At 65.4% G+C, this 57,465-nt stretch carries 47 protein-coding genes and 1 other RNA gene (1 of these 48 cut by a window edge); 11 read left to right on the forward strand and 37 right to left on the reverse strand.

Annotated elements, in window-relative coordinates; genetic code table 11:
• A protein-coding gene (locus tag JQ627_RS32020; protein WP_212488345.1) for a hypothetical protein crosses the window boundary here: on the reverse strand, positions 1-1,050 show its 5' portion. 213 nt of this gene lie to the left of the window's left edge; the window shows 1,050 of its 1,263 coding nt (coding positions 1-1,050); its start codon is at positions 1,048-1,050; the stop codon falls past the left edge of the window.
• Positions 1,051-1,192: 142 nt separating this feature from the next.
• Here JQ627_RS32020 and JQ627_RS32025 point away from each other — a divergent pair, with 142 nt between their 5' ends.
• On the forward strand, positions 1,193-2,176 hold the full coding sequence (locus JQ627_RS32025; RefSeq protein WP_212488346.1) for a glycerophosphodiester phosphodiesterase: 984 nt from the start codon (positions 1,193-1,195) through the stop codon (positions 2,174-2,176).
• Between the two features lie 75 nt (positions 2,177-2,251).
• Here the strand turns inward: JQ627_RS32025 and JQ627_RS32030 are convergent, their stop codons facing one another.
• Positions 2,252-4,531, reverse strand: a complete 2,280-nt coding sequence (locus JQ627_RS32030; RefSeq protein ID WP_212488347.1) for a spermidine synthase — start codon at positions 4,529-4,531, stop codon at positions 2,252-2,254.
• Between the two features lie 232 nt (positions 4,532-4,763).
• Here JQ627_RS32030 and JQ627_RS32035 point away from each other — a divergent pair, with 232 nt between their 5' ends.
• Positions 4,764-6,374, forward strand: coding sequence for an NAD(P)/FAD-dependent oxidoreductase (locus tag JQ627_RS32035; RefSeq protein WP_212488348.1), 1,611 nt, complete (start codon positions 4,764-4,766; stop codon positions 6,372-6,374).
• Between the two features lie 296 nt (positions 6,375-6,670).
• Here JQ627_RS32035 and JQ627_RS32040 read toward each other — a convergent pair whose 3' ends face one another.
• Positions 6,671-6,826 (reverse strand): Flp family type IVb pilin, encoded by a 156-nt coding sequence (locus tag JQ627_RS32040; protein WP_409363829.1) that lies wholly within the window; start codon positions 6,824-6,826, stop codon positions 6,671-6,673.
• A 162-nt stretch (positions 6,827-6,988) separates the two neighbouring features.
• On the opposite strand from JQ627_RS32040, the gene JQ627_RS32045 reads away from it, so the two are divergent.
• On the forward strand, positions 6,989-7,876 hold the full coding sequence (locus tag JQ627_RS32045; protein WP_212488350.1) for a 50S ribosomal protein L11 methyltransferase: 888 nt from the start codon (positions 6,989-6,991) through the stop codon (positions 7,874-7,876).
• 117 nt (positions 7,877-7,993) lie between these two features.
• Here JQ627_RS32045 and JQ627_RS39270 read toward each other — a convergent pair whose 3' ends face one another.
• Complete coding sequence (locus JQ627_RS39270) at positions 7,994-8,173, reverse strand: hypothetical protein (protein WP_249143565.1); 180 nt, start codon at positions 8,171-8,173, stop codon at positions 7,994-7,996.
• A 188-nt stretch (positions 8,174-8,361) separates the two neighbouring features.
• Here JQ627_RS39270 and JQ627_RS32055 point away from each other — a divergent pair, with 188 nt between their 5' ends.
• Together JQ627_RS32055 and JQ627_RS32060 are read left to right on the forward strand one after the other, a co-directional pair.
• Positions 8,362-10,191 carry an aminopeptidase P family protein gene (locus JQ627_RS32055; RefSeq protein WP_212488352.1) on the forward strand — a complete coding sequence of 610 codons (1,830 nt, stop codon included), beginning with the start codon at positions 8,362-8,364 and terminating at the stop codon, positions 10,189-10,191.
• A 336-nt stretch (positions 10,192-10,527) separates the two neighbouring features.
• Entirely contained in the window at positions 10,528-11,808 is a 1,281-nt protein-coding gene (locus JQ627_RS32060) for a multidrug effflux MFS transporter (protein WP_212488353.1), read from the forward strand.
• Between the two features lie 120 nt (positions 11,809-11,928).
• On the opposite strand, the gene ligA is transcribed toward JQ627_RS32060, so the two are convergent.
• From ligA to rsmH, 19 genes are all read right to left on the reverse strand, one after another.
• Positions 11,929-14,082, reverse strand: coding sequence for an NAD-dependent DNA ligase LigA (gene ligA / locus JQ627_RS32065; RefSeq protein ID WP_212488354.1), 2,154 nt, complete (start codon positions 14,080-14,082; stop codon positions 11,929-11,931).
• 158 nt (positions 14,083-14,240) lie between these two features.
• Entirely contained in the window at positions 14,241-15,914 is a 1,674-nt protein-coding gene (gene recN / locus JQ627_RS32070; protein ID WP_212488355.1) for a DNA repair protein RecN, read from the reverse strand.
• 13 nt (positions 15,915-15,927) lie between these two features.
• Positions 15,928-16,818, reverse strand: a complete 891-nt coding sequence (locus tag JQ627_RS32075; protein WP_212488356.1) for an outer membrane protein assembly factor BamD — start codon at positions 16,816-16,818, stop codon at positions 15,928-15,930.
• Between the two features lie 262 nt (positions 16,819-17,080).
• Positions 17,081-18,043, reverse strand: a complete 963-nt coding sequence (gene lpxC, locus JQ627_RS32080) for a UDP-3-O-acyl-N-acetylglucosamine deacetylase (protein WP_212488357.1) — start codon at positions 18,041-18,043, stop codon at positions 17,081-17,083.
• A 363-nt stretch (positions 18,044-18,406) separates the two neighbouring features.
• A complete protein-coding gene (gene ftsZ / locus JQ627_RS32085; RefSeq protein ID WP_212488358.1) occupies positions 18,407-20,209 on the reverse strand; it encodes a cell division protein FtsZ in 1,803 nt (600 codons plus the stop codon).
• An 87-nt stretch (positions 20,210-20,296) separates the two neighbouring features.
• Complete coding sequence (gene ftsA, locus JQ627_RS32090; RefSeq protein WP_212488359.1) at positions 20,297-21,619, reverse strand: cell division protein FtsA; 1,323 nt, start codon at positions 21,617-21,619, stop codon at positions 20,297-20,299.
• Positions 21,616-22,644, reverse strand: a complete 1,029-nt coding sequence (locus JQ627_RS32095) for a cell division protein FtsQ/DivIB (protein ID WP_212488360.1) — start codon at positions 22,642-22,644, stop codon at positions 21,616-21,618. The genes ftsA and JQ627_RS32095 overlap by 4 nt, the downstream gene beginning before the upstream one ends.
• Before the next feature lie 351 nt (positions 22,645-22,995).
• Entirely contained in the window at positions 22,996-23,982 is a 987-nt protein-coding gene (locus JQ627_RS32100) for a D-alanine--D-alanine ligase (protein WP_212488361.1), read from the reverse strand.
• A 22-nt stretch (positions 23,983-24,004) separates the two neighbouring features.
• Positions 24,005-24,925, reverse strand: coding sequence for a UDP-N-acetylmuramate dehydrogenase (gene murB, locus JQ627_RS32105; protein WP_212488362.1), 921 nt, complete (start codon positions 24,923-24,925; stop codon positions 24,005-24,007).
• Between the two features lie 5 nt (positions 24,926-24,930).
• Complete coding sequence (gene murC, locus JQ627_RS32110) at positions 24,931-26,334, reverse strand: UDP-N-acetylmuramate--L-alanine ligase (protein ID WP_212488363.1); 1,404 nt, start codon at positions 26,332-26,334, stop codon at positions 24,931-24,933.
• Between the two features lie 201 nt (positions 26,335-26,535).
• Complete coding sequence (gene murG, locus JQ627_RS32115) at positions 26,536-27,636, reverse strand: undecaprenyldiphospho-muramoylpentapeptide beta-N-acetylglucosaminyltransferase (RefSeq protein ID WP_249143566.1); 1,101 nt, start codon at positions 27,634-27,636, stop codon at positions 26,536-26,538.
• A gap of 114 nt (positions 27,637-27,750) precedes the next feature.
• Positions 27,751-28,902, reverse strand: coding sequence for a putative lipid II flippase FtsW (gene ftsW / locus JQ627_RS32120; protein WP_212488364.1), 1,152 nt, complete (start codon positions 28,900-28,902; stop codon positions 27,751-27,753).
• A gap of 237 nt (positions 28,903-29,139) precedes the next feature.
• On the reverse strand, positions 29,140-30,540 hold the full coding sequence (murD, locus tag JQ627_RS32125; protein ID WP_212488365.1) for a UDP-N-acetylmuramoyl-L-alanine--D-glutamate ligase: 1,401 nt from the start codon (positions 30,538-30,540) through the stop codon (positions 29,140-29,142).
• A 10-nt stretch (positions 30,541-30,550) separates the two neighbouring features.
• Positions 30,551-31,654: a phospho-N-acetylmuramoyl-pentapeptide-transferase gene (mraY, locus tag JQ627_RS32130; protein WP_212488366.1), complete on the reverse strand. Its 1,104-nt coding sequence runs from the start codon at positions 31,652-31,654 to the stop codon at positions 30,551-30,553.
• A gap of 153 nt (positions 31,655-31,807) precedes the next feature.
• Positions 31,808-33,187, reverse strand: coding sequence for a UDP-N-acetylmuramoyl-tripeptide--D-alanyl-D-alanine ligase (gene murF, locus JQ627_RS32135; protein WP_212488367.1), 1,380 nt, complete (start codon positions 33,185-33,187; stop codon positions 31,808-31,810).
• Positions 33,184-34,641, reverse strand: coding sequence for a UDP-N-acetylmuramoyl-L-alanyl-D-glutamate--2,6-diaminopimelate ligase (locus JQ627_RS32140; protein WP_212488368.1), 1,458 nt, complete (start codon positions 34,639-34,641; stop codon positions 33,184-33,186). The genes murF and JQ627_RS32140 overlap by 4 nt, the downstream gene beginning before the upstream one ends.
• Positions 34,642-34,725: 84 nt before the next feature.
• On the reverse strand, positions 34,726-36,474 hold the full coding sequence (locus JQ627_RS32145) for a penicillin-binding protein 2 (protein ID WP_212488369.1): 1,749 nt from the start codon (positions 36,472-36,474) through the stop codon (positions 34,726-34,728).
• Complete coding sequence (locus tag JQ627_RS32150; protein ID WP_212488370.1) at positions 36,471-36,863, reverse strand: hypothetical protein; 393 nt, start codon at positions 36,861-36,863, stop codon at positions 36,471-36,473. The genes JQ627_RS32145 and JQ627_RS32150 overlap by 4 nt, the downstream gene beginning before the upstream one ends.
• Positions 36,864-36,866: 3 nt before the next feature.
• Positions 36,867-37,856, reverse strand: a complete 990-nt coding sequence (rsmH, locus tag JQ627_RS32155; RefSeq protein WP_212488371.1) for a 16S rRNA (cytosine(1402)-N(4))-methyltransferase RsmH — start codon at positions 37,854-37,856, stop codon at positions 36,867-36,869.
• A gap of 430 nt (positions 37,857-38,286) precedes the next feature.
• On the opposite strand from rsmH, the gene JQ627_RS32160 reads away from it, so the two are divergent.
• Complete coding sequence (locus tag JQ627_RS32160) at positions 38,287-39,150, forward strand: N-acetylmuramoyl-L-alanine amidase (RefSeq protein WP_212488372.1); 864 nt, start codon at positions 38,287-38,289, stop codon at positions 39,148-39,150.
• 118 nt (positions 39,151-39,268) lie between these two features.
• On the opposite strand, the gene JQ627_RS32165 is transcribed toward JQ627_RS32160, so the two are convergent.
• Positions 39,269-40,501 (reverse strand): RNA polymerase sigma factor, encoded by a 1,233-nt coding sequence (locus JQ627_RS32165; protein WP_212488373.1) that lies wholly within the window; start codon positions 40,499-40,501, stop codon positions 39,269-39,271.
• Positions 40,502-40,523: 22 nt separating this feature from the next.
• Positions 40,524-40,877 (reverse strand): YciI family protein, encoded by a 354-nt coding sequence (locus JQ627_RS32170; protein ID WP_212488374.1) that lies wholly within the window; start codon positions 40,875-40,877, stop codon positions 40,524-40,526.
• A 150-nt stretch (positions 40,878-41,027) separates the two neighbouring features.
• Here JQ627_RS32170 and rnpB point away from each other — a divergent pair.
• An RNA gene (gene rnpB / locus JQ627_RS32175) (RNase P RNA component class A) lies at positions 41,028-41,458 on the forward strand.
• Positions 41,459-41,640: 182 nt separating this feature from the next.
• Here rnpB and JQ627_RS32180 read toward each other — a convergent pair.
• Positions 41,641-42,354: an alpha/beta fold hydrolase gene (locus tag JQ627_RS32180; protein WP_212488375.1), complete on the reverse strand. Its 714-nt coding sequence runs from the start codon at positions 42,352-42,354 to the stop codon at positions 41,641-41,643.
• Positions 42,355-42,423: 69 nt separating this feature from the next.
• On the reverse strand, positions 42,424-42,852 hold the full coding sequence (locus JQ627_RS32185; protein ID WP_212488376.1) for a DUF983 domain-containing protein: 429 nt from the start codon (positions 42,850-42,852) through the stop codon (positions 42,424-42,426).
• Between the two features lie 79 nt (positions 42,853-42,931).
• Between JQ627_RS32185 and JQ627_RS32190 the strand changes: the two genes are divergently transcribed.
• Positions 42,932-44,302, forward strand: a complete 1,371-nt coding sequence (locus JQ627_RS32190) for a PLP-dependent aminotransferase family protein (protein ID WP_212488377.1) — start codon at positions 42,932-42,934, stop codon at positions 44,300-44,302.
• A gap of 1 nt (position 44,303) precedes the next feature.
• Here the strand turns inward: JQ627_RS32190 and JQ627_RS32195 are convergent, their stop codons facing one another.
• Positions 44,304-44,570: a hypothetical protein gene (locus JQ627_RS32195; RefSeq protein ID WP_212488378.1), complete on the reverse strand. Its 267-nt coding sequence runs from the start codon at positions 44,568-44,570 to the stop codon at positions 44,304-44,306.
• Between the two features lie 230 nt (positions 44,571-44,800).
• Between JQ627_RS32195 and JQ627_RS32200 the strand changes: the two genes are divergently transcribed.
• Positions 44,801-45,544 carry a sulfite exporter TauE/SafE family protein gene (locus JQ627_RS32200; protein ID WP_212488379.1) on the forward strand — a complete coding sequence of 248 codons (744 nt, stop codon included), beginning with the start codon at positions 44,801-44,803 and terminating at the stop codon, positions 45,542-45,544.
• Here the strand turns inward: JQ627_RS32200 and JQ627_RS32205 are convergent.
• The 5 genes from JQ627_RS32205 to JQ627_RS32225 form a co-directional block, all read right to left on the reverse strand.
• Positions 45,541-46,818 carry an O-antigen ligase gene (locus JQ627_RS32205; RefSeq protein ID WP_212488380.1) on the reverse strand — a complete coding sequence of 426 codons (1,278 nt, stop codon included), beginning with the start codon at positions 46,816-46,818 and terminating at the stop codon, positions 45,541-45,543. The two genes, JQ627_RS32200 and JQ627_RS32205, sit on opposite strands and share 4 nt — an antisense overlap.
• Positions 46,819-46,910: 92 nt before the next feature.
• A complete protein-coding gene (locus JQ627_RS32210; protein WP_212488381.1) occupies positions 46,911-48,317 on the reverse strand; it encodes an MATE family efflux transporter in 1,407 nt (468 codons plus the stop codon).
• A 57-nt stretch (positions 48,318-48,374) separates the two neighbouring features.
• The gene (locus tag JQ627_RS32215) at positions 48,375-50,174 is read right to left on the reverse strand and encodes an ABC transporter ATP-binding protein (protein WP_212488382.1); all 1,800 of its coding nucleotides are present in this window, start codon (positions 50,172-50,174) and stop codon (positions 48,375-48,377) included.
• A gap of 421 nt (positions 50,175-50,595) precedes the next feature.
• The gene (locus JQ627_RS32220; protein WP_212488383.1) at positions 50,596-52,179 is read right to left on the reverse strand and encodes a DHA2 family efflux MFS transporter permease subunit; all 1,584 of its coding nucleotides are present in this window, start codon (positions 52,177-52,179) and stop codon (positions 50,596-50,598) included.
• Between the two features lie 29 nt (positions 52,180-52,208).
• Positions 52,209-53,531, reverse strand: a complete 1,323-nt coding sequence (locus tag JQ627_RS32225; protein WP_212488384.1) for an HlyD family secretion protein — start codon at positions 53,529-53,531, stop codon at positions 52,209-52,211.
• Between the two features lie 198 nt (positions 53,532-53,729).
• Here JQ627_RS32225 and JQ627_RS32230 point away from each other — a divergent pair, with 198 nt between their 5' ends.
• Positions 53,730-54,365, forward strand: coding sequence for a TetR/AcrR family transcriptional regulator (locus tag JQ627_RS32230; protein WP_212488385.1), 636 nt, complete (start codon positions 53,730-53,732; stop codon positions 54,363-54,365).
• A 55-nt stretch (positions 54,366-54,420) separates the two neighbouring features.
• On the forward strand, positions 54,421-54,762 hold the full coding sequence (locus JQ627_RS32235; RefSeq protein ID WP_212488386.1) for a DUF6665 family protein: 342 nt from the start codon (positions 54,421-54,423) through the stop codon (positions 54,760-54,762).
• Between the two features lie 18 nt (positions 54,763-54,780).
• Here the strand turns inward: JQ627_RS32235 and JQ627_RS32240 are convergent, their stop codons facing one another.
• The 4 genes from JQ627_RS32240 to JQ627_RS32255 form a co-directional block, all read right to left on the reverse strand.
• Entirely contained in the window at positions 54,781-55,368 is a 588-nt protein-coding gene (locus tag JQ627_RS32240; protein WP_212488387.1) for a histidine phosphatase family protein, read from the reverse strand.
• A gap of 1 nt (position 55,369) precedes the next feature.
• Positions 55,370-56,575, reverse strand: a complete 1,206-nt coding sequence (locus tag JQ627_RS32245) for an extensin family protein (protein ID WP_212488388.1) — start codon at positions 56,573-56,575, stop codon at positions 55,370-55,372.
• Positions 56,576-56,916: 341 nt separating this feature from the next.
• Complete coding sequence (locus JQ627_RS32250) at positions 56,917-57,054, reverse strand: hypothetical protein (RefSeq protein WP_212488389.1); 138 nt, start codon at positions 57,052-57,054, stop codon at positions 56,917-56,919.
• Between the two features lie 12 nt (positions 57,055-57,066).
• A complete protein-coding gene (locus JQ627_RS32255; protein ID WP_212488390.1) occupies positions 57,067-57,249 on the reverse strand; it encodes a hypothetical protein in 183 nt (60 codons plus the stop codon).
• Between the last annotated feature and the right edge of the window lie 216 nt (positions 57,250-57,465).

Consider the following 57,465-nt stretch of genomic DNA (forward strand, 5'->3'; position numbering starts at 1 on the left):
ACGTTTGGCCTCGACTTTTGTGAAAGTCTCGTCGGTCAGCGCGACGGCGGACTTGCTCAGCACGAGATAACGCTCTTGCTCGGGCCGATCGGTGCGGGCGCCTTCCGCGAAGGCATAGCAGGCGTTCGACGAACCGAAATGGATCCACGCCAGCGTGTCCTTCGGTGCCGGCGCTCCGTGCTTCAAGAACAGCTCCATGCCGCCATGGCCGATCTCATGGCCGGCGGTGGCGATGAAAACAAGATGCGCCGGCCATTTCTCGGCAGCGACGGTGCGCGCCAGCGCGAGAAAGCTGGCGATGCCCGGGCCGCGCTCGCAGACGCATGAGTACCAGCCGGTCATCGGCGTGGAGACGACGATGACCGGCCCACGGCCGGCCCCGATCTCGGCGATGACGTTGCGGCCGACAACATCGCGCTCGTAATGGCCCTTGACGTCGAAGGTCACAGGCGCGCCTGAGGCAAGCGCGCGCTCGAACACCGCTCGCGACGCCGTGCCGACCACGATCACCGGCACCGGCCAGGGCGCATCCTCCTGCGTGACGTTATAGGCGAAGCGGTCGTCGGCGGGATTTCCGATCATGAGCAAGATGGCAGCCGGCTTCCTTGCCGCGGCTTCCGTGATCGCCGCACGATGAGTCGGCCCCAGATAGGCGCCGCGATCGAACGGCAGGTCGAGCAGAAGGATCTTGCCGGTGGCATCGCCATCGCGCGCGAGCGGCGCGGCGAGATGGAAGCTGGCCTTGTCCTCCGGCGGCCACCAGAATGGCGTCGCCTCGACAGAGATGCCGGCGGCTTCAGCGCTGGCCCGCTCGACGACATATTGCCGCCCGAGCACGACGGGCTGGAAGCTGATTTCGAAACCCGCCTGTTTCATCTCGCCGGCGATCCAGTCGGCCGTCGCCCGATCGCCCGCAGAGCCGAAGCGGTGCAGGCCGAAGGACGCATAGCGCGCCACATCTTCATAGAGGCTCGCACCCGAAAGCACATCCTTGGCTAGCGCCTGTCCGACCATGAGAACCGCCATCGTTGCGATGAAGATAAGCCGCATAGGAATGGCTCCCTGAACCGTTGTTTTTTGAGGACCAGTTTCCGCCTTCCCCGGCCGCCGTCAAGCACCTGTCGACCACGAAGCTGGACGAACCGGGCGAAGATTTCATAAGCTCCTCCTCTCACCCGGGCTGCGAACCTTGATGCCGTCACGTGCCACAACAATCCTGATCGTGCTCTCGGTTCTCACTGCGGGACAAGCCATGGCCTTTGATCTCGAAGCGCATCGCGGCGGCCGCGCGCTGTTGCCGGAAAACACCCTGCCGGCCTTCGCCAACGCGCTATCGATGGGCGTGGATACGCTGGAGCTCGACGTCGGCATCACCGCCGATGGCGAGGTCGTCGTGTCGCATGAGCGCCGGCTCAATCCCGACCTCGCGCGGGATGCGAGTGGCGCCTATGTCGCGCCGCCCGGCACGCCGTTCGTGATGCTGCGGTTGGCCGAGGTCAGGACCTATGACGTCGGTGAGATCCGCCCCGACAGCTCTTACGCGAAGCAATTCCCCGACCAGCGGGCCGTGCCGGGGACGCGCATTCCCACCCTGAGCGAGCTGTTCGCGCTGGTGCGCAAGTCCGGCAATACGCGCGCGCGCTTCAATATCGAGACCAAGATCGATCCGAACCATCCCGATGAATCACGCGACCCGCAAGGTTTCGTCACGAAGCTGCTGGGACTGATCGAGACCGAGGGATTTTCCGACCGCGTCATGATCCAGTCGTTCGACTGGCGGACCCTGCTGCTCGTCCAGCAGCAGGCGCCCAACATTCCGACGGTGTACCTGACGCTCCAGCGCGGCTCGGGCCAGACGGTGTCGTTGGACAAGGCGACGAACTGGACGGCGGGTTTCAGCCCGGCCGATCACGGTGGCTCGCTGCCGCGGACGATCAAGGCTGCGGGCGGCGCGGTCTGGTCGCCCTATTTCGGCGACGTCACCGCGGCGCTGATCACTGAAGCCCATACACTCGGACTGCGCGTCGTGGTCTGGACGGTCAACAAGCCTGAAGACATGACGCGCATGATCGAGCTCGGCGTCGACGGCATCATCTCGGACCGGCCGGACCTGCTGCGGCAGGTCGCGGGCGAGAAGGGAATTGCATTGCCGGCGGGAACGCCGGTGGCGCCGTGAAGTATCCGCCGTCACGGCCGGGCTTGTCCCGGGGATGACGACCTCTCGTAAATGCGCGCCTTACCTTTGGCGTCCCTACTCCCCATCCCGCAGGCGCCGATACAGCGCGCCCAAAATATTCGAATAGTCGTCGGTCCACACCCGCACCCTGTCGTCGGCTTCGGTCTGCTCCCATGACTTGGAGGAGCCGAGCCGGCCGACGTCGGCCTCCTCGCGCGCGGAGATGACGACGTCGGTCGAGAAGATGTAGTCACCGTCGCGCCCGGAATCCTCGTTGAAGACCCAGCTCTTCAGATCATTGGCGTCGGCGATGCCGACCACGACGGTTTCGAGATCGAGGTGGCGGTTGGAGACGTGCATCACCACGGCGCCGTGCGGAGCGAGCTTGTCCTTGTAGATATTCATCGCCTCTTCGGTGGCGAGATGAATCGGGATCGCATCCGACGAATAGGCGTCGACGATGATGAGATCGTAAGCGCCGTCGGGCTCTTTCGCGAAGGTGAGGCGAGCATCGCCGATCACCGGCTTCAGGCCCGGCATGCAGCTCGATATGTAGCGAAAGTTCTTCGGATCGCTTGCCGCGTCGACCATGGACTGGTCGATCTCGAAGAAGGTCCAGCTTTCGCCGGGCACGGCGGCGCAGGCGAGCGTGCCCGATCCGACGCCGATTGCAGCGACCTTCAGCGGCGCGCCCTTGCGCTCGCGGATCGCAGTGACGGCCTGACCGATACCGCCGTCCTTGTGGTAGTAGGTGATCGGCTCGGGCCGGCCGGCGACCGGTGTGCCGTCATTGTTGCGGAAGCGCTCGGCGCCATGAATGGTGGTGCCGTGCATCAGCACATGGAAATAGCCGCCCGGCGTCACTACGATCTTGTGCACGCCGAAGAAGCTGCGCACCGTCGTGACACGGCCTTCGTCCGCGGGATAGACGCGGATCAGCGCCAGCGCGAGGGCCACGGTCGCAAAAATCTTCCAGCGGCCGGCGTTGAGCGCGAGCGCCAGAAATGCCGCGAGCACGCCGACGGCGCCCGCGACCCAGACGCGGTGATCCTCGAACCAGGTCGAGAGATCGCCGGTCATGTAAGACGGCGCGACGAGCACCACCGCGAGCGCGGCGAGTGCCAGCCAGTACCATTTCACGATACTCGCCAGCCGCTCGTTCGCCGGCGGCCGGCATAGCGCGGCAAGCGCGATCAGGATCGGATATTCGGCGATCCAGGAGAAGGTGAATGGAGCGACAAGGCCGGCAAAGAGGCCGCCGATCATGCCGCCGAACGACAGCGCGACATAGAAGCCGGTGAGATATTTGGCGGCCGGGCGTGTCCGCGCCAGCTCACCATGGCAGGCCATGGCGATGACGAAGAAGCACAATTGGTGGCCGCCGAGCGTCAGCAGCAGATTCTGTTCGCCGCCGAAGGCCAGCAAGACAACAACGCCCGCGATCGCGACCGGCTGGAGCATCAGCATCCATTTGTGTGGCAACAGCGGCCGCGACTGGAACACCACCACCCAGGTGAGCAGGTACAGCGACAGCGGCAGCACCCAGAGCAACGGCGCCGCCGCGACGTCGGTCGAGATGTGCGCAGTGACGGCGATCAGCAGGCCTGAGGGCACCGCGGCGAGGAAGATCCAGCGCAGCCGCGTCACCAGGCCCGGCGCGGGCGCATTCACGTCCTCGGTTTGCGCGTCCGCCACGGCAAGCTTCGGTGAGCGCAGCAGCAGCACGCCGCAGGCGGCAATCAGGAGGATCAGGAGGCCATAGCCAAGGGTCCAGAACCGGTTCTGCGTGTGCAGCGTGAACATCGGCTCCAGCAGGAACGGATAGGACAACAGCGCGAGGAAGCTGCCGATGTTGGAGGATGCATAGAGGAAATAGGGATCGTGTCCGGCAGGATGGCCGGTGCGGACGAACCAGGCCTGGAGCAGCGGATTGTTGGCGGCGAGCGCGAAGAACGGCAGGCCGATCGAGACCACGAACAGGCCGAGCAGCCAGAACGCATAGCCCGACGCCGGTGGCTCGCCATAGGCGGTGGCGATGCCGAGCGGCAGCGTGGCGAAGGCCAGCGCCAGCAGCACGAGATGCACCACCACGGGAACGATGCGGCTCCTGATCTGCATCAACAGATGCGCATAGGCATAGCCCGCCAGCAGCAGCGACTGGAAGAACACCATCGCCACCGACCACACCGCCGGCGAGCCGCCGAGCCGCGGCAGCACCATCTTGGTGAACAGCGGCTGCACCGAGAACAGCAAGAGCGCACTGACGAAGATCGCGGCAGTATAGACCGTCAGCAGCAGCCGGTTGCGCGACGAGGAGGGCTGCTCCGTGGCGGCGGGTTGCACGATCGAATCCATGGAAGCTCCAGCAAAAGCGTTTTCCAGCGAAGTGGGCACCGGTTCGCGCGGGGAAAACGCGTCGGATAACTCCTCCGGCGGGCGCCGGACGCGCGCAATGGAGCACAAGGCGCCTGAACGGGCAATAAAGGGTCTCGTGATGTCGCAGCGAGAAATGCCTGATATACAGATGTCATTCCGGGTCCGGTCGCTCGGATCATCTTGCAATGACCGTGGAACATCTTGATCCTTCATGAGCGAAACCGACGTCGTCATCATCGGCGCTGGCCATAACGGCCTCACCTGTGCGGCCTATCTCGCGATGGCGGGCCTGCGCGTGCGCGTGGTCGAGCGCCGCAAGGTGGTAGGCGGGGCCGCCGTGACGGAGGAGTTTCATCCGGGCTTCCGCAATTCCGTCGCGGCCTACACGGTCAGCCTGCTTAATCCGCAGGTGATCCGCGACCTGGGTCTCGCCGAGCAGGGCCTGCGAATCGTCGAACGCCGCGCGCAAAATTTCCTGCCGGCGCCCGACGGCAGCTATCTCCTCACCGGCGAGGGACGGACGAAAGCGTCAGTCGCGCGGCTCAGCGCGCATGATGCGGAGGCGCTCGACGGTTTTTCGCGCGAGCTGGAAGAGATCGCCGACGTGCTGAGGCAGTTCGTGCTGCGGGCGCCGCCGAACCTGCTCGACGGCTTTGGCACGAACGCGATCCGCGAGGCCGTGAACGCATTGCAGAGCGCGAACATCCTGCGTGGGTTGACGCTGGAGCAAAGCCGCAGCCTGCTCGATCTCTTCACCCGCTCGGCCGGCGAGATGCTGGATGAACGTTTCGAGCACGATCTGGTCAAGGCGTTGTTCGGCTTCGATGCCATCGTCGGCAATTACGCCAGTCCGTACGCGGCGGGCTCGGCCTATGTGATGCTGCATCACGCCTTCGGCGAGGTGAATGGCAAGAAGGGGGTCTGGGGCCACGCCATCGGCGGCATGGGCGCGATCACGCAGGCGATGGCGCGCGCCGCGCAGGGCCGCGGCGTCACGATCGACACGGATGCGGGTGTGCGCGAAATCATCGTCGAGCGCGACCGCGCGGCGGGCGTGGTGCTGGAGAACGGCGAGACGATCCGCGCCAAATATGTCGCGGCCAACGTCAATCCAAAGCTGCTCTATACGCGGCTGATCGCGGCCGACGCCCTGCCCCCGGACTTCCTCGCGCGCATCCGGCACTGGAAGAACGGCTCCGGCACCTTCCGCATGAATGTGGCACTGGACCGCCTGCCCTCCTTCACGGCTCTGCCGGGCGACGGCGATCACCTCACCTCCGGCATCATCCTGGCGCCAAGCCTCGGCTACATGGACCGCGCGTATCTCGACGCGCGCGCGGAGGGCTGGAGCAGGTCACCCGTCGTCGAAATGCTGATCCCCTCCACGCTCGACGACACGCTCGCTCCGGAAGGAAAACACGTCGCGAGCCTGTTCTGCCAGCACGTCGCGCCCGAACTGCCTGACGGAAAGTCCTGGGATGACCATCGCGAGGAGGTCGCCGATCTCATGATCGCGAAGGTGGACAAATACGCGCCGGGCTTTGCAGCAAGCGTGCTCGGCCGCCAGATCCTCTCCCCGCTCGATCTCGAACGGCAGTTCGGCCTGTTAGGCGGCGACATCTTCCACGGCGCGCTGACGCTGAACCAGCTGTTCTCGGCGCGGCCGATGCTGGGCCATGCCGATTATCGCGGGCCCCTGAAGGGCCTCTATCATTGCGGCTCCGGCGCCCACCCCGGCGGCGGCGTCACCGGCGCCCCCGGCCACAACGCCGCGCAGGTGATCCTGAGGGATCACCGCTCGCTGTTCGGAAGCCGTGGATAGGTCTGTGGATGAGCGGTGGACAGGCTGTTGGCAAGCTGTTGGCAAGGCTGTGCGAAAGCAGTGGGTAGCCCGCGCGTCGGGCCCGGCGAGACGCGTACAAGGCGGTGGAAAAGCCGTGGATGAGTGGCGGGATAAGGCCGTGGACAACGTCCGGGAAACGAGCGGATGGCCTGTGGGCATCCCGGCGCCCGCCAAAACGAACCTCGCCCGCCAGGGGGCAATTCCCCCTAGCGGGCGGAGATCAGGAAACAGCCTCTGAAGAAAAACAGCCCCCGCTGGGAAATGGGAAGCAGAAATTACTTCAATGAGGTGCTAATCGAACCGAACTTCTCGTTCAAGCTGGTGCCCAAGCTGTTCACCACCGTGATGATCGCCAGCGCGATGCCGGCTGCGATCAGACCGTATTCGATCGCGGTTGCACCGGACTCGTCCGACCAGAACTTCGAAACCATGCGCTTCAAGATTCGCCTCCATTCAATTCCAGGATGTGTTGGCTGGATCCAACATCCGAAAATCTACGGGGCACAACCTGCGGTCAGGTTAACTCAAGACCTGCAAGTTATACGAAAAATTGGGAACAAAAGTCCCCAAAATTGAACTGACGGAACCCTAGGATGCAGCTTTCTCCCACTCATCGCGCCAGCTTTTCGATCGGCACCGAGGCCGCAGCCAAGCGCGTCGTCGACGTGCTCACAGAGGTCTTTTTCGAGGGCGATGCGGCGGTCGCCGCCTTCGAGCAGCCGGACGGACAGTGGGACGTCACGCTCCATTTCGCCGAGCCGCCCGATCAGGCATTGCTGCGCGAACTCATTGCAAATTCAGCAGGAAACGACATCGCCGAAACGCTCATCTTCGACATTGTCGAGGCCAAGGACTGGGTCAAGGCGAGCCTCGAAGATCTCGTCCCGGTGCCGGCCGGGCGCTTCGTCGTGCACGGCAGTCACGACCGCGACCGCGTCGCGCCGAACAAGCTTGCCATCGAGATTGAGGCAGCGCTCGCCTTCGGCACCGGCCACCACGGCACCACCCGCGGCTGTTTACTGTTGCTTGACCACGTCCTGAAGAGTTCCCTGCCGACGAACCTGCTCGACCTCGGCACCGGCACCGGCGTGTTGGCTATCGCGGCGGCGAAAGCGCTGCATCGCGCGGTGCTCGCCTCCGACATCGACCCGCCCTCGGTGCGGGTGGCGGCCGAGAACGCGACGCTGAACGAAGTCGGCAACCAGGTCCGGGTGATCCGCGCCACCGGATTTGCCGCACCGGATTTTACCAGATGCGGCCCGTTCGACCTGGTCCTGGCCAACATCCTTGCCAACCCGTTAAGGCAACTGGCCGGCCCGATGGCGCGGCACCTGGCACCCGGCGCCCGCGTCATCCTCTCGGGCCTCTTGACCCACCAGGCCCCCGCCGTGATCGCCGCCTACCGCGCGCGCGGCCTCGTGCCGCTGCGGCATCTGCGGATCGAGGGGTGGAGCAGCTTGTTGCTGCGGAAGGTGGGGTGAGCGAGGCGCCGTAGGGTGGGCAAGGCGAAGCGTGCCCACCTTTGTCCGCGAACTCGGGAAGATGGTGGGCGCGACGCTGCGCGCCTTTGCCCACCCTACGGCATTATCGATGCCGCGCTACTCCGCCGGCTTCTCGTCCCGACGCATCGCGCGCTCGCCCCGCAAGGCACGTCTCGCGCGGCGCTCGGCGAAACGGTCGATCATCTGGCTGATGAGGCCGCGCGGCTTCTTGGGTGTCGTTGCGGCCGGCGCGCGGCGGGCCGGCGGCGAAATCTTCTCAAACGAGAACGCTGGCATCGTGTGTCCCCTCGCCGTTGAGATGAACCACCTGCTCGAATTTCCCTGTTATCCGGACGAAGCGCAACTGCTGCATCCTGTACTCCACTCAATTCGAATGGAACTATTTCAAGCACACTCCATGCCAGATGCGACGCAAATGCGTCTACATTGCGGACTGATCTCCATGATCCTAGACTGAGCCCATCATGTTCGAAGCGCACTACCAGACATTCGAAGAGCCCGAGGCCGGCGTCGCACTGACGGCGCGCCTTGCCGCGCTTCGTGAAGAACTCGCCCGCCGCAAGCTGACCGGCTTCGTCATTCCGCGTGCCGACCAGCAGCAGAACGAATATGTGCCCCCCTCGGAAGAGCGGCTGGCCTGGCTGACCGGCTTTACCGGTTCGGCGGGATTGGCGGTGGTGCTGACGCATGAGGCCGCGATCTTCGTCGACGGCCGCTACACGATCCAGGCGGCCAAGCAGGTCGATGCGAAGGCCTGGGCGGTGGAATCGCTGATCGATCCGCCGCCGGAAAGCTGGGTGTCGACGCACCTGAAAGCCGGCGACCGCCTCGGATTTGATCCGTGGCTGCACACTTCTTCAGCAGCCGAGCGCCTCGCCGCCGCATGCGCCAAGGCCGGCGCCGAGCTGGTCGCCGTCGACAGCAATCCGGTCGATGCGATCTGGCAGGACCGGCCGCAGCCGCCGCTCGCCCCCGTGGCCGTGCATAGCCTGCAAAATGCCGGCGTCGCCGAGGCCGAGAAGATCACGCAAATCAAGAGCGAGATCGCCAAGCTCGGCGTCGACGCGCTGGTGCTCTCCGACAGCCACGCGGTGGCTTGGACCTTCAACATCCGCGGCGCCGACGTCGCCCATACGCCGTTGCCGCTGTCCTATGCGCTGGTGCCGAAGGACGGCCGGCCGACCATCTTCATTGACCACCGCAAGCTATCGAACCTGACGCGCGATCATCTCGAGCAGTCCGCCGACGTGCGCGAGCCCGATGCGATGGCGCCGACGCTGATGGCACTCGCCAAGAGCGGCGCGACGATCGCACTCGACAATGCCACCGCGGCCGACGCGCTCAGCCGGCTGATCGCAAGCGCCGGCGGCAAGCCGGTGCGCGGCAGCGATCCGATTGCGCTGCTGAAAGCGGTCAAGAACGCGACCGAGATCAAGGGCACACAGACGGCGCACCGCCGCGATGCCGTGGCGCTGGCGCGCTTCCTCGCCTTCGTCGACCGCGAGGCACCAAGCGGCAAGCTTACCGAGATCGACGCGGTCGAGGCGCTGGAGACGTTCCGCCGCGACACCGGTGCACTGAAGGACGTGTCGTTCCCGACCATATCAGGCACCGGCCCGAACGGCGCCATCGTGCACTACCGCGTCACCCGCAAGAGCAACCGGCGCATCGCGCCGGGCGATCTGCTGCTGATCGATTCCGGTGCGCAATATGAGGACGGCACCACCGACGTCACCCGCACCATGGCCGTGGGCGAGCCGACCGGCGAGATGCGCGACCGCTTCACCCGCGTGCTGCGCGGCCACATCGCGATCGCGCGCGCGGTGTTTCCCGACGGCACCACCGGCGCGCAGCTCGACACGCTGGCGCGGCAATATCTCTGGGCCGCCGGCATCGATTTCGAGCACGGCACCGGCCACGGCGTCGGCAGCTATCTCAGTGTGCACGAAGGACCGGCGCGGATCTCGAAGCTCGGCACCACGCCGCTGAAGCGCGGCATGATCCTCTCCAACGAGCCGGGCTATTACAAGACCGACGGTTTCGGCATCCGCATCGAGAACCTCGAGCTGGTGGTCGCCGCCGACATCAAGGACGCGGAGAAATCGATGAACGCGTTCGAGACGCTGACGCTCGCGCCGATCGACCGCCGGCTGATCGATGTCGCGATGCTGGGCAAGGACGAGCTCGACTGGCTCAATGCCTACCACGCGCGCGTCCGCGCCGAGGTGCGGCCGGCGCTGGACGAGGCGACGAAGGTCTGGCTCGATCAGGCGACGGCGGAGTTGAAGTCGTAACCGCGCGCCGGAGATGCATGGCGCTACGCGATTTGCGCAACGCTCTCACCTCACACTCGCTGTCATGCCCCGCGAAGGCGGGGCATCCAGTACGCCGCAGCCTCTCGATTCAATCACTACGGCCTCTGGAATACTGGATTCCCCGCCTTCGCGGGGAATGACACCGAAGATGTGGCACGACCGCACAACATCTCAGCACACGCGCCCCGTAAGATAACGGTCTCCACACGCTGTTATCACAACCGTCCCGAAATCCGAATAGCCGCATTCCGAAACGCCGATATCCGTCTTGCGCGAGCACGCTACAGTCGATTCGACTTCGAAAGACGGACGACTATGCACGGCATGATCAGCAGGCCGCCGGAGGCGCCGACGAAAAACATCGCGACCTCGCGCGTGGTGCTGCTGCTGCTGGTCGTCATGACCGGGATCGCGCCGATCTCGCTCTACATCCTGGTTCCGGCGCTGCCCGTGCTGGCGACGACGTTCGGCCGCGACATCTCGATCGCCCAGATGACGGTGTCGTTGTACATGGTCGGCATCGCACTGTCGCAGCTCATCATGGGACCGCTGTCGGACAAGTTCGGCCGGCGTCCGGTGCTGCTTGGCGGCCTCGCGCTGATGGTCGCGGCGAGCATCGCCTGCATCTTCGCCGAAACCCTGCCGCAACTGATCGCAGCGCGCTTCTTCCAGGCGCTCGGCGGCGCATCCGGCATGGTGGTGAGCCGCGCCATCATCCGCGATGTCTACGAGCGCGACCGCGTCGCCTCCATGATCAGCCTCGTCGTCGCAGCGCTCATGATCGGGCAGATGGTCTCACCGCTTACCGGCGGCCTGATCGAGACCGCATTCGGCTGGCGGGCGATCTTCTACGCCGTCACGATCGGCGCGATCGCGGTCGCAATCGGCATCGCGATCGCGCTGCCCGAGACCCGCCGCGATCGCGCGGTCGGCAGCGGCGGCTTTCGCAGCGACGTCGGCACCCTGATCAAGAGCCGCGCCTTCATCGGCTATGTGATGTGCCAGGTGCTGGCGTCCCAGATTATCTTCACCTTCGCCGGCGGCGGCCCCTACATCGTCGTCACGCAGATGGGCCGGACCAGCGCCGAATATGGCGCCTGGTTCGCTACGACCGGCTTCGCATATCTCGTCGGCAATCTGCTCTGCGTGCGCTTCGCGCCGCGACACTCGCTGGAAAAGCTGATCTGGTTCGGGCTCGGCCTGCAACTCTGCGGCAGCCTGTTGAACCTGCTCTGGAGTTTTACGGGCTGGAACGAAGCACCCGCATGGCTGTTCGGCACACAGATGATCGTGATGGTCGGCAATGCCTTCGTGATGGCGAACTCCGCCGCCGGCGCCATCAGCATCCGCCCTGAGGCCGCGGGCACCGCGTCAGGCGCGATGGGCTTCCTCCAGCAGGGCATCGGCGCGCTGATGTCGCAGTTCGGCGCCTATCTCGGCGGCCACTCCGCCACCACGCTGCCGCTGACCTCCGCGGTCCTCGTGATCTCGCTGCTCTGCGCCTGCACGATGATCTTCGTCGTCCCCCGCCGCGAGCTGGTGGTGAGCGAGACGCTCATCGAGCAGGCGGAGGAGGAAGAGACGGGGATGATGTGAGAGGGGCGCAGGGCGTGCCCCCACCGTCATTGCGAGCGAAGCGAAGCAATCCAGACTGTCTCCGTGGAAAGATTCTGGATTGCTTCGTCGCTCCGCTCCTCGCAATGACAGGGAGAGACCTCACTCCCCGATCAGCGTCAGCCACTCGTCCTCGGTCAACACCTTGACGCCGTGCTTGTTGGCTTCCGCGAGCTTGGAGCCTGCGCCGGGACCGGCGACCACGAGATCGGTCTTCTTCGACACCGAACCCGACACCTTCGCCCCCAGACGCTCCGCGGTGGCCTTGGCCTCGTCGCGCGTCATCTTCTCCAGCGATCCCGTGAACACCACCGTCTTGCCGGCGACGGCGGAATTGCTCTTCGGCTTCTCGGCGTCGACGATCTCGACTTCCTTGGTCAGCCGCTCGACGATGCCGCGATTGTGGCTCTCGCCGAAATAGTCGGCGATGCTTTTGATCACGGTGTCGCCGATCTGGTCCAGCGCGTCCATCTCGGCCATCGCCTCCTCGTCGCCCTTGGCGACCTTGAGACAGGCGTCGTGGAACGCATCCCACGAACCATAGCCGCGGGCGAGCGCCAGCGCCGTGGTCTCGCCGACATGACGCATGCCGAGCGCATAGACGAAGCGCTCCAGCGCGATTCTGCGCCGGCTCTCGATGGCGCCGAACAGGTTGCGCACCGAGGTTGCGCCGTAGCCCTCGATCTCCTCGAGCTTCAGCTTCGCATTGCGCTTCTCCAGCGTGAAGATGTCGGCGGGCTCCTTCACCCATTCCTCGTCGAAGAAATACTGGAGCTGCTTCTCTCCCAGGCCGTCGATGTCGAAGGCGCGCCGCGACACGAACAGCTTGAGGTGCTCGATCTTCTGATAGGGACAGGCGAACTCGCCGGTGCAGCGCGCGCGCGATCCCTCTTCGCCGGCCGCCGTCTCCTCGCGCGTGACGTCGGTGTGCAACGGGCACGGGCACTTCTTCGGGAAATGGAATTCCTTGGCCGTCTTTGGCCGCTTGTCGAGAACGACGTCGACCACCTGCGGGATGACGTCGCCGGCACGCTGGATCACGACGGTGTCGCCGATCCTGATGTCGCGCCCCTCGCGCAGCACCTCACCCTTGTTGCCGATGCCCTTGATGTAGTCCTCGTTGTGCAGGGTGACGTTCTGCACGATCACGCCGCCGACGCCGACCGGTTCGAGCTTGCCGACCGGCGTGAACGAGCCGGTGCGGCCGACCTGGATCTCGATATCGCGCAGCACCGTCATGGCGCGCTCGGCCGGGAATTTGTGCGCGATGCCCCAGCGCGGCGTGCGTGAGACGAAGCCGAGCCGTTCCTGCCAGTCGATGCGGTCGACCTTGTAGACGACGCCGTCGATATCGTAGTCGAGTTCGGCGCGTTCTTCCTCGATGCTCTGATGGAATGCGATCAGCTCTTCGACCGAGTGGCACAGCTTGGTCAGCGGATTGGTCTTGAAACCGCAGCGCTCGAACCAGCCGATCATGCCGCTCTGCGTGCCCTCAGGCATCGCGCTCATCTCGCCCCAGGCATAGGCGAAGAAGCCGAGCGGCCGCGAAGCGGTGATGGTCGGATCCTTCTGGCGGAGCGAGCCTGCAGCCGAATTGCGCGGATTGGCGAACGGCGCCTCGCCGGCCTCGACCTGCTTCTTGTTGAGTGTCAGGAAGGCCCTCTTGGTCATGTAGACCTCGCCGCGCACCTCGCAGATGTCGGGCACGCTGCGGCCTTTGAGCTTCTGCGGCACGTCTTCGAGCGTACGGATGTTGGCGGTGACGTCCTCGCCTTCAGCGCCGTCACCGCGGGTCGCCGCAGTGACGAGCTCGCCGCCCTCGTAGCGCAGCGACATCGAAAGACCGTCGATCTTCGGCTCGGCCGAGAAATCGACCTTGCCGTCATCGAGCTTCAGGAAGCGCACGATGCGGCCGACGAAGTCGCGGACGTCCTCTTCGGCAAACGCGTTGTCGAGCGACAGCATCGGAACGGAATGCCGAACTTTCTTGAAACGCCCCGACGGTGCGGCGCCGACTTTCTGGGACGGCGACTCCGCGCTGACGAAATCCGGAAAGCGCTTTTCGATCGCGTTGAAGCGCTGGCGCAGCGCGTCGTACTCGGCGTCGGTCGCGGTGGGCGCGTCCTCCTGATAGTAGCGCCTGTCATGCTCTTCGAGTTCGAGCGCGAGCCGCATGTGCTCGACCTTGGCCTGCGCCTTGGTGAGGTCGGCGACGTCGCGAAGCGGCCTTGCTTTGGATTTTGCTGCTCTTGCCATGGTGCTTGGATACGATGGAGCGGGCGGGAGGGTAAAGGCGGGTTGAGGTCGTGTCCCCGGATGCTGCGCAGCGCTTCTTCAGCGATGTGCTGCTGATCCGGGGCCATCTGGCAACAGTCTGGGTCCCGGCTCGCGCTACCGCGTCCGGGACACGAAGGTTAAGCCGTCGCCGCCTTGAGCAGCCGTTCGGCAGCCGCTCTCGCCTCGGCGGTGATCTCGGCGCCGGCGAGCATGCGGGCGATCTCCTCGCGGCGGTGGTCGGCGGCCAGCGCATTGACGCGGGTGGCGACGCGCTTGCCCTTGTCGAGGGCGTCCTTGGAGATCAAGAGATGCTGGTCGGCACGGGCGGCGACCTGCGGGGCGTGGGTCACGGCCATCACCTGCACCTTGCCGGCGAGCCGCGCGAGCCGCCCACCGATGGCGTCCGCGACCGCACCGCCGACCCCGGTGTCGATTTCGTCGAACACCAGCGTCGGCGCCGAGCCGCGGTCGGACAGCACGACCTTGAGCGCCAGCAGGAATCGCGAGAGCTCGCCGCCGGAGGCGACCTTCATCATCGGACCCGGCTTGGTGCCGGGATTGGTCTGCACCCAGAACTCGACGCGGTCGAAACCTTGCGGGCCCGGCGCGGCCTCATCTGTCTCGACCTGCGTCATGAACTTGGCGCGTTCGAGCTTGAGCGGCGCGAGCTCGGCGTTGACCGCCTTGTTGAGCTTGTCCGCCGACTTCTGCCGCGCCATCGACAATTTCTTGGCGGCAGCGGCGTAGCGCGCGTCAGCCTCGATCGCGGCCTGCTCCAGCTTCTTCAAGCGCGAGGCGCCGGCATCGATCAGCACGACGTCGGCGGCATATTGGGCGGCGAGCGCCGCAAGCTGGTCGACCGGCGTCGAATATTTGCGCGAGGCGGCGCGCAGGGCGAACAGCCGCTCCTCGATGCGCTCGAGCTCGGCCGGGTCGAAGTCGGTCGCGGCGAGCGCGGCCAGGAGATGCTGGTCGGCTTCCTCCAGCGCGTTGATCGCGATGTCGATCGCCTTCACGGCAGGCTCGACCAGCGCCGGCGAATTGACGCCGCGGCGCTCCAGCCGTCGGACAGCGGCCGACAGGGTTGCGACCGGTGAATGATTGCCGCCGACGGCTTCCTGCGCCTCCCGCAAATCGGACGCGATCTTCTCGCCCTGCATCATGGTGGTGCGGCGATTGGCGAGCGAGGTCTCCTCGCCCTCCTTGGGGGCGAGCTGCTTGAGCTCGTCGGAGGCGTGGCGCAGATAGTCGGCCTCGCGCGCGGCGCGCTCCATGCCGGCGCGGTGCTCTTCCAGCGCCGTGTTGGCGGTGCGGCGCGCGTCCCAGAGCACTTCAACGGCCGCGACGTCCTTCTCCAGGCCGGCGAAGGCATCGAGCAGGCGGCGGTGGGTGGCGGCATCGACCAGCGCGCGTTCGTCATGCTGGCCGTGGATCTCGACCAGCGCGGCGCCGACCGCTTTCAGCGTCTGCACGCTGATCGACTGGTCGTTGATGAAGGCGCGGGTGCGGCCGTCGGCCAGTTGCACCCGGCGGAGAATCATCTCGCCGGTATCGTCCAGGCCGTTCTCGGCCAGGATCTTCGTCGCGGGGTGACTTTTGGGGATATCGAAGACGGCGGTAACCTGCCCCTGCTCCGCGCCATGGCGCACGAGGCCGGCGTCGCCGCGGCCGCCGAGCGCCAGTGCAAAGGCATCGAGCAGGATGGATTTGCCCGCACCGGTCTCGCCGGTCAAAACCGCAAGCCCGGTGGCGAATTCGATATCGAGCCGTTCGATCAGGACGATGTCACGGATCGACAGACGCGCCAGCATGGAACCAGATTTCCTAGCCGAGACCCATTTTCTTGAAGGTCCGGCTGATCCAGGACCCCTGATTCTCGCTCGGTTCGAGACCGCCCGATTTTACAAGATTATAGGCGTCCTTGTACCAGCGGCTATCAGGAAAATTGTGCCCGAGCACAGCCGCCGCCGTTTGCGCCTCGCCGACGATGCCGATCGCCATATAGGCCTCGGTGAGCCGGAACAGCGCCTCCTCGACATGGCGGGTGGTCTGGTACTGCGTGACGACGGCCTTGTAGCGGTTGATCGCCGCCGTGTAGTCGCGCTTCTGCATGTAGTAGCGGCCGACATTCATTTCCTTGCCAGCGAGCTGGTCGCGCGCGCCCTCGATCTTGGCCTTGGCCGAGGTCGCATATTCCGAGTTCGGATATTTGCGGTTCACCTCTTCCAGCGCGGCGATCGCCTTCTCGGTGCGGGCCTGGTCGCGGCTGATGTCCGGAATCTGGTCGTAATGGGAGGCGGCGATCAGGTATTGCGCATAGGCCGCGTCCGGGCTGCCGGGATGCAGCGTGACGTAGCGGGTCGCTGCGCCGATGCAGCCGTCATAGTCGCCGCCCTGGTAGGAGGCATAGGCCGACATCAGCAGCGATTTGCGGGCCCAGTCGGAATAAGGATGCTGACGGTCGACCTCTTCGAACTTCTTGTTCGCCCCCTTCAAGTCCTTCTTCTCGTTCATGAGGTACAGGCCCTCATTATAGATCTTGTCGGCGGGCTCCTCGACGAAGGTGTCGTCCTTGGCGGTGAACTTGTCCCAGAGCGCGCCGGTGCCGCAGCCAGCCAGCGGCAGCGCGAGCACAATGAAGGTGGCGGCGTGAAGCAGTCCGCGGACTCCAGACGAGACCGAGAGATATCCGCGCGTCATACGCTGTGCCGACATGAGTTTAAGCCCTGACGCCCTGTGATGCGGTGTCCGCCAGCCCATGAACCCCGTCATGAGCGCGAAATGTAGCCGTGGTGCCTGCCATGCGACCACGCCGGTGTAACAAAAAAAGACCTTGAACCAACCGGATAGGCAGGCATTTCGCCCGGATTAAGGCGAACGCGCCGCAATCCTAGTCGATCATCGTTACCAGGAGTTTCCCGGGAAAAGCCGCCGTTAAACACCGGCGGCAACAGAACGCCAGTGGCGACAGGTCTCTTCAGGACACGTCCGGCCCGTAGGCCGCGGCGACCCGACCGCCGACGATGCCGCGACCGACTTCGCCCATGGGACGCGTGGTACGGCGGACCGCCTCGCCCTCGACCACCCGCCAGGCGGTACGGTCGGCGAGCAGCGCGGTCAGGACAGCGTGGTTGAGCTTGTGACCGCCACGCACCGAGCGGTAGACGCCAAGCAGCGGCAGGCCTGCCAGCGCGAGGTCGCCGATCACGTCCAGCACCTTGTGGCGGGCGCATTCGTCGGCGTAGCGCAGGCCCTCGGTGTTGAGCAGCCGCTCGTCGTCGAACACGACGGTATTGTCGAAGGAGGCGCCGAGTGCGTAACCCGCGCTCCAGAGCCGGGCGACGTCGCACATCAGGCCGAAAGTCCGGGCACGGCCGACTTCGCGGCGGAAGCGCTCCGGGTTCAGGTCGAAGCCGTAGCTCTGCTGGCCGATGACGGGATTGGTGAAGTCGATCTCGACCTCGGCGCGGAACCCGTTGGCGTAGGGCCGGATCTCGCCGAAGGAGTCACCGATCTTGACCGAGACCGGCTTCAAAACCTGAATGAAGCGGCGCTGCGCCGGCTGGCTGACGATACCGGCCTGGTCGATCGCCGCAATGAAGGCTGCGGCGCTGCCGTCCATGATCGGCACTTCCGGACCGTCGATCTCGATGGTGGCGTTGTCGACGCCCATGCCCCGCAGCGCGGCAAGCACGTGCTCGGCGGTGGAAACCAACGGGCCATTGCGATCGCCCAGCACGGTGGCGAAATCGGTCGCGATCACCTGGTCGGCGATCGCCTGTACTTCACGGTCACTTCCCTCGAGCCCGGTACGGACAAAAACAAAACCTGCGTCGACGGGCGCAGGCCCAAGCGTGAGAGTGACGGGAAGACCGGAATGAACGCCCACGCCTGCCACAGAGGCTTGCGCACGAAGCGTTGTTTGCCGGCTAAATTTCATCAGGAACCGCCCCACTACAACCCACTGCGACTTATACGAGACCTGCTTGGCCGGCCAGTGCCGACGGTTGCGAATCTCCGTATCCCCAAGTCACGGCAAACCATAGTCACTGCCTCAAACAGCGCCAACTCACGCTTTTTTACCGATTGTTACCCCAAACCTGCCGTATTCGCGCCAAGGCTTAACCAAATTGCGCCGGTGTTCGGGACCGTTATCGGCAGTTTTACTGAACCATCGAATACGTAATTAATGATTTAAAATCAGTCGTTTGGTCGCGCAATCCGGGTATGCACGGGACTAAAGAAAAGGTCCCGGCAAGCTTCCCGCCGGGACCTTTTTTCGTCAGCCTTATTGTAACAATCCTCAGGTCGCCTGCCGCCTCAGGAAGGCCGGGATATCAAGATGGTCGTCACCCTGTGGCGCCGGCGCAACAGGCGCCGGGCGGCCATGCATGTCCAAGCCCTGAGGTGCGGGACGGCGAGCATATTCCGATACCGGTTCGCTCGACGCGATTTGCTGTGCCACGGTCTTCTGGGGCCGGCGATCGGGCAGCGGCGGCATCGCGGGACCGGCGTTGCGGGCTGCGACCGGCGCCTCACTCTCCTCGTCGCGGCGGCCGAGGCCGACATTGGCGAGACGCTGGAGCAGCGACAGGCGGGTCTTTTGCGGGGTCTCTTCCTCAACCTCGCCGCGGGCCTGGCGAAGCTCGGCCTGGGCCGGCATCGGCAGTTCGTCGATCCGCGGCATCCGCGGTGCACGGACCGGCCCACGTTCCGCCTGCGGCGGGATGAAGGTTTCCGGTGTCATCGGCTCCTGCATCGCGACCGGGGCCATGTCAGGCTCCGGGAACAAGGTCGGCTTCTGCGCGATCGGGCGCACCGTAACGTCGCCATAGGTCTGCATCGGCGCGGGCGCCTGCGGGACCTCGGCGACGGCAGCCGCGATGGCGGCAAGCGCGGCGCGCTCGACATTCGGACGCGGCGCGATCGGCGCGGCAGCAACCGGAGCTGCGGCCGGCATCTGGGCTTCCAGCTTCTGGGCGCGCTCGGCCATGCGCTGATTGTCGGCACGCAGACGCGCGGTCAGATCGGCGAGACGGCTCTCGGCAGCCGCGGCCGGAGCAGCGGGAGCCTGCTGATTCTGCTGCGGCGCCGCGTTCGCGACCGGAGCGGAGGTTGCCTGGCTGTTGCGGGCGATCGCGGCCTGCTCGATGCCGGTGGCGACGACCGAGACGCGGATCAGGCCATCGAGCGCTTCGTCGAAGGTCGCGCCGACGATGATGTTGGCGTCCTGATCGACTTCCTCGCGGATACGGGTCGCGGCTTCGTCAACCTCGAACAGAGTGAGGTCCTTGCCGCCGGTGATCGAGATGAGGAGGCCCTTGGCGCCCTTCATCGAGCTATCGTCGATCAGCGGGTTGGCGATCGCGGCTTCAGCGGCGGTCAGCGCGCGCTTGTCACCGGACGCTTCACCCGTGCCCATCATCGCCTTGCCCATCTCGCGCATGACGGCGCGAACGTCGGCGAAGTCGAGATTGATCAGGCCTTCCTTGACCATCAGGTCGGTGATGCAGGCAACGCCGGAATAGAGCACCTGGTCGGCCATCGCGAAGGCGTCGGCGAAGGTGGTCTTCTCGTTGGCGACCCGGAACAGGTTCTGGTTCGGGATGATCAGGAGCGTGTCCACGACCTTGTGAAGCTCGTTGATGCCGGCCTCGGCGGTGCGCATGCGGCGGCCGCCCTCGAAGTGGAACGGCTTGGTCACGACGCCGACGGTGAGGATGCCCATGTCGCGCGCGGTCTTGGCGATGACGGGAGCAGCACCGGTGCCGGTGCCGCCGCCCATGCCGGCGGTGACGAACACCATGTTGGCGCCCGAGAGATGGTCGCGCAGCTCGTCGATCACCTCTTCCGCCGCCGCCGCGCCGACGTTCGGCTGCGAACCCGCGCCGAGGCCCTGCGTGACCGCCGTGCCCATCTGCACGATGCGCTGCGCTTTCGACATCGTCAGCGCCTGCGCGTCGGTGTTGGCGACCACGAAGTCGACGCCCTGGAGGCCCGCCGTGATCATGTTGTTGACGGCGTTGCCACCGGCGCCACCGACGCCGAACACGGTGATCCGGGGCTTCAGTTCGTGAATATCAGGAACATTGATGCTGATGGTCATGTTTGCCTCTCGATCACGCGCGCGTGGGTTCGCCCCGGCCGGCGGCCGCGGGAGTTGGTGAAATGCGAAGGTTGCGGAACCGGTTCATCAGAAGCCCTCGCGTAGCCATCGTCCGACCTTTCCAAAATAACCGCCCGTCCCTGTCTTGACCTGCTGCCGCGTATGCCGCGGTTCGACATGTTCGTGGTGAACATATTGCGGGTAGACGAGGAGCCCTGCAGGCACCGCGAACGCGGCGTTCTTCGCCTCGCTGGGCAGCCGGCCGAAACCGAGCGGACGTCCGACCCGCACGGGCCGGCCGAAAATCTGTGTGCCGAGTTCGACGAGGCCGGTGAGCTGCGAGGCGCCGCCGGAGAGCACGACGCGGCCGTTGGGCTCTGAGGCGAAGGGCGAATCCTTCAGCTTGTCCCGAACCATTTCGAAGACTTCCTCGGCACGGTGCTTGACGATGTTGGCGATGGTGGCGCGGGAGACGATCTGCGGCAGATCCTGCTCGTCACCGGCTGTCGGTACAGACATCAGCTCACGCGAGTCCGATCCGCCGGTGATGACGGTGCCATATAACGTCTTGATTCGCTCGGCATCGGCAATGGTCGCGGAGAGTCCGCGCGCGAGATCCATCGTGATGTGTTGCCCGCCGACCGCAAAGCCCGCCGCATGCACGAAGCGGCCGCCGGAATAGACCGCGATGGTGGTGGTGCCCGCGCCCATCTCGACGACGGCGGCGCCGAGATCGGCCTCGTCGTCGGTCAGCACCGACAGGCCGGCCACATACGGGCTTGCCGCCATGGCTTCGACATTGATGTGGCAGCGCTCCACCGCCAGCATCAGGTTGCGGGCAACGGTGGCCTCGCAGGTGACGACGTTCATGTCGACGCCGAACTGATGCGCGACCATGCCGCGCGGATCGCGGATGCCCTTGACGCCGTCGAGCGTGTAGCCGACCGGCAGCGCGTGCAGCACGGTGCGGCCCTCGCCGGTGGCGTGGCGCATGCCGGTCGAGGTGACGCGGCTGACATCGGCCGGCGTCACGGCGCCGCCGCGGATGTCGGCGGCAGCTTCGACCAGCTGGCCGGAAAGCCGGCCGCCGGAGACCGACAGCAAAACGGACTCGACCCGCACCTTGGCCATTTTCTCCGCCAGCCCGACGGCCTGGCGCACCGCCTGCTCGCATTCGGCAAGATCGACCACCGCGCCGGCCTTCATGCCGCGCGACTGGATCTGGCTGTAACCGATCAATTCCACCGCATGGGTGCGGCCGCGCAAGGCGTCGCTCGGCGCCGACGGCTTCAGCCGCGCGATCATGCAGGCGATCTTGCTGGTGCCGATGTCGAGGCAGGCGACGAGGCCGCCGCGCTTGTGCGGCATCGGGCGCGTCTTCGGGGTCTGGGTGCGATCAAAGCCGGTCATGCGGCGTCCCCGGCCTTCTTTTTCTTCTTGTCCTTGAACAGGTCCTCGCGCGCCTTGGCGGCGTCGTCGGACAGCTGCACCACCAGGCGATCGGGCAGGCGCATGTCGACGGCGACGATGTCGCGGGAGAACAGCTTGTCCTCCTTGTCGAGCCTGGACAGCATCGCAAGCGCGTTGCCGACGTCCTGCTCGGGCAGACGGATGTCGAGGCCGTCCTTGAGCCTCAGGTTCCAGCGCCGCTCGCCGACATAGATCGCGGCCTTGGTCACCGAATTGATCTGCGGATAGCGCGCCAGCAGCGCCAGGAAATCGCGCGCCTGGGTGTCGGCGCCCTTGCCGACCACGAGCGGCAGCGACAGGAACCGGCGCGAGACGTAAGGCTCGAGCACGGCGCCGTCATCGGCGATGACGGAGAGCCGGCCGGCCTCCTGCCACAGCGCAAACGCCTGGCGCTCGGTGATGTCGATCATGAGCCGGCCCGGATAGAGCTTCAGCACGGTCGCATCCGCGATCCAGGGATTGGCCTTGAGCTTGTCGCGCACGACGTCGGCGTCGAGGAACAGCAGCGAGGAGCGGCCGCTGACCCCGCCGACCGCGAGGATCTCGTCCTGGCTGAGCTGCTTGCGGCCGTTGATCACGACGGAGGTGATGCGGAAGCCGGCGGAATTGGCCAGCGCGTTGCGGGCATCGCTGACCGCGGTGATGAAATCCTGGAGATGGCCGCCCCTGACGATGCCGAAGCCGCAGCTTCCGACCAGCAGCAGAACGGTCATGGTGATCCCGACCCGGCGCGGCATATAGCGCTCGACCAGCGCGACCACGCGCGGCGGCGGCTCACGCTCGACGACGGGCTTGGCTTTGGTCTTGGACCTGATCTTGTTCTGGGCGACAGCGCGCTTCTGGTCGCGCTTGTCCTGCACCCACTCGCGCAGAAGCACGACCGCTCCGACAGCGGCCGCCTTCAGGTCAGCTTGGGGCCTCAGCGATCTCAGAAACGACCGGGTGAGGCTTCCTGCACCATCCATTGCACGAGCTCGTCAACAGTTAGCCCGCGACATCGCGCGGGTCCTGGCGAACATGACGTCTCGGACTTGCCGGGCCGGGTGCTGGTCTTCAGAAGAAGAAAACCTCTCCCCTTCAAAGCGTTCGCTGGAGGTGACATCACCCGCAACAGCCCACGCGCCGGCAGCCAAAGCGTCATATGCGCCGCCAGCGTTAACCTTCGGACGTCCTGGTAAACAAAAGGTAAACTTCGTTAACGCCGGATGCGTTTTGCCCAGGCTTGTGAGGCATTTGTGCCGCGATACCCGGCATTTTACCGGTTTTGGGTTCCAAAACCGGCCATTTCGCCCGCTCGGCCGTTAACCAGTCCTAATTTATTTTCTTACGCCCCGCCCGGCGAGCTCGACCAGGCCACGCAGGAAGTCGACGAATTCGATGCCTTCGGCTTTCAGCGCCTTGGGGTAGAGCGAGGACTTGGTCAACCCGGGCAGCGTGTTGGTCTCGAGATAGACCAGACCCCTGTCGGAGACGATGAAGTCCGAGCGGGAATAGCCGGTGCAGGACATCGCGCGATGCGCCAGCATCGCCTGCTCCTTCAGCGCGGCTGTGATCTCGGGCGGAAAACGGCCGGGGCAGATCTCCTGGGTCGACTTCAGGAGATACTTTGCGGCGTAGTCGAAATTGCCCTCGCCCGGAATGATCTCGATCGGCGGCAGCGAGATGATCGAGCCGTCGGTGCGCTCCAGCACGCCGCAGGTTGCCTCGACGCCTGCGATGTAGGGCTCGATCACATAGTCTTCGTGCTCCGCCGCATTGCGGACGGCGACGAGATCCTGCCGGGCGTTGACGAAGATCAGGCCATAGCTCGAGCCGTCGCGCGCGGGCTTTGCGATCAGCCGGCCGTATTCGGCGAAGGCCTCGTCGATCTTGTCCAGCGCAACGTTGGCCGGCGGCGTCACGCCGCCGAGCGCGGCGAAATGCTTGGCCGCGATCTTGTCGAAGGCGAGATGCGAGGAGGCCGAGCCCGATCCGGTGAAGGGCACGCCGCGCGCCTCGCACATCACCTGCAATTCGCCGTTCTCCGCGCGCCCACCATGCAGGCCGAGCACCAGCACGCGACCTTCCGCCTTGGCCTGATCGAGCGCCTGCCCCAGCGGAATCCCGCGCGTTCCGGGCTTGAACTCGTCCTCGAACGGACGGGCGTGTTCGAGCAGTTGCTTCGACTGCACGACATGCACCTTGTCCTCGACGTCCCACCACCAGAGATCGGCCTCGGGCAGCGCCTGATGCAGCGCCTGGGCCGAGGCGACCGAAACCAGACGCTCCCGGTTGGAGCCGCCGAAGAGGATGGTGATGCGCATGTTCTCTCGTCGCCTGTCCAGGTTAGCCGGGAATTCCGATCCGCTTGATTTCCCAGTGCAGCTCAATTCCGGAGTTTGCCTTCACCCGTTCGCGCACGGTCTCGCCCAACGTCTCGATGTCGTGCGCGGTGGCATCGCCCGTGTTGATCAGGAAATTGCAATGCATCTCCGAGACCTGAGCGCCGCCGACGCGCAGGCCGCGGCAGCCGGCAGCGTCGACCAGCTTCCAGGCGGAATGGCCGGGCGGATTCTTGAAGGTCGAGCCGCCGGTCTTTTCGCGGATCGGCTGCGCGGTCTCGCGATGGGTCTGCACCTCCGCCATGCGCGCGCGAATCGTATCAGTATCCCTGATCTCGCCGCGAAAGCGCGCGGAGGTGAAGATGATGGAGGGATCGACGCCGCTGTTGCGGTAGACGAACTTCATGTCGGCGTTCGAGAACACGTGCTTCGTGCCGTCGCGCCCGACGCCTCGCGCCTCGATCAGCACGTCCTTGGTCTCACCGCCATTGGCTCCCGCATTCATGCGCAGCGCACCGCCGATGGTGCCGGGAATGCCGAAGTAGAATTCGAGCCCGCCGACATTGGCGGAGGCCGCCACCTCCGCGACGCGCTTGTCGAGCGCGGCAGTTCCAGCGGTGACGACATCCCCGCTCGCGCTCGCCTCGCCAAAGGCGCGCGGCGCCAGCCGGATCACCACGCCCGCGATGCCACCGTCGCGCACGATCAGGTTGGAGCCGACGCCAACGACATAGACGAGAATGTCGGACGCGAGATGAGCGAGGAAGTAAGCGAGATCGTCCTCGTCCGCCGGCGTGAACAGCACCTGCGCGGGGCCGCCGACGCGAAACCAGGTCAGCTCGGCCAGCGGCTGGTTGGCCAGCATCCGGCCGCGCAGCTCCGGCATCGCGGCTTTGAGGTCAGGTGTGATGTCGGGAAAACCCACCGCCCTCACCCCAGCGCCTTCAACTCATCCGGCAGTGCATACGCCCATTGCGTGATGTTGCCTGCGCCAAGGCACACGACGAGATCGCCTGACTTCGCCAATCCCTTGACGATACCCGCAAGCTCCGGCGCGCCCGGCAGGCCGATCACCTCGCGATGACCGTGCGCACGCAGGCCCGCGACGAAATGATCGCGGTCGACGCCTTCGATCGGTGCCTCGCCGGCGGCATAGACATCGGCGACGATCACCGCATCCGCATCGTTGAAGCAGGTGCAGAATTCCTCGAACAGCGATTGCAGGCGGGTGTAGCGATGCGGCTGCACCACGGCGACGATCTTGCCGTTGGTGGATTCCCGCGCCGCCTTCAGCACTGCCGCGATCTCGACGGGGTGATGACCGTAATCGTCGATCACCGTGACGCCGTTCCATTCGCCTGTCTTGGTGAAGCGGCGCTTGACGCCGCCGAAGCCGGCAATGGCCTTGCGGATCGCCTCGTCCGACACGCCGAGCTCGCGCGCGACCGCAATCGCGGCCGTCGCGTTGGAGGCATTGTGGCGGCCCGGCATCGGCAACATGAGATCGGCGATCTCGTGCACGGCGCCGGTCTTGCGATCGCGGAACGCGACCTTGAACTTGGAGCCACCGCCCATCGGGGTGAGATCGACGAGCCGCACATCGGCCTGCGGATTCTCGCCATAGGTGATGATGCGGCGATCCTCGATCCTGCCGACGAGGCTCTGCACGACGGGATGGTCGATGCACATCACGGCGAAGCCGTAGAACGGCAGGTTCTCGACGAAATGCCGGAACGCGTCCTGCACCGCCTCGAAGGTCTTGAAGTGATCGAGATGCTCGGGATCGACATTGGTGACGATCGCGACATCTGTCGGCAGCTTCAGGAATGTGCCATCGCTCTCGTCCGCTTCGACCACCATCCAGTCGCCGGCGCCAAGGCGGGCATTGGAGCCATAGGCATTGATGATGCCGCCGTTGATCACGGTGGGATCGAGGCCGCCGGCATCGAGCAGCGTTGCGACCATCGTGGTCGTCGTAGTCTTGCCATGGGTGCCGGCGATCGCGACGCAGCTCTTCAGCCGCATCAGCTCGGCCAGCATCTCGGCGCGGCGCACCACGGGAATGCGGCGTTCGCGCGCCGCCATCAGTTCCGGATTGTCGCGCTTGATCGCGGTGGACACGACGACGACCGCAGCGCCGTCGACATTCTCGGCCTTGTGGCCGACCGAGACCTTCGCACCCTTCTTGCGCAAACGGTCGAGATTGTAATTGTCGGAGGCGTCTGAGCCCTGCACGGCATAGCCGAGATTGACCAGCACCTCCGCGATGCCGCTCATGCCGATCCCGCCGATCCCGACGAAGTGGATGGGTCCGATCTCGCGCGGCAGTCTCATGCTCTATCCCGTCGTTCCGTCGTCATGCCCGGACTTTCCCGGTCATCCACGAATCCCAAGCTACTTCATGCAAGACGTGGATGCGCAGGCAATCGGTATACCGAGTGCCGTCTCTTTTTAAAGGACCAAGTCGGATAAATCCGACTTGGGTGGACAAGCCCGGCCATGACGGCAAAAATACGAAAATCGGTCCGTTTAGGCTCAGATTCCCGCGATTTTGACCACCAGATCGGCGAGGCGCTCGGCAGCGTCGAGCCGCCCCGCTCCCCTCGCCGCCGCAGCCATCGCGGCAAGTCGTGCCGGTTCGGCCGCGAAACCCGAGATCTCGGACGCCAGCCGGTCCGAGGTGAATTCGGTCTGCGGGATGCGGATCGCGCCATCGACCTTGGCGAGCACGCCCGCATTGGCGAACTGGTCCTGGTCGATCGCACCCGGCAGCGGCACCAGGATCGAGGGCCGCCCGATCGCGGCGAGCTCGGCCACGGTGCCGGCGCCGGAGCGCGACACCACCAGATGGTTGGAGGCGAGCCGCGCCGGCAGGTCGGTGAAGAACGGCGCGAGCTCGGCATTGATCTTGAGCTTGTCGTAGACCGCGCGCACGCGCGTCATGTCCTCGTCGCGGACCTGCTGGGTCAGGACCAGCCGGCTCCACAGCGCAGGCTCAAGCCGTTCGATCGCGCCGGGCACGATATCGGCCATGATGCGCGCGCCCTGGCTGCCGCCGACGACGAGCAGACGCAGCGGACCGTTCACCTCGGGCGCGGCATATGGCACGGCGGCTGCGGCGAGGATTGCCGGCCGCATCGGCGTGCCGACCGTCGTGGTCTTGCCTGATAGCGCCGGGTCGCGGTCGAGCACGCCCGGCAAGGACGTCGCGATGGCGCGGACGCGGGTCGACAGAAACCGGTTGGCGCGACCGAGCACCGCATTGGCGTCGTGGATGATGCCAGGGACGCCTGCAAATTTCGCAGCAACCAGCGGCGGCAGCGTCGGATAGCCGCCGAAGCCAACGACGGCGACCGGCTTCAGCCGCTTGATCAGGCGATACGCAGAGAGCGTGCCGGTGGCGAGCGTGAGGCCGGCATAGGCGAGCTGCAACGGATTGCGGCCTCGCGCGGTCTCGCTTGCGACGACGTCGATCATGTCCTTGGTGAACAGCCCGCTATAGCGCAGCGCGCGCTCATCCGTGACGAGGCGGACGCGAAAGCCGCGCCGGATCAGCTCGACGCCCAGCGCCTCGGCCGGAAACAAATGGCCGCCGGTGCCGCCCGCGGCAAGAAGAATCAGGGGGGACGTGTCCATGATGGGGGAGTTTTACAGGGTCTTTCTCGTCATTGCGAGCGAAGCGAAGCAATCCAGAATACCCCGCGGAGACACTCTGGATCGCTTCGTCGCAAGAGCTCCTCGCAATGACGCTTAGGCGTAACTGCGCATCGCCTCGGCGTGGCCGCTTGCTTCGACCTCGGTGCGCGGGCGCAGCCGCGTCAGCGCCAGCATCATGCCGACACCATAGGCCAGCGACACGATCGAGGAACCGCCATAGGAAATGAACGGCAGCGTCATGCCCTTGGCGGGGATGAGCTGAAGGTTGACCGACATGTTGATCGCGGCCTGCACGCCGAACAGGATCGCAAGGCCCGAGGCGGCAAAGCGCGAGAACATGTCCTCATTGGCATAGGCGCGCGAGAGCGTGCGGATCACGACGAAGGCGAACAGCGCCAGCATCGCAAGGCACAGGATGATGCCGAATTCCTCTGCGGCAACCGCGAACACGAAGTCGGTGTGACTGTCCGGCAGGCTGCGCTTGGCGATGCCCTCTCCCGGCCCGAGCCCGAACCAGCCGCCGTTGTAGAAGGCTTCCATGGCAGTATCGACCTGGAAGGTGTCGCCGGAAGCCGGATTCATGAAGCGCTTGATGCGGCCGGCGACGTGCGGAACGAACAGATAGGCGCTGAACAGACCGGCCGCGGCGGCACCCGCAAGACCGAACACCCAGATCATCCGCATGCCCGCGATGAAGAACAGCGAGCCCCACACCATCAGGATCAGCATGGTCTGGCCGAAGTCGGGCTCCATCACCAGCAGCGATACGAGCATCAAGAGCAGCACCAGCGCCATCGAGGTCGCCGGCATTTCAGGCCGCTTGGTCGATTCCGCAAACAGCCAGGCGGCGATGACCACGAACGAAGGTTTTGCGACTTCGGAGGCCTGGATGTTGACGCCGAGCAGCGTGATCCAGCGCCGCGAACCCTTCACCTCAGGGCCGATCGCCAGCGTCAGCACGATCAGGATGATGCTGGCCGCGAAGATGATCAGGGCCGAGCGGCGGATCGCGCGCGGCGACAGGAAGGACACCCCGAGGAGAACCAGGCAGGACGGCGCCAGGAACATCACGTGGCGACTGAAGAAATGGAAGGGATCGAGCCCGATGCGGGTCGCAACCGGCGGGCTCGCCGCCAGCGACAGGATCACGCCGGTGAGCATCAGTGCCAGGATGGCGCCCATCAGCGGTTTGTCGACGGTCCACCACCACTCGGAAAAGGGGGTTCGTTCTTCACGGGAGAGCATGGGCGGCCGCTTTCGGACAGAGGTCGCTCCATTGGTCGCCGAGGTTGGTTACCGGGGGGTTAAGGAGATCGATAACTTTGGAGAGAGCGCACAACGCGACCACAAATGATGGTCATGCCCCGGCTTGACCGGGGCATCCAGTACGCCGCGGCGTCTCCGTATCCCAGCACCGCCTCTGGAATACCGGGCCGCCCGGTCAAGCCGGGCGATGACAGCGGAGCTTCCAGACCGCTTGCCCTACACCACCGGTTTCACACCCGGCAGCGCCTGCACCAGATCGCGGAACTTGGTGCCGCGGATCTCGAAGTTGCGGTACTGGTCGAAGGAGGCGCAGGCCGGTGACAGCAGCACCACCGCATCCGCGAGGCCGGAGGCTTCGGCATCGCGCGCGGCGTGCTCGACGGCAACGTCCAGCGTCTGGCTGATCTCGTGCGCAACCTGCGTCCCGAGCGTTCCGGAAAACTCCTGCGCCGCCTCGCCGATCAGATAGGCCTTGCGGATACGCGGGAAGTAGCCGGTGAGGCCAGTGATGCCGCCCGCCTTCGGCTTGCCGCCGGCGATCCAGAAGATGTCGGCGAAGGACGACAGCGCATGCGCGGTGGCATCGGCGTTGGTGCCCTTGGAGTCGTTGACGAACAGCACGTTGGCGCGGCGGCCGACCTGCTCCATGCGGTGGGCGAGGCCCGGAAAGCTGCGCAGGCCGTTCTGGAGTACGTCGAGGCTGATGCCCATCGCGAGCGCGGCGGCGGCAGCACAGGCCGCGTTCTGCGCATTGTGCTGGCCGCGCAGCGAACCGATGCCGCCGAGTTTTGCGACTTCGCTACGCGCACCGCCCGCGGTGCGCACGATGGTGCCGTGCTCGACATGGATGCCCGAGGCCAGCGGGTTCTTGACGGAGATCCGCACCACGTTCTTGCCGGCGCGGTCGAGCCGGTCGGCGATGTCGCGGCAGAAGCCATCGTCGACGCCGACGATCGAGGTGCCGCCTCCTTGCACGCTGGCGACGAGACGCTCCTTCACCGCAGCGTAGTGCGCGAGGGTGCCGTGACGGTCGATATGGTCCTCGCTGACATTGAGCAAAATGCCGACGGAGGGATCGAGCGAGGGCGTGAGGTCGATCTGGTAGGACGACATCTCGATGACGTGGACGCGGCCGGTGCGCGGCGGCTCCAGCGACAGGATCGCGGTACCGATATTGCCGCCCATCTGGGTGTCGAAGCCGGCGACCTTTGTGAGATGCGCAATCAGCGCCGTCGTGGTCGACTTGCCGTTGGTGCCGGTGATCGCGACGAACGGCGCATTGGGCGCGTGCCGCCGCCGCTCGCGGCAGAACAGCTCGATATCGCCGATCACCTCGCAACCGGCCTCGCGCGCCTTCAGCACGCTCCAGTGCGGCACGGGATGGGTGAGCGGCACGCCGGGCGCGAGCACGAGCGCCGCGAAATTCGCCCAGGAGACGTTGCGCAAATCGGCGGTGATGAAACCCGCTTGCGCGGCCTTGGCGACGTTCTCGGCATTGTCGTCGGCGGCGATCACCTCAGCGCCGCCTGCTTTCAACGCGTGACAGGACGCAAGCCCCGAGCCGCCGAGGCCAAACACCGCGACCGTCTTGCCGGCAAAGGATGTGACCGGGATCATCGCGTAACCGTCACCGCAGCTTCAGCGTGGACAGGCCGGCCAGCGCCAGCATCACCGAGATGATCCAGAAGCGGATCACGATCTGCGGCTCGGTCCAGCCGAGCTGTTCGAAATGGTGATGGATCGGCGCCATCCGGAAGATGCGTTTTCCCGTGAGCTTGAACGACACCACCTGCACGATGACGGAGACCGCCTCCAGCACGAACAGGCCGCCGATCACCGCGAGCACGATCTCATGCTTCACCGCGACTGCGATCGCGCCGAGCATGCCGCCGAGCGCGAGCGAGCCGGTGTCGCCCATGAAGATCGAGGCCGGCGGCGCGTTGAACCAGAGGAAGCCGAGACCCGCGCCCAGCAGCGCGCCGCAGAGCACCGCGAGCTCGCCGGTGCCGGCGACATATTTGATCTGGAGATAGTCGGCAAACACCGCGTTGCCGGCGAGATAGGCGATCATCGCAAAGCTCGCGGTCGCGATCATCACGGGCACGATGGCAAGGCCGTCGAGACCGTCGGTGAGGTTCACCGCATTGCCGGCGCCGACGATGACGAAGGCGCCGAACACGACGAAGAACCAGCCGAAATGCAGCACGGTGTCCTTCAGGAAGGGAATGGTCAGCGCGGTCGACGCCGGATCGCGGTTCAGGCGCACCAGCGCATAGCAGGCAACCAGCGCGATCGCCGCCTCGATCAGCAGGCGCAGCTTGCTGCCGAACCCGGTCGTGGTCTGCTTGGTCACCTTGAGGTAATCGTCATAGAAGCCGACGAAGCCGAAGCCGAGCGTCACCGCCAGCACGATCCAGACATAGGGGTTGAGCGGATTGGCCCACAGCACCGTGCCGACCGTGAGGCCGGACAGGATCATCAGCCCGCCCATGGTGGGCGTGCCTTTCTTGGCGAGATGCGATTGCGGGCCGTCGGTCCGGATCGGCTGGCCCTTGCCCTGACGGATGCGCAGATGGTCGATGATCCAGGGCCCGAACAGGAACACGAACAGCGCGCCGGTCACGACGGCGCCGCCGGTGCGGAAGGTGATGTAGCGGAAGACGTTCAGGAAGGTGCGAATGGCACCGAAGCCCGGAAATGTGTTGGAGAGCTCGATCAGCCAGTAAAACATTCAGACGGTCCTATGGCGCCTTTGCACGCGGCCTTGGTCTTGTCACCGTGCGTCACGCGCATTCGCTGGCCTTCATCATGGGGTCGGGCGACCTCTGGGAAAACGCTTCGCGCCGCAAAGGGTGGGATTCGGGAACAACGCCTTCCAAGCAGTTTACGCCTTTGCCTGCAAGGCGGCCACTAGGCCCGGCACAAACTTGTTGACCCAGAACATCTTCTTGCTGCCCTTGACAACCACGACATCGCCTGCCCTCAGCAGATTTGCGACCTCGCCCGGCTTCAGCGTGGCGGGGTCGTCGTGCCAGCCGAGAGCCTTGCCGGCCGGCAGCACCTCGAAGAGCTGACGCATCAGGGAGCCGACGCAGTAGACGCCGTCGATGCCTTCGAGATGCTTGGCGAGGGCCGTATGGTAACTTGGTGCGTCATTGCCCAGTTCCAGCATGTCGCCGAGCACCGCAATGCGGCGGCCGCCGCTCATGCTGCGTGCCTGGAGGCTTTGCAGTGCAGCAGCCACACTGGCCGGATTGCCGTTGAAACTGTCGTCGATCACGGTGACGCCGCCGATCGCCTGCTCGACGCCGCGGCCGGTCATGATGCCAACCCGGTCGAGCTTGATCGCGAGCGTCGCTGCATCGAGGTTCGCGGCGCGGATCGACGCGAGCGCAGCGAGCGCATTCTGTACGCGGTGCGGTGCGCCCGGCGTCAGGCTGAAGGCGATCTCCTTCTTGCCGAGCGCGGCCACGACCTGCCAGCTCTCGCCATGCGGCGCGTGCGCGACCTCGTGCACCTCGGCTTTCTCGCCGAAGCGGACCACCTTGCCCTTCCAGTCCGGCGCCTTGATCCCGGCAGGCAGCACCAGCACGCCATCCTCGGGCAGGCCGAGCGCGATCGACACCTTCTCGCGCCTGATCGCTTCGAGCGAGCCGAGCTTTTCCAGATGCACCGGCTGAACGTTGACGACGAGCGCGACGGTCGGACGTGTAAGCTCGCTGAGGCGCGCGATCTCGCCGGTCTGGTTCATGCCCATCTCGACGACCCAGAGGCTGGCGTCGGGCTTCGCATTGCACAGCGTCAGCGGCACACCCCAGAAATTGTTGAAGCTCGACGGGCTGGCATAGGCGTTGGGATAGGCCGCCAGAAACTCCTTGGTGCTGGTCTTGCCGGCGCTACCGGTGAGCCCGATCACCGGTCCGTTGAAACGGGCGCGGGCGGCACGCGCGAGGCCCCAGAGACCGTCGATCAGCGTGTCCTTGACGACGATCTGGGGAATGCGAATGCCGGCGATCTGGTGCGGCACGATCACCGCGACCGCGCCGGAGGCTTCTGCCTTGTCTGCGAACTCCCAGCCGTCACGCGCGCTGGCGAAGGCCGAGATGAAGCCGCCGCTCGGCGTGCCGCTCAGCGCGACGAACAGGCTGCCCGGCTTCACCAGGCGGCTGTCCTGGGTGACGAAGTCGATCGGCGTGTCCGGAAATGATCCCGCAGCGCCCAGCGCGCGCGCCACTTCGGCAACCGTCCATATTGGCGCGCTCATGCAACCCTCGACGCTAATGCGGCGGCGACCGCCTCGTGATCACTGAAGGGCAGCACCTCGCCACCGACGATCTGCCCGGTCTCGTGTCCCTTGCCGGCGACGAGCAGCGCATCGCCGTCTTCCAACTCCTCGATCGCGGTGCGGATCGCCACGGCGCGGTCGCCGATTTCGCGGGCGCCTTTTGCAGTTGCGAGGATTTCGGCGCGAATGGCTTCCGGCTTCTCGCTACGTGGATTGTCGTCGGTGATGATGACGCGGTCGGCGTTCTCGGCTGCGATTTCGCCCATGATCGGGCGCTTGCCGGCGTCGCGATCGCCGCCGGCGCCGAACACGACGACGAGCCTGCGCTTGGCGTAAGGACGCAGCGCCTGCAATGCCTTCGCCAGCGCATCGGGCTTGTGCGCATAGTCCACGAAGATCGGCGCGCCGTTGTGCTCGCCAACGCGCTCGAGACGTCCCTTGGCACCTTCGAGATGTTCGAGGCTCGCGAACACGTTTGCCGCGTCACTTCCGGTGCCGATGGCAAGACCGGCCGACACCAGCGCGTTCTCGATCTGGAATTCGCCGACCAGCGGCAACCGGATCGCATGGCGCCTGCCGCGATGCTCGACGGCAAGCACTTGCGAAAAACCTTCGACCTCGGCACCGGCGAGCCGAATGCCCTCGCCTGCCCCGTCACCATTGCGGCCGACCGCCATCACGCGCAGGCCGTGCGACCTGGCAGCATGGATTGCTTCCGCCGAGCAATCATGATCGGCGGAGATCACCGCCGCTCCATCCGACGGGACCAGCTCGCGGAACAGCCGGAGTTTTGCGGCCAGGTAATGCGCGACGGTCGGATGGTAATCCATGTGGTCGCGCGAGAGATTGGTGAAGCCGCCCGCGGAGACACGCACGCCGTCGAGACGGTACTGGTCGAGCCCGTGCGAGGACGCCTCGAAAGCGAGATGCGTCACGCCTTCGCGCGCGATCTCATCGAGCTGCCGGTGCAGCGCGATCGGATCCGGCGTCGTCAGCGAGCCATAAACGGTGCGCTTGGGCGAGACGAGACCGATGGTGCCGATGCTGGCGGAGGCATGACCCAGCCGCTCCCAGATCTGGCGCGTGAACGCGGCGACGGAGGTCTTGCCGCTGGTGCCGGTCACCGCAGCGATGGTCGCGGGCTGCGCGGGGTAGATTTTTGCCGCGGCCAGCGCCAGCGCGCGGCGCGGATTGGACACCGCAATGAACGGCACCTTGCCGCCATCTGGTGCATGGTCGCCGACGACGGCCACCGCGCCTGCGGCAATCGCGCCATCGATGAAGCGGGCGCCGTCGGTCTTGCTGCCCGCGAGCGCGAAGAAAAGATCGCCTGACTTGACCACACGGCTGTCGAGCGCGACGCCGGTCACATCGAGCGCCGCGACAGCGGGCTCGATGGCGGCATCATTGCCTAGAAGGTCGCGCAGCTTCATGGTCTTCCAGTCGACATGCCGTGCCGGAAAGCCGAATCTTCGGAAAAACCCCGACTCAGCGGCGGCGATGGCCTACCCAGTTGATTACTGGGTTGTCCTGGATGCTGCAAGAATAAGGCGCTCGGACGGCGGCAAATCGAACCGTGGCTCGACGCCCAGAAGCGGTGCGATCCGCTCGATCACCTTGCCGCCGGTCGGCACCGCGTTCCAGCCCGAGGTGATGAAACCCTTCGTTTCAGGGATCGCCTGCGGCTCGTCCAGCATGATCAGGATCTGATACTTCGGATCGTCGCACGGCATGATGGCAGTGAACGAGTTGAGCACGCGCTTCTTAGCGTAGCGGCCGTTGATGACCTTTTCGGAGGTGCCGGTCTTGCCGCCGACATAGTAGCCCTTCACGTCGGCGGTCTTGGCGGTTCCGATTTCGGCGTTGAGGCGCATCAGGAACCGCATCTTGTCGCTGGTCTCCGTCTTGATGACGCGCTTGGCCATCGCCGCAGCTTCCTCCGGGCTGCGCTTCATGAAGGTCGGTGGAATCAGGTAGCCGCCGTTCACCAGCGCGTTGATGCCCATCACCGCCTGGAGTGGCGCCACCGACATGCCCTGGCCGAACGCGATGGTGACGGTGTTCAACTCACCCCAGCGGCGCGGCACCAGCGGAGCCGCGCTCTCCGGCAGCTCGGTGCGGAGCCGCGTCAACTGGCCCATCTTGGCGAGGAACGCCTTGTGCGCCTCGACGCCCTGGCCGAGCGCGATCCGCGCGGCGCCGATGTTGGACGAGTAGGTGAACACTTCCTTGGTGTTGATGAAACGTCCGAGCGGATGGCTGTCGTGGATGGTGAACTTGCCGTAGTGCAGGTTCCCGCGCGCATCCCACGACGAGTTCAAATTGATCTTTCCGGAATCGAGCGCCATCGCCAGCGTGAACGCCTTGAAGGTCGAGCCCATCTCGTAGACGCCGGTGGTCAGACGGTTGATGCGGTCGGGGTCGTGCGCTTCCTTCGGATTGTTCGGGTCGAAATCCGGCAGCGAGACCATCGCTACGATCTCGCCCGTCTTGACATTGGAGACGATGCCGGAAGCGGCCTTGGTGTGGTACTTCTCCTTGGCCTTCAGCAGTTCGTCACGCAGCGCGTGCTCGACGCGCAGATCGATCGAGAGCTCGATCGGCTTTTGCAGCCGGTCGGTGGCAAAGCCGGCGCGGTGGAGATCGGCGAGCCCTTGGTTGTCGAGCCACTTCTCCATGCCAGCGATGCCCTGGTTATCGATGTTGACGAGACCGATGAGGTGGGCGACCTCGTTGCCGGTCGGATAGACGCGCTTGTTCTCGCGCAGGAAGCCGATACCGGGAACGCCGAGCTTATGGATGTCCTGCTGCTGCTTCGCCGTGACCTCGCGCTTGAGCCAGACGAAGCCTTTGCGCGACGACAGGCGCTCGCGGACCTCGGCTTCGTCGAGATCGGGCACGGTGGCGGTCAGAAGCTCGATCGCCTCGTCCTTGTCGATGATGCGACGCGGCTCGCCGAACAGGCTTGCCGCCTTGACGTCGGTTGCGAGGATCGCGCCGTTGCGGTCGACGATGTCCGGCCGCGCAGTCGCGACCACCTCTTGCGCGGCAGCACGGCGCGCGCTGTGGGCGTCGGCACCGATCGCGAACATCACGAGCCGGCCGCCGATCAGGACGTAGACCGAGGTGAAGGCGAGCATGGCGAGGCCCACGCGCGCGCGGGCCTTCGCGGCGCGGTCGACGTTGCGCCCGTAGAGCAGGCTGCGGATCAGCCGCTGCCGCCAGGGCTCAGTCGGCTTGGGTTTGGCCGGGGTCACAGCGCTCATTGCTTGTCCTCGGGCTGAGGCAGGGAGCCCGTCACGGTATCCGGATCGCTCGCGGCTTCGATGGTGTTGAGCATGGCCCCGATCGGATCCGGCTCGCCCGGCCTGAACATCCGCGGCGGGCGCTCCGGCAGGTTCTTCAGCGAGTCATATTGCGTGCCGTTGACCGGCTTGAGCGGCAGATGCCGATCGGACAGGCCCTGCAGGCGCAAGGGCGCATCGAGCTTGGCCCATTCGGAACGCAGCGACGCGATCGCATCGCGCTGCTCGCGGATCTCCGCATGCAGCCGCAGCACTTTCTCGGTGCGCGCCGTGGAGTCCATCTTGATCCGGTAGACATAGGCCGCCGCAAAGATCAGCGCGCCGATGACGAGGAGGTGGATGAAGCGCATGCGCTAGCCACCTCTCATCACGTCGGAGAGCTTTGGCCAGGACGATTGCTCGCTGTCCTCATGCACGGGCGCGGAGGTTCGCTCGGCCGCGCGCAGCTTTGCTGAACGCGCGCGCGGATTATGCGCGACCTCCTCTTCGCCGGCGACCACTGGCCGTCGCGTCAGCAGCTGGAAGGTCGGTGCGGTTTGCGCCACTTCCGGCAGATGCCGCGAGCCGCCGCCGGTCTTCGAACGCAGGCTAAGGAAATTCTTGACGATGCGGTCTTCGAGCGAATGGAACGAAACCACCACGAGGCGGCCGTCCGGCCTGAGCACGCGCTCGGCAGCAGTCAGCGCGGTCTGGAGTTCCTCGAGCTCTTCATTGACGAAGATGCGCAGCGCCTGGAACGTGCGCGTCGCGGGATGAATGTCGCCGGGCTTTGAGCGCACGACCCTGCCGACGAGATCGGCGAGCGCGCGCGTTGTCGTGAACGGCGTCTCCTGCCGGTCCGCGACGATGGCGCGGGCGATGCGGCGCGACTGCCGCTCCTCACCAAGGAGGTAGATGATGTCGGCGAGATCGCTTTCGGAGGCGCGCGCGATGATTTCGGCCGCCGTCGGCCCCGCCTGCCCCATCCGCATGTCGAGCGGACCGTCGAGACGGAACGAAAAGCCGCGGCCTGCCTGGTCGAGTTGCATCGAGGAGACCCCGACATCCATCACGACGCCGTCGATCGTCTCGACGCCTTGCGCCGCACAGACCTCGGCGAGATTGGAGAAGCGGTCCTCGACCAGCGTCAGCCGGCCCGCGGAGCGTTCGACCAGTTCGGCACCGCCTGCGATGGCAGTGCGGTCGCGATCGATCGCGATCAACCGGGTTCCCGGCACGTCGAGGATGGCGCGGCTATAGCCGCCGGCGCCGAAGGTGGCGTCGACATAGATCCCGCCCTCGCGTGGGGCGAGATGATCGATGGCCTCACGGCCAAGAACAGGAATGTGCGGGGCCGAGTTCATGCGTTGCGCCTGTCGAACGTCCAAGCGAGATCGGGGACGAACAAGCCCATAACGCCTCGAATGATTCCGCGTCGCGGCGGTTCCACGACCTAACCCTTGTCCAGCACGATCACCGAGCCCGGCCATCCCGGGCCGCCAACCCAGTGTTCCCAGTGGAATTTGTCGGGCAGCCATGGGATTTCGAGCCAAAATACGCTTTGGCCGCCTCCGGACGCGGGTCGGCTCTTCAATCCTCAGTAACGGCCCTTAGCGTTAAGAAAGCGTTGATCGGCTCGTTACAAGTCGAAAAGGTGACGCGTCGGTGATGCTCCATCCACACACATGCGCCAAAATGCATCCGTTAACCGCGCCGCGCGATTGCGCACGGCGGAGGGTAAAGGAATAGTAAAGAGAAGGGCTTGGCCCACTCTCTTTCCGACTTGAGCTGTTTATGTCGTCCGGTCCGTCCACGCCGTCTGGATCTGATTCGAAGCGTCAACGCGTTCTCCCGGTTCCCAAGGCCGCGGCGAACACGCGGACGTTCGAGCCGGATTCCTCGATCGTCTCCGACATCATTCCCTCGCCGAACCATGGCGACCGCAACAAGGGACGGCAGCCGGACATGATCGTGCTGCACTACACCGGCATGCCCGATGTCGAGGGCGCGCTGGCGAGGCTGTGCACCGCGGGAACCGAAGTATCGGCGCATTACGTCGTGCTGGAGGACGGCCGCATCGTGCAATGCGTGCCCGAGGCCAGGCGCGCCTGGCACGCGGGCATCTCGTCCTGGGCCGGCGAGGACGACGTCAACTCCTGCTCGATCGGCATCGAGATCATCAATCGCGGCCATGACTGGGGCTATCCGGAATATCCGCTGCGCCAGATCGCCGCCGTCATCGCGCTGTGCCGCGGCATCATGCTTCGCCGCAAGGTACCGGCGCACCGGGTGCTCGGCCATTCCGACGTGGCACCTGCGCGTAAGAAGGATCCCGGCGAGAAATTTCCGTGGCATTCGCTGGCCAATTCCGGCGTCGGCCATTGGGTCACGCCCGCGCCGGTCGTGCGCGGCGAGAGCCTGATGCTCGGCACCATCAGCGACGAGGTGCTGAGCCTGCAGCAGGCGCTCGCCCGATACGGCTACGGCGTGCCGCTGACCGGCAAATACGACGCCGCGACGATGGAAGTCGTCACCGCGTTCCAGCGCCATTTCCGCCCGGCTCGGCTCGATGGTGTCGCGGATCACTCGACGCTGTCGACATTGCAGGCGCTGCTGGCGAGCCTGCCGGCGGATACGACGGCTGTCGCGGCGAAGTGACGGCGCAAGCCACACGGCCGTCATTGCGAGGAGTTCTTGCGACAAAGCAATCCGGACTGTCTCTGCAGAACGCTTCTGGATTGCTTCGCTCCGCTCGCAATGACGGAGATTTTCGCGACTAGCCGAGTTCCCTGATCCGCCGCGCGTAGAGCCGCCGCAACGGCTCCAGTTGCGTCGCCGCGGTAGCAGCAACATACGCCTCCATCGCCTCATCCTTCCGCCCCAACCGCCGCAGCAAATCCGCGCGCACCGCGGGCAACAGCTCATAGCCACGAAGCCCGCCGCGCGCGGCGGTCGCATCGACGAGATCGAGCGCGCGCCCCGGACCGTCGACCATCGACACCGCCGCGGCGTGGTTGAGCTCGATCACCGGAGACGGACTGATACGCAGCAGCACCTCATAGAGTCCGGCGATCTGCGGCCAGTCGGTCTCCTCAAAGCTCGGCGCGCGTGCATGCAGCGCGGCGATCGCGGCCTGCACCGCATAGGCTTGCGGCGGGCCGGGCACGCGCAGCGCATCGTCCACCAGCCGCAGGCCGGCCTCGATCTGCGCACGATCCCACAGCGTGCGGTCCTGCTCTTCCAGCAGCACGATGTCGCCGGCCGGCGTCTCGCGCCCGGCGCGGCGCGCGTCGTGAAGCAGCATCAACGCCAGCAGTCCCTTGATCCCGGCGCGATCGGGCATCAGCCGGTCGAGCAGGCGGCCGAGCCTGATCGCCTCGGCCAGGAGGTCGGGCCGCATCAGATCCGCACCCGACGTCGCGACATAGCCTTCGGTGAAGACGAGATAGATCACCGCCAGCACGCCATCGAGCCGCGCCGCCATCGCGTCGCGCTCGGGCACTTCATAGGGAATGCCGGCGAGCCTGATCTTCTGCTTGGCGCGGACGAGGCGCTGCGCCATCGCCTCTTCGCTGACCAGGAAGGCGCGCGCGACCTGCGCGGTCGAGAGCCCGCCGACGGTGCGCAGCGTCAATGCGACCCGGACCTCGGGCGCAAACGCGGGATGGCAGCAGGTGAAGATCAGCCGCAGCATGTCGTCGTCGAGCATCGCCGGCGGCTCCTCGGGCGCTTGCGCGTTCAGCTCGAGCTCGTGCACGAGCGCCTGCTGCTTGCCGCGGAACGCGATCTGGCGGCGGACCCGGTCGATCGCCTTGTTGCGGGCGACGTTGACCAGCCAGGCGCGCGGATTATCCGGTATCTCGCGCGCCGACCAGTGCTCGATCGCGACCGCGAAGGCATCCTGGAGCGCATCCTCGGCGAGATCAAAATCGCCGACGAGGCGGATCAGGGTGGCCAGCGCCCGCCCCGCCTCATCACGGAAGACCTTGTCAATCTCGCCTGGATTCATGCGTCGATGCGCGGCCCGGCCGTCACTTCTCATACACCCAGATCGGCCGCACCTCGATCGACCCGATGCGCGCGCTTGGAATGCGCGCCGCGATCTCGATCGCAGCATTGAGATCCTTGGCCTCGACCAGATAGTAGCCGCCAAGCTGTTCGCGCGTCTCCGCAAACGGCCCGTCGGTAGCCAGCATCTTGCCGTCGCGCACGCGCACCGTCGTCGCGGTCGTGGTCGGCTGGAGCCGGTCGCCGGCCTTGAAATTGCCGCTCTGGATGATGCCTTGCGTGAAGGTCTGGTATTCCGCCATCATCTTCTGGGCCGTGGCAGCGTCGTTCTTCGCGTATTCGACCTCGTTCTGGTAGATCATCAGCAGATATTGCATTGCTCAACTCCTGTTGTTCGGCTGCATCGCCGACATCCAGTCGAACCGGGCCCGCTTCAAACGACATCTTCAGGATAAATTATTTCGGCCGATGCCTCCCCGTCGATACCGGCTTGACGGAACCGTCACAAATGCTCCATGCGTAACCGGTCAGTCGGCCGGACGGCCGCTCCGGCAGGTGCCGAAAGGCCGCCGGGGAGGAAAGTCCGGGCTCCCTTGACATGCGGTGCCGGATAACGTCCGGCGGGGGCAACCCCAGGGAAAGTGCCACAGAGAACGAACCGCCAGCCTCCGCAGCGCAAGCAGCGTAGGCAGGTAAGGGTGAAAAGGTGCGGTAAGAGCGCACCGCGGATCCGGCAACGGAGCCGGCATGGTAAACCCCACCGGGAGCAAAACCGAATAGGGACGGCGTAGCGGGCTGTTCGCGCAAGCGATAACGCCGCGGGGCGATGTCAGGCCCGCCGTCCGGGTAGGTTGCTCGAGGCCATGTGCAAACATGGTCCCAGAGGAATGGCCGTCACGTATCGTTCGCGCAAGCGGACGGTGCCCTACAGAACCCGGCTTACAGGCCGGCTGATATCTTGCAACGAGGGGTTCGATGCTGACGCATCGGGCCCCTCACCATTTTGGCCTCCGTCGTCATTCCGGGGCTCGCGAAGCGAGAGCCCGGAATCCATCGGGCGGCAGAGTTGGTGGCGAAATGGATTCTCAGATGCGCAATTGCGCATCGTAGTTCGTGCTGCGCACGCCCCGGAATGACGAACTAAGCGACAATCTCGTTCAACGCGCCCATCAAGGCTTCCGGCGCCGTCACGTTGGGCGCGTGACTGGCGTCGAGCTCGAAATAGCGCCAACCCTCCTCACCCTTCGTCCGCTTGGCGAACTGTCCAAACACGTCGCCTGGCGGAATGCGCTTGCAGTAGATGTAGCTGCGCGGCATGGACGGCTCGCCATGCTCGAGCTTCAGCTTGGTCTCGAAGCATTTGATCGGCATCGCGACGCGGCGGGCGTTGAGCCAGTCGAGATCGGCCTGCGGCGTGTCCGGGGGCGGCGGATTCGGCGGAATGCGGTGGCCATCACCGGAGCTCGCCGCCTTGCGCATCGGCTCGCGCCCGCCCTCGTTGAGATCGAACAGCGACTGGCCGTCGCGCGGCACGAAGGCATCGAGATAGATCAGTTGCGTGACGCGCTCGCGCGCACGATCGGCGACGCCGGTCGCGACCATGCCGCCATAGCTGTGGCCGAGCAGCACGATGTCGCTGAGGTCCTCGAAGGCGATGACGTTGAGGATGTCCTGGATATGCGTTTCCAGATCGACCGCGGGACTGGCCAGATGCGCGCGCTCACCGAGCCCGGTATAGGTCGGCGCAACCAGGTGGTGGCCGGCCTTCGCCATCAGCGGATGCATCTTCTTCCAGGCCCATCCGCCGGACCATGCACCATGACAGAGCAGAAAAGTCTTCGAGCGTGCGGCCATCGGCGTTTCCATCGTTCTTCTTTGTACGATGGAGTGTAGCGGCCGAACGCGCGATGTAAACGCCGCCGCTCAGGCCGCGCGCGCGTCCGCCTTCACCAGCACCGGCGCAAGCTCGGCGGCTTCCCGCCGCAACTTGCTCGCCTCGAAACCGTGCATGCCGATCTGCCATTGCAGTCCGACGATGGCGCCCTTGGTCGGTTGCAACAGTGCGAGCGAGGCAAACAGCGTCACCGGCAGCCACACCGCCAGTTGCAGCCAGACGGCCGGGGCATAGGCGGTCTCGACCGCGAGGATCGCCGGTACCACGAGATGGCCGACCAAAACGATCACGAGATAAGCGGGGAAGTCGTCGGCGCGCTGGTGGAACAGCTCCTCGCCGCAATGGTCACAGGTGTCGGCGACCTTCAGGAAACGGCCGAACAGATGGCCTTCGCCGCAGTTCGGGCACTTGCCCCGGAAACCGCGCCACATCGCCTTTGCCAGAGAGACCGTCGCCATGACCACACCTCTTCCTTTTCGCTGATCCATACAATAATGTCTTGCATCCATACATTCAAAGGGAACGGGCCTAAATTGCATGGATTGGAGCCCTACAATCTCGGAGCTGAGCGGCCCGCGCTACCAGCGCATCGTCGAGGCCATGGAGGCCGACATCGCCGCGGGCCGGCTGGTGCGCGGCCAGCAATTGCCGACGCAACGCGCGCTGGCAAAAGCACTCGGCATCGACCTCACCACGGTGACGCGCGCCTACACCGAGGCGCGCCGCCGCGGCATCATGGAAGCGCGCGTCGGCCAGGGATCGTTCGTGTCGGAGACCAGCGCGCGCCGCGCGGTCGACCTGCCGCATCCGGTCGCGATCGACCTCTCGATGAACGTGCCGCCACATCCGCTGGAAGCGCAGCTCGACGAGCGCATCATCGCCGGGATGGAAGCCCTCCGCGCCCAATCGGGCCTGACCGCATTCCTGAACTACCAGCCGCCCGGCGGCAGCACGCATGAGCGCGAGGTCGCGGCGCGCTGGATGCGCGCACGCGTGCCGCATGCGCACGCCGACAGGCTCGTGATCTTTCCCGGCGCGCAAACGATCCTGTTCAACCTGCTCGCGCACCTCGCGCGGCCGGGCGATGTCGTGCTGACGGAAGCGCTCACCTTCCCCGGCATCAAGGCCGCCGCCGCCCAGCTCGGCGTCAAGCTCGTGAGCGTCGCCATGGACGACGGCGGCATCCTGCCCAATGCGCTGGCGAAGGCGTGCCGCGCGCACAAGCCGAAAGCCGTCTATCTCATTCCGACGCTGCACAATCCGACCACGGCGACGCTGTCCGCGGAGCGCCGTGACGCCATCGCAAAAATCATCAGCGATGCCGACACGATCCTGATCGAGGACGACGCCTACGGGCTGCTCGATCGCGCGGCCTCGCCGATCGCCAACCTCATTCCGGAACGGACGTATCTCGCGACGACGCTGTCAAAGTGCATCGCGCCGGCGCTGCGCGTCGCCTATCTCGTCACGCCCGACAGCGCCGCACAGCAGCAGATGCGGACTTATCTGCAGGCGACGGTGCAGATGCCGGCGCCGCTGATGGTCGCGCTGGTGACGCACTGGATCGAAGGCGGCATTGCCGATCGCATCATCACGGCCATTCGCAACGAGGCGGTTGGGCGCCAGCAACTCGCACAGCGCGCGCTGAAAGGATTTCAGTTCCTGGCCAAGCCCGCCGCCCATCATCTATGGCTGCGGTTGCCCGAGGGCCGGCCCGACGTCGCGGGTTACCTGTTGCGGAATGGCCTCGCGGTCGTCGCCGGCGATGCCTTCACAGTGGACGGAACGCCGCCACATGCGGCGCGCGTCTCACTCGGCGCGGCACGCAACAGGGCTGAGTTGACCGAAGCGCTGCGCATCCTGGTCGGCGCGCTGCACAGGCCCGCCGACACCAGGCAGATCGTCTAGATCAATTGTGGTGACGGCGATGACGCGGGCGGACGACCGGCGCAACAGGTGACGGATAGGCCTGCGATGCGAAGGCATCGCTCGGCACTCCCTGCAGCCCGTGCGCCGCTCTGCCCGCAGGCGTGAGCTGGCCACCGTTCAGCACGTCACGATCAGGGTGTGCGGCCTGATAGGCCGCGGGTTCGGAAAACTGCGCCTGCGCCATGGTCGGCATCAGGGCCGCCGCAAACAGCAGCGCGGCCACAACGGCAATCTTCGTGCGGGTCATGGTCGTTCTCCATCATCACGTTCGGGGAAGAGGCCAATCGGAGCGCATCATGGCGTCGGGCGGGTCCGGATTGAAGTACGGTCATCATGTAGGCCTGTCTTTGGCGAAAGCCCGCGGTTGGGGATCACGCTTGCGTGCGGATTTGGAATTGACCTGCACGGCCGCAGCCGTGCTATGCGGGCGTTGGCGATCAACAGTTCGGGATCGCCCGTTGCGACAAGGACAATCTGTTGGAAACGCTCACTTATGCGCTGCTGCTGTTCGGGGCGCTGGCTGGCGGCTTCGTCTCGGGGCTGGCCGGCTTCGGCACCGCGCTGATGGCGCTCGGCATCTGGCTCTACGTCCTGCCGCCGTCGCTCGCGGTGCCCCTGGTGCTGATCTGCTCGGTGATCGCGCAGGCCTCGACGCTGCCGTCGATGTGGAAGAGCTTTGACCTGTCGCTGGTGTGGCCATTCCTGATCGGAGGACTGATCGGCGTGCCGCTCGGAACCCTGATGGTCGCTTCCGCCGATCCAAAAGTGTTCAAGTTGAGCGTTGGCGTGCTGATCCTGATCTTCTCGACAGCGCTCTATCTCAACAAGACGCCCCTCGCCGTCAAATTCGGCGGCCGCATCGCCGACGGTGCGATCGGCTTTGCCGGCGGCATTCTTGGCGGCCTTGCCGGCTTGTCCGGGCCGCTGCCGATCCTGTGGGCCAACATCCGCGGCTGGAACAAGCATGAGCGCCGCGGGATCTTCCAGCTCTTCAATTTCACCGTGCTCGCCGCTGCGCTGGTGTTGCAGACCGCCTCGGGCTTCGTCGAATTCAAGGTGATCTGGCTCGCAGCGGTCGCCTTTCCGGGTACGCTGATTGGCGCATGGGCCGGCGCGCGCGTCTATCACGCGCTGAACGACAAGCATTTTGGCGATGTCGTGCTCGGCCTGTTGTTCCTGTCGGGCCTGACCCTCGTCTGGAACAGTATGGCCGCGCTCTAGCTCGACGTCTTCTTCGCAGCGAGCGCCATGCCGCCGGCGACGCCGACACCGAGCACGTAGATCCAGCCCGAGGTGAAATCGAACAGATGCGTGTTGAGCAGTGAGGACAGCATGTTCTGCACCACGACCAGCATGCCGATCCAGCAGGCCAGCCCCTCGCCGCGAAACATCAGGAGGTGCGCGATCCACAGCGCGTAGAGGACCAGCACGCCGACGACGCCCCACTGCACGGCATTGCTGAGGGTCTGATTGTGCGGGTTGCTGACGATCTCGCCGCGCAGCGGGTCGTCGTGCGGATTGGCGGCCACGCGGGCGAACAGACCGCGGATCGAGCCGGTGCCGTGACCGATCAGCGGCGCGTCGGCGATGAACCCAAGGGACTTCCGCCAATATTCGAGACGTGAGCCCATGCCGCTGATCGAGTTGTTCTCGGCCTCCAGACTCCTTTCATAATCGCCCTGGAACTTGCCGACGGTCGCGCGCAGATGCGGCGAGACGGCCCAGAGCGCTACCGCGACCAACGCCGTCGCAGCGCCGGCGACGAGCGCGGCCCGCCAGCGCAGATGCAGCAGCGCAAACACCACGAGCAGGACCGGCAGCGTCACCAGCGCCGTGCGCGAGACCACGACGAACATCATGTTGGCGAGGAAGCCGAGCAACACGGCGAACAACACCGCGATCCGAACGCGGCCCCGGCGGACCAGGGTCACGATCGGATAGACCAGCGCGATCGCACAGAGCGCGAATTCCTGGCTCTGGTCGATATAATTGCGCACGGCAATCCCGCTCTCGACCTGATAGGGCCCGCGCGACAGATAGAGCTTTAGCGAGAGCCTGGGATCGATCGCAACAGTAAAGGAGTACAGCATAAGCAGCGTGCAAGAGACCAGGAACGCCGCAAAAACCCATTTGCCGTAGGGCCAGCGCTCGAACTGGTAGATCAGCAGCGGGATCACCAGCAGTTTTGCCGGCGGCCCGAGCGCGTGCAGCCGCTCGGCCCAGGGCGCATCCGACCAGAGCGTGCCGACGAGGGCGAGGGTGACCAGCGCGATCGGCAGCAGGCAGACCGGGCGCAGCAGCGAGCGCGGGAATTCACGAAGGTCGACGAAAGCAAAGGCGATCAGCCAGGGCACGAGCGCAAAGGTCACGCCCGTGGTGCTCCAGGGCAGCAGCAGCGCGACCAGCGCAACGAAGCGGGCCGGTGTGCGGTAGCGCGCTGCCCAGATCGCGGAGAGCCAGGACGCTCGTCCCTGCTCGTTCAACACCTCGGTCATTCCTGTCCCCGGCAGATTCGCGCCGACCCACGGCGCGGCAAACTAGCCGGAGCCGTGAGTGGGCGACAAGCATGCATGCGTTCAATCCGTCGCTACGCGGGCTCGCGCACGGGAGGCACGACCGGCTCGGCGACCACTGGCTCCGCAACCGTCTCCCGTGGCGGCGGCACGAGGCGTTTGCTGAATTCGCGGTGTAGCAACCACAGGCTCATACCGGCCTGAAGCGTTGTTGTCGCGATCGACAAATACCATACGTGCTCCATCCGGAAGCCCGGCCACGTCGAGAGCCAGATCGACGGGAGGGAATAGGTGAGGACCCGCGTTGCCGAGCTCCACAACACCGGCTTGGTGTTGCCGAGTCCCTGGAACATGCTGGAGCAGGTAAAGATCAGCCCCTGCGCTACCATGTTGAGCGAGACGATCCGCAGAAAGAGCGACGCAACCGCCATCGTCTCTCGATCATTCGAGAAGCCGGCAAGCAACAAACCCGGCCCGAGCTGCGCGAGGATCATAAAAATGATCATCACGGCGGTCGCGATGAGCGCCGCTTTGACGAAGGTCTCCCGTACGCGCTCGCCATTGCCGGCGCCGAAATTCTGGCCGGCGATCGGCCCTGCGGCGAGCGCGATGGCGAGCGCCGGCATCTGGATCAGGCCAAGGACACGCGTCCCGATACCAAATCCGGCCTGCGCCGCCGGGCCGAAAACGCTCAGCACGTAATAGCCCACGGCCATGATGATGAAGATCATCACGAACTCGCCGCCGGCGGGCAGGCCGACATTGAGAATTCGCTTCCATTGCCGAAGCTGCGGCTGCCATTGCGCAGGGCGGAAGGCGACGTAACGCTCCAGCTTGAGGAAATAGGCGAGCAGCATCAGCACGCCGATGAAGACGGCGATCGAGCTTGCAAGGCCCGCTCCGGCAACACCGAGCGCGTGCCCGGTGCCCCAGCCCGAGATCAGCACCGGCGCCAGCGCTATGTTGATGACCACGGCCAACACCTGCACCAGCATGCTCGGCCGCACGATGCCGGTCGCCCGCAACGCGGACGCCATCACTTGCGTCGCAAATTGCAGCGCCAGCGCCGGCATGAACCAGAGCAGATAGACGGTACCGGCTTCGACGGTGGCGTCGTCGGCAGCAACTGCGCGCATATAGGGACGCGACAACGCAAAGCCCGCGACCAATGTCAGCAGCCCGAACAGCACCGACAGGACAACCGACTGGTTGAAGACCAGATTGGCATCGTCCCGATCCTTGCGTCCCACGGCGTGCGCGATCAGCGCAACCGTGCCGACGCCGAGCACCTGCATCAGCGCATTGACGAGAAAGCCGGCGTTGCCGGCCGCGGCGACGCCCGCGATCGCCGCCTCGCCCAGGCTTGAGACGAAGTACAGGTCGACGAGCTGGCAGAGCATGATCGTGATCATGCCGACCACGATCGGAGGCGCCATGTGCAAGATGTGGCTCACGATGGAGCCGCGTGTCAGGTCTCTCATGTCATTCCATCCTTGACGACGTGGCGACGGGACTTTCGTCCCGCTGCCGCGCGCCTCTCATTCCGCCGCCGCGATGCGCCCGAGCTCCACCACCTGGCGCTCGAACAGGCCGCGATAGATGCCGCCAGACTTGCCCGCGAGCACGGTATGCGTGCCCTGCTCGACGATCTCGCCGCGGTCGAACACCAGAATGCGATCGAGGCTGCGCACCGTCGACAGGCGGTGCGCGATCACGATCGAGGTCCGGCCCTTCATCAGCCGCTCCATCGCCTGCTGGATCAGCGCCTCCGATTCCGAATCGAGGCTTGATGTCGCCTCGTCCAGGATCAGCACCGGCGCATCGGCCAGAAAAGCGCGCGCCAGCGCCACGCGTTGACGTTCGCCGCCCGACAGTTTGACGCCGCGCTCGCCGACCAGCGTGCCGTAGCCCTTCGGCAGGCGCAGGATGAAGTCGTGCGCATTCGCCAGCCGCGCCGCCTGCTCGATTGCCTCCAGGCCGGCGCCGGGCCGGCCATAGGCGATGTTCTCGGCCAGCGAACGGTGAAACAGGATCGGGTCCTGCTGCACGATCGCGATCTGGCTGCGCAGCGATTGCTGCGTAGCGAGAGCGATGTCCTGCCCGTCGATGAGCACGCGGCCATCAGAGACGTCGTAGAGACGCTGCACCAGCTTGACGAAGGTCGTCTTGCCGGAGCCCGAGCGGCCGACCAGCCCGACGCGCTCGCCGGCGCGGATCGTGACCGACAGTCCGTCGTATAGTGGCGCGCGATGGCCGCCATAGTGGAACGTGACGTCGTCGAACACGATCTCGCCGCCCTCGATCGCGATCGGTCGCGCACTGGCCGCATCGGCGATCCCGATCGGCTCGTCATGGATCGCCACCAGCTCCTCCATGTCGTTGACCGAGCGTTGGAGGTTGTTGATGTGCATGCCGACGTCGCGCAAATAGGCGTGGATGACGTAGTAGCTCGTCAGCACGTAGGTGACGTCGCCGGGCGAGGCATGTCCCGACATCCACAGCAGCACCGAGCCGCCGATCACGGACGCGCGCAGGCATAGCAGCAGCGAGAGCTGCGACATGGCCGTGTAGTTGTAGCGGAACCAGGTCCGCCGCACCCGCACGCGCCAGCGGCTGATGACGCGCGCGAGCCGCGAATCCTCGCGCGCTTCCGCGCCGAAGGATTTGACCACGGCATTGCACGTCAGCGCATCCGCCAGTGTACCGCCGACCTTGGTGTCCCAGGCATTGGAGACGCGCGCGGCCGGCGCGATGTAGCGCGTCGAGAACAGCACCGTCATCGTGACATAGGCCAGCGCGCCAAGCGCGATCACGGCGCCGAGCGAAGTCCAGTGCACGCCGAGCAGGATCATCGATCCGATCAGCACGACCAGCGACGGCAGCAGCGCCAGCAGGATTGTGTCGTTCAAGAGGTCAAGCGCCCACATGCCGCGCGTGATCTTGCGCACGGTGGAGCCGGCGAAGGAGTTGGCGTGCCAGTCGGTCGAGAAGCGCTGCACGCGCATGAAGGCGTCCTGCGCGACCTCCGACATGAGCTTCAGCGTGAACGGCACGATGGCTTGCAAGCCTGCTAACCGCAGCACCATCGAAGCCGCGCCCAGCGCCACGATGGCGCCGAAGGCCACCAGCGCCGCCTGGCGCGCATCGGGATCGGAGGGGCCGCGCGTCAGCGCATCGATCAGATGTCCGGAGAAGACCGGCATGAACAGGTCGGCAGCGGTCGCGCCCAGCAGGCTGCCGACGACGACAAGCGTCCGTCCCGGCTGCTTCAGCCAGTGTCGGAACACGAAGGGCAGGACCACGCGTATCGCCGCGGGCTTCTTTGAAAGAGCGGTCATGGCTTCATCCGGCCGCTTCTCAGGCGGGCCGGCTCCATCGATGGACGCAAGGCGGCCGCGAAGGCCGGGACGGCGTCACTTAGGACTGATCTTGACTTGGGAAGTGGAGCGATCGGGACGCTTGGTCGAAACCTTGGCCCAATCGAAGCTGGCGGAAAGGACCTCTTACGAGGTCGAGCACATACCGAGCCAGAAGGTCATCGAGCGCGGAAATGCGATCTGCGAATGCGACGAAATCATGCAAATCTCTCCCCGGTTCGAATAAATGAGGTGCGCTTTATAGATGTGTCGTTTCCGGTTTGCAACGGGGCTCCCGCGAGATCGCGGACGAGTGTTGCAATTTGGTGCGGGGGTGCGAGGTGCGCGTTGCCCCCCGCCTCATTCTCCGCTGTCATCCCCCGCGAAGGGGAATGTGGCTCGCCTAGTGCGCGTCGCCGCCGCCGGCGAGCGCGGCCGGCTTGTTCAGCAGCATCACCAGCAGGCTGAGCCCGAGATAGAACACCGTCAGCACGAAGAAGGCATCGCCAAAGCTCATCACCACCGCCTGGCGGTGCACGATCTGGCTGAGCTGCTTCATCGCCATCAGCGTGGAGTCGCCGAGCCCCTGGAACTTCTGCATGAACATGGTCAGGGTTTCAGTCGCGGTCGCGTTGCCCCAGGTCACGCGCTCCTGCAGGCGCGTGATGTGCAGGTCGGTGCGGTCGTTGAGCACGGTGTTGATGACGGCGAGCCCGACCGCACCGCCGAGATTGCGCATCAGGTTGAACAGGCCCGAGGCGTTCTTCACCCGGTCGGGCGCCAGCGTGCCGAGCGCGATGTTGTTGGTCGGCACCATCGCGAACATCATGCCGATGCCGCGCAGGATCTGCGGCACCAGCAGCTCGTAGAAATCGTAATCGCGCGTGATCCAGGTCATCTGGTACGAGCCGATCGCGAACACGATCAGGCCGAACGCGATCATGTAGCGCATGTCGATCTTCACCATGAGCCGGCCGACCAGCGGCGCGACCAGGAACATGGTGATGCCCGAGACGAACATGGTCTCGCCGATCATCAACGCGCTGTAGCCGCGCACCTCGGCGAGGTAACGCGGATAGATGTAGGTGAGGCCATAGAGGCCGATGCCGATGCAGAACTGCAAGACGCAACCTACGGCGAAATTGCGGTTGGAGAAGGTGCGCAGATTGACGATCGGCTCGGCCGCGGTGAAGACGCGCCAGAAGAAGGCGATCGCCGAGATCGCGCAAATCCAGGCGCAGATCGCAACGGACGTGTCCTGCATCCATTCATGCTGCGGACCTTCCTCCAGCACATATTCCAGCGTGCCGAGGAAGCCGGCCATGAACAACAGGCCCCACCAGTCGAAGCGGTCGAGCAGCTCGAAATGCGGCTCGTCGAAATCGACCAGCGCCAGCACGCCCAGGGTGATGCCGATGCCGGGCACGACGTTGATGAAGAACAGCCAGTTCCACGACATCAGGTCGGTGATGTAGCCGCCGACCGTCGGGCCGATCGTGGGAGCCAGGGTTGCAACAAGCCCGATGATGGGACCGACGATATGGAATTTGGAGCGCGGGAACACGGTGTATGCCGAGGCGAACACCGTGGGGATCATGCCGGCGCCCAAAAAGCCCTGCAGCGCGCGCCAGAGGATCATCTCCTCGATCGTCGTGGCGAAGCCGCAGAGCAGGCTCGAGGCGGTGAAGCCCGCCGCCGAGATCGCGAACAATAGCCGCGTGCCGAAAGCGCGCGACAAGAAGCCCGACAGCGGGATCGCGATGACTTCGGCGATCAGATAGGCGGTCTGGACCCAGGCGACCTCGCTGGAGCTTGCCGACAGGCCAGCCTGGATTTCACTCAAGGAAGCCGAGACGATCTGGATGTCCAGGATCGACATGAACATCCCGAACACCATGATGATGAAGGCGAACAGCCGCTTCGGCGCGATGCGCTCCGAAGCGGGGTTCGCCATCATGGCGGGTGAAGCGGTGGTGGCGTTGGCCATGGTCTGACCTCGCAGCGCTCGGTTTGTGGCTACTGCGGGTGGATCGCGGTGGGATCGTCGAGATCGATCTCGCTGTCGGCGTCGGCCGCGCCCTTGTTGGTGTCGACGGTCGCGTAGACCGACATGCCGGCGCGGAGCAGGTTCTGCTTCGCGACCGACTTCGGCACGCGGATGCGGACCGGCACGCGCTGCACGATCTTGGTGAAGTTGCCGGTGGCGTTGTCAGGCGGCAGCAGCGTGAATACCGAGCCCGCGCCCGCTGCGATGCTGTCGACGACGCCGGCGAACTTGCGCATGCCGTAGGCATCGACCTTGATCGTCACCGGCTGGCCGGGACGGATCCGCTTGAGCTGGGTTTCCTTGAAATTGGCGTCGATATAGACGTCATTGAGCGGGACGATGTTGCCGAGGCGCTGGCCGACCGCGACGAAGTCGCCGGCGCTGACGAGGCGGTTCGAGAACGTGCCGTCGACCGGCGCGCGCACCGCGGTGAAGGCGAGATCGCGCTCGGCCTTGGCGAGCGAGGTCTTGAGCTCGGCGAGCTGCGCCTGCGCTTCGGCCTGCTGCGCCTTGGTGACGTCGACATTGCTGACAGCGACGTCGTAGGCGGCCTGCGCGGCCTTGACCGCGGCGGCGCCCTGGTCGCGTCCGGCTTCCGAGCTTTCGAACGTGGCGCGCGAGGCAAAGCCCTTGCTGCTCAGCGCCTGCTGCCGCTCATAATCGAGATCGGCGCGCTTGAGGCCCGCTTCCGCGGAGACGAGTTGCGCCCTGGCCTGTGCAACCTGGCTCTCGAGCGCTGCAATCTGGCGGCCGATGCGATCGATGGTGGCCTGCTGGGTCGCGATCCGGGTCGCGGCGGCATCGACCGCGATCTTGTAGTCGCCGTCATCGATGCGGAAGACAATATCGCCCGCGCGCACGGTCGTGTTGTCGCCGGCGAGGATCGAGGAGATGTGGCCGGCAACGCGCGCGCCCAGCATGGTGTTGTTGGCGCGGACATAGGCGTCGTCGGTGGAAACGTAGAAGCGGCCGACCAGCGTGTAGTAGCCGGCATAGCTTGCGGCGGCGAGCGCCAGCACGAGGCCAACGCCCATCAGCACGAACTTGCGCTTGCCGGACTTCGGCGCGCCGGCTGCAGCCGGCGCCTCCGGCGCTGGTGCGGCCGGCCTGTCGGTCACGGGCTTCTCCGGCGCCTCGGCGGTGCGGCGCTTGGTTTCATCCGCCACATGAGAGCGCAACTGCTCGGCAAGTGCTGCTGATGTCTCGGTCGCAGCATCAGCCCCCTGCTCCGGCGGCGTCTCGACCGTTTCCTGGCGAAGGACGCGCGCAGCCTGGTCTCTCGATACGGCCATAAAGGCCTCCCCAACAAAAAAGCGCGACCAAGGACGGCCGCCCAGGCGGCCGGTTCCCTCCCGCCTATTCCAAATATCATTGACCGAACGGTTCGGTCAATATACATAATGTTACCGAGCAGACCCTACTGGCCCGAATCCTTTATTTGGGTTTCATGGTCCGGGACCGATCCAAAAACCTTCCGAGACGCTGAACCAATGGTTGTAGCTGCCAGCGAACATCTGCACGTCATCCAGGAAGAGGACAGCTCCAAGCGCCGCCAGATTCTGGACGGGGCCCGCAGGGTGTTCATGGATCTCGGTTTCGACGGTGCCAGCATGGGCGAGATCGCGCGTGCCGCGCAGGTCTCCAAGGGCACGCTCTACGTCTACTTCGCCGACAAATGCGCGCTGTTCGAAGCCATCCTCGAGCAGGAGGCGCTCCAGCACGGCCAGGTCGTGTTCAATTTCGATCCCGCGCGCGACGCCGCGACCACGCTGAAGGATTTTGGCCAGGCCTATATCCATTTGCTGTGCCGCCCCGGCGGCGGATCGGCGATCCGCACCGTGATGGCGATCGCCGAGCGCATGCCCGATGTCGGCCGCCGCTATTATCTGCGCGTGCTGGACAAGACCATCAACCGGCTCTCCGAGTATCTCAAAATCCATGTCGCTTCCGGCGATCTCAGGATCGACGATTGCGATCTTGCGGCGTCGCAGTTCATGGAACTGTGCAAGGCCTCACTCTTCCTGCCCTTCGTCTTCCAGGCCGCGCCCGCGCCGTCGGAAGCGCGCATGACCGAGGTGGTCGACAGCGCGACGCGGATGTTTCTGGCAGCGTACCGGGCGAAGTAGCAGCGAGCGGGCTACGCGTTGCGCAGGACGCTCCCGCACCACTATATTCAGTGCCATGTCCCGTGATCTTCGCCCGCCGGTCGATATCCTTCATTACGAGATCATCCAGGAACAGGCCTCGGCGCTTGGACGGATGGGCAGCGCACTCGAACAGAGCCTCGCGCGCTTGCGCGAGTTCGACGCCGCTCACGCGCTCTCGGAGGCACCGGCCTCAATGCAACCGGCGAGGCGCAAGCTGGTGATGGAAGCCGGCCAGGCGCTCTGGATGTTCGTGGTGCAACGTGAGGCGTCCGGCTTGCGCGACAGCCGCCATATCATGCGGACCTACAACGTTCCGGGCGAGGTGCAGCTGTGCATGGGGCTGGTCCCCGCACCGTCGAAGCCGGCCTCGAAGTGACCGTCCAGCCTCCCGGAGCTAGGCCCCGATCTCTTCCATCCTGCGCCACCCATGCAGGACGCGGCGCCCTTCCCGGCTGAATGCGAAGCAGTTGCCGCCGCCGGCCGTCTGATCGTGAACGCGATCGATGAGATGACCGGCAGTGTGGCAGAACAGCAGCGTGCCGACGGCGCCGTGACCAACGAAGAGAACATCGCCGGGGCGATCTCGGGCCAGTACCTCCTCGGCCTCGCGTACGATGCGGGCCTGCGCGTCAATTGCGCGCTCCCAGCCGCGGACGCTGAGATGCGGTTCCGCAAAGAACTGATCGGCGACTTGCTCGAACTCGGCCGGCTTCAGGAAGCCGGTGGCCGAGCGATCGTTCTCGTGCATGGCCTCGCGGATCTCGATCATGACGCCGAGCCTGCCTGCGATTATGCCGGCGGTCTCGATCGCCTTGCGCTCGCCGCTGGAGATGATCTGCGTGGTGTTCTCAAGCCAGCCGGCACTCGCCAGCGCTTCGGTGCGCGTTCGACCGGTCGGGCTGAGGCCCCATTGCGGCACGGGTACCGCGGGATCGATTTGCACCTGCGGGTGGGTGAGATAGCGGACGATGTCGGCGGTCATCTTAATCGTCGGCGTACTCGTCTTCTTCCTGCTTGCGCGTCGTGGTCTTGCGCGTTCCGAGCGAGCCCGTGACATAGGGATCGCGTCTGCCTGCGTAAGGGCTACGCGACTGCGCACGCGAGGCGACCTCGTCGCCCGAGACGGCGGCCGGCTGGCAGATCAGGCGGCGGCTGGCGCGACGCATCAGATCCACGTGGATGTGATCGTAGTGATAGACGTTCGAGCCCGGCGCGAGCACGGTGGTGAAATGCGCGCATGCACCCGACTGCACGTCGCGCAGGAACCCCTGCTCTTCCGGCATGCCGCGCCAACCGTCCTTCACGGTGACGCGGCGACCGTCGGCGAGCACGAAGGCGGCGATGTCGAGCGCATTGCCGAAGGCGTGCTCGGAAATGTGGGCATGCGAGTTGCCGTTCATGCCGCGGCAGGAATAGGCGGAGATCTGCTTGATCTCGACCACCCGTGCGCCGAACCAGCGCATCGCCGACGGCTGCACGGTATCGGCGAGCCAGCGGTCCAGTTCGGAGACGATCGGGCAGGCCAGCGTCGCAGTCGGCTTCACTGCAACGGGACCGACGGCGATGACGGGATTGCCCTGCGCCGGACCAAGACGCGGCAACGGCTGCTGCGCAGGCGCCTGCGAGTAAGGTGCCGGCCGTGCCGGATAGCTCGGCGCATTCATGTAGCGCGCCGCGCCCGCGGCATCGGTGCCTTCGGGCGGCAGGTCGATCTCGTCCTCTTGCTGCGCCACGCCGGGCGCGTTCAGCGACATCGGGCCGGGCGAGTTGCCATAGCCGGAGGGCTGGCGCACCGCGCTCTCGGGATAGTTCGACCGCTGTGGGTAGGAGGATGATGGATAGTTCTGGCTCTGCGGAGCGTTCGATCGCGGCTGCGTCACCGGCCACCGCGGCTGACTGCCGACACTCGCCGGCGGGCGCAGTTCCTCGTCGGCAAAGCCATAGCTGCCCGAGGCTTCGCCGATGGCAGCGACCTTCAACGGGAACTCGGCGCCGCACATGCCGGGGCCCGAGATCGGGTCGATGCGGACGAGATCCGGCCCCTCTTTCACCGCGCCCGATTTCAGGCATGCGGCTTCCGCCTCGGCCCGCCACGGTTCGCGTTCGGCCTGGAAAAAGCCGCGTCCGCAACCCGCAAGCGAAACAAGGACGATGGAGCCGACGAGATACAAACGAACTCCGCGCGTCATGCACGCACGTTCGGTGAATTTACTTAAAGACTCTTCAACGCTTTGATTTCAGTGTTCTTTAACCATACTGGCGCGCACACGCGTAAGCAGCCCGGCATGAGCGGAAGCAACGCTGACTTTTTCGGAGAGAGACTCTCTGTTAACCATGATGCGCTCGCGAAGGGGACAACAACGGGAGCGATCTTATGACGTTCACCGGAAGACTGAGCGTGATCGCCGCGTACCTCGCGATGGCGTTCGTCTGCGCCATCGTGCTCGGCATGATCTAGAGACATCACCGACCGCATCACGGGCTTGCCGGCGACACCGGATCATCCGGCCGCCGGACGTTTTTGCTTTGCTCAGAAATTCGAGCAGGACGATCCCGTGAAGCCGCCGATCTTGAAGTCGTGACCGACGAGACCGGGATTATCAGGATCGGGATAGCCGTCGTCCTTCTCGCCAACGGTATGACTGAAGCGCCAGCCCCGCGCGCGCATGCAGCGCTTGTATTACGCCGATGTCGCCGTGCCGTTCTGCGGCGCGCCGAGTTGCGCATCGCAGAACGCGCTGTCGACATGCAGCGCATCGTCGCCGCGCTGCTGCTTCAACATGTTGTTGCAGACGTCGGTGTCGGCGTGCGCCGGGATCGCGCTGCAGATCAGCAGCGCGGCGATGAAGCCGAGACGTTTCATGTTGGCTCTCCCCGCATGCGTCGGAGCGCAGCGGAATGTGAGACGGGGTGGGGTGACAGTCTCACCACGCAAGCGGTGCCCGAGTGGAGAGACCACCCCCACCCCGCTCGCGCTGCGCGCGATCGACCCTCCCCCTCCAGGGCAGGGGAATCGCATGTGATCTTTTCGTAAGGCATTGCGATTTTGGCAGAAATCGATTCTGACGGTGGCTCCTGA

Origin of the sequence: Bradyrhizobium liaoningense (genome assembly GCF_018130785.1) — a bacterium.
GTDB lineage: Bacteria > Pseudomonadota > Alphaproteobacteria > Rhizobiales > Xanthobacteraceae > Bradyrhizobium > Bradyrhizobium liaoningense_A.

Excerpts from the sequence above, each read along its gene's own strand:
- JQ627_RS32025 (WP_212488346.1), top strand. The coding sequence starts at position 1,193 with ATGCCGTCACGTGCCACAACAATCCTGATCGTGCTCTCGGTTCTCACT.
- JQ627_RS32030 (WP_212488347.1), bottom strand. The coding sequence starts at position 4,531 with ATGGATTCGATCGTGCAACCCGCCGCCACGGAGCAGCCCTCCTCGTCG.
- JQ627_RS32035 (WP_212488348.1), top strand. The coding sequence starts at position 4,764 with ATGAGCGAAACCGACGTCGTCATCATCGGCGCTGGCCATAACGGCCTC.
- JQ627_RS32040 (WP_409363829.1), bottom strand. The coding sequence starts at position 6,826 with ATGGTTTCGAAGTTCTGGTCGGACGAGTCCGGTGCAACCGCGATCGAA.
- JQ627_RS32045 (WP_212488350.1), top strand. The coding sequence starts at position 6,989 with ATGCAGCTTTCTCCCACTCATCGCGCCAGCTTTTCGATCGGCACCGAG.
- JQ627_RS39270 (WP_249143565.1), bottom strand. The coding sequence starts at position 8,173 with ATGCCAGCGTTCTCGTTTGAGAAGATTTCGCCGCCGGCCCGCCGCGCG.
- JQ627_RS32055 (WP_212488352.1), top strand. The coding sequence starts at position 8,362 with ATGTTCGAAGCGCACTACCAGACATTCGAAGAGCCCGAGGCCGGCGTC.
- JQ627_RS32060 (WP_212488353.1), top strand. The coding sequence starts at position 10,528 with ATGCACGGCATGATCAGCAGGCCGCCGGAGGCGCCGACGAAAAACATC.
- ligA (WP_212488354.1), bottom strand. The coding sequence starts at position 14,082 with ATGGCAAGAGCAGCAAAATCCAAAGCAAGGCCGCTTCGCGACGTCGCC.
- recN (WP_212488355.1), bottom strand. The coding sequence starts at position 15,914 with ATGCTGGCGCGTCTGTCGATCCGTGACATCGTCCTGATCGAACGGCTC.
- JQ627_RS32075 (WP_212488356.1), bottom strand. The coding sequence starts at position 16,818 with ATGTCGGCACAGCGTATGACGCGCGGATATCTCTCGGTCTCGTCTGGA.
- lpxC (WP_212488357.1), bottom strand. The coding sequence starts at position 18,043 with ATGAAATTTAGCCGGCAAACAACGCTTCGTGCGCAAGCCTCTGTGGCA.
- ftsZ (WP_212488358.1), bottom strand. The coding sequence starts at position 20,209 with ATGACCATCAGCATCAATGTTCCTGATATTCACGAACTGAAGCCCCGG.
- ftsA (WP_212488359.1), bottom strand. The coding sequence starts at position 21,619 with ATGACCGGCTTTGATCGCACCCAGACCCCGAAGACGCGCCCGATGCCG.
- JQ627_RS32095 (WP_212488360.1), bottom strand. The coding sequence starts at position 22,644 with ATGGATGGTGCAGGAAGCCTCACCCGGTCGTTTCTGAGATCGCTGAGG.
- JQ627_RS32100 (WP_212488361.1), bottom strand. The coding sequence starts at position 23,982 with ATGCGCATCACCATCCTCTTCGGCGGCTCCAACCGGGAGCGTCTGGTT.
- murC (WP_212488363.1), bottom strand. The coding sequence starts at position 26,334 with ATGAGACTGCCGCGCGAGATCGGACCCATCCACTTCGTCGGGATCGGC.
- murG (WP_249143566.1), bottom strand. The coding sequence starts at position 27,636 with ATGGACACGTCCCCCCTGATTCTTCTTGCCGCGGGCGGCACCGGCGGC.
- ftsW (WP_212488364.1), bottom strand. The coding sequence starts at position 28,902 with ATGCTCTCCCGTGAAGAACGAACCCCCTTTTCCGAGTGGTGGTGGACC.
- murD (WP_212488365.1), bottom strand. The coding sequence starts at position 30,540 with ATGATCCCGGTCACATCCTTTGCCGGCAAGACGGTCGCGGTGTTTGGC.
- mraY (WP_212488366.1), bottom strand. The coding sequence starts at position 31,654 with ATGTTTTACTGGCTGATCGAGCTCTCCAACACATTTCCGGGCTTCGGT.
- murF (WP_212488367.1), bottom strand. The coding sequence starts at position 33,187 with ATGAGCGCGCCAATATGGACGGTTGCCGAAGTGGCGCGCGCGCTGGGC.
- JQ627_RS32140 (WP_212488368.1), bottom strand. The coding sequence starts at position 34,641 with ATGAAGCTGCGCGACCTTCTAGGCAATGATGCCGCCATCGAGCCCGCT.
- JQ627_RS32145 (WP_212488369.1), bottom strand. The coding sequence starts at position 36,474 with ATGAGCGCTGTGACCCCGGCCAAACCCAAGCCGACTGAGCCCTGGCGG.
- JQ627_RS32150 (WP_212488370.1), bottom strand. The coding sequence starts at position 36,863 with ATGCGCTTCATCCACCTCCTCGTCATCGGCGCGCTGATCTTTGCGGCG.
- rsmH (WP_212488371.1), bottom strand. The coding sequence starts at position 37,856 with ATGAACTCGGCCCCGCACATTCCTGTTCTTGGCCGTGAGGCCATCGAT.
- JQ627_RS32160 (WP_212488372.1), top strand. The coding sequence starts at position 38,287 with ATGTCGTCCGGTCCGTCCACGCCGTCTGGATCTGATTCGAAGCGTCAA.
- JQ627_RS32165 (WP_212488373.1), bottom strand. The coding sequence starts at position 40,501 with ATGAATCCAGGCGAGATTGACAAGGTCTTCCGTGATGAGGCGGGGCGG.
- JQ627_RS32170 (WP_212488374.1), bottom strand. The coding sequence starts at position 40,877 with ATGCAATATCTGCTGATGATCTACCAGAACGAGGTCGAATACGCGAAG.
- JQ627_RS32180 (WP_212488375.1), bottom strand. The coding sequence starts at position 42,354 with ATGGCCGCACGCTCGAAGACTTTTCTGCTCTGTCATGGTGCATGGTCC.
- JQ627_RS32185 (WP_212488376.1), bottom strand. The coding sequence starts at position 42,852 with ATGGCGACGGTCTCTCTGGCAAAGGCGATGTGGCGCGGTTTCCGGGGC.
- JQ627_RS32190 (WP_212488377.1), top strand. The coding sequence starts at position 42,932 with ATGGATTGGAGCCCTACAATCTCGGAGCTGAGCGGCCCGCGCTACCAG.
- JQ627_RS32195 (WP_212488378.1), bottom strand. The coding sequence starts at position 44,570 with ATGACCCGCACGAAGATTGCCGTTGTGGCCGCGCTGCTGTTTGCGGCG.
- JQ627_RS32205 (WP_212488380.1), bottom strand. The coding sequence starts at position 46,818 with ATGACCGAGGTGTTGAACGAGCAGGGACGAGCGTCCTGGCTCTCCGCG.
- JQ627_RS32210 (WP_212488381.1), bottom strand. The coding sequence starts at position 48,317 with ATGAGAGACCTGACACGCGGCTCCATCGTGAGCCACATCTTGCACATG.
- JQ627_RS32215 (WP_212488382.1), bottom strand. The coding sequence starts at position 50,174 with ATGACCGCTCTTTCAAAGAAGCCCGCGGCGATACGCGTGGTCCTGCCC.
- JQ627_RS32220 (WP_212488383.1), bottom strand. The coding sequence starts at position 52,179 with ATGGCCAACGCCACCACCGCTTCACCCGCCATGATGGCGAACCCCGCT.
- JQ627_RS32225 (WP_212488384.1), bottom strand. The coding sequence starts at position 53,531 with ATGGCCGTATCGAGAGACCAGGCTGCGCGCGTCCTTCGCCAGGAAACG.
- JQ627_RS32230 (WP_212488385.1), top strand. The coding sequence starts at position 53,730 with ATGGTTGTAGCTGCCAGCGAACATCTGCACGTCATCCAGGAAGAGGAC.
- JQ627_RS32235 (WP_212488386.1), top strand. The coding sequence starts at position 54,421 with ATGTCCCGTGATCTTCGCCCGCCGGTCGATATCCTTCATTACGAGATC.
- JQ627_RS32240 (WP_212488387.1), bottom strand. The coding sequence starts at position 55,368 with ATGACCGCCGACATCGTCCGCTATCTCACCCACCCGCAGGTGCAAATC.
- JQ627_RS32245 (WP_212488388.1), bottom strand. The coding sequence starts at position 56,575 with ATGACGCGCGGAGTTCGTTTGTATCTCGTCGGCTCCATCGTCCTTGTT.
- JQ627_RS32250 (WP_212488389.1), bottom strand. The coding sequence starts at position 57,054 with ATGCGCGCGCGGGGCTGGCGCTTCAGTCATACCGTTGGCGAGAAGGAC.
- JQ627_RS32255 (WP_212488390.1), bottom strand. The coding sequence starts at position 57,249 with ATGAAACGTCTCGGCTTCATCGCCGCGCTGCTGATCTGCAGCGCGATC.